Source organism: Alistipes putredinis DSM 17216, assembly GCF_000154465.1.
Taxonomy (GTDB): Bacteria; Bacteroidota; Bacteroidia; order Bacteroidales; family Rikenellaceae; genus Alistipes; species Alistipes putredinis.
In genome coordinates this window covers 986270-1043542 of the sequence record NZ_DS499577.1, presented here as the reverse complement: position 1 = coordinate 1043542, position 57273 = coordinate 986270, and the positions used below count along the sequence as shown (strand labels likewise).

The 57273-nt window shown below is 50.7% G+C and carries 56 protein-coding genes and 1 pseudogene (2 of these 57 only partly in view); 36 read left to right on the top strand and 21 right to left on the bottom strand.

The window, feature by feature from the left end; translation table 11 throughout:
• The 12 genes from ALIPUT_RS05085 to ALIPUT_RS05030 form a co-directional block, all read left to right on the top strand.
• Window positions 1-562, top strand: partial view of a hypothetical protein gene (locus ALIPUT_RS05085; RefSeq protein WP_004328674.1) — the 3' portion only. The gene continues 866 nt to the left of window position 1, outside the view; only the last 562 of its 1428 coding nucleotides appear in the window; its start codon lies off the left edge, out of view; the stop codon is at window positions 560-562.
• A 43-nt stretch (window positions 563-605) separates the two neighbouring features.
• Complete coding sequence (locus ALIPUT_RS05080; RefSeq protein WP_004328673.1) at window positions 606-953, top strand: hypothetical protein; 348 nt, start codon at window positions 606-608, stop codon at window positions 951-953.
• A gap of 281 nt (window positions 954-1234) precedes the next feature.
• A complete protein-coding gene (locus ALIPUT_RS05075) occupies window positions 1235-2272 on the top strand; it encodes an RNA-directed DNA polymerase (RefSeq protein WP_014774664.1) in 1038 nt (345 codons plus the stop codon).
• Window positions 2238-2654 (top strand): hypothetical protein, encoded by a 417-nt coding sequence (locus ALIPUT_RS05070; protein ID WP_004328671.1) that lies wholly within the window; start codon window positions 2238-2240, stop codon window positions 2652-2654. Before ALIPUT_RS05075 ends, ALIPUT_RS05070 begins: the two co-directional genes overlap by 35 nt.
• Before the next feature lie 9 nt (window positions 2655-2663).
• Window positions 2664-5630: a hypothetical protein gene (locus ALIPUT_RS05065; protein ID WP_004328670.1), complete on the top strand. Its 2967-nt coding sequence runs from the start codon at window positions 2664-2666 to the stop codon at window positions 5628-5630.
• 68 nt (window positions 5631-5698) lie between these two features.
• Window positions 5699-6373: a hypothetical protein gene (locus tag ALIPUT_RS05060; RefSeq protein WP_004328669.1), complete on the top strand. Its 675-nt coding sequence runs from the start codon at window positions 5699-5701 to the stop codon at window positions 6371-6373.
• A gap of 12 nt (window positions 6374-6385) precedes the next feature.
• Window positions 6386-6658, top strand: coding sequence for a YfiM family lipoprotein (locus ALIPUT_RS05055; protein WP_004328668.1), 273 nt, complete (start codon window positions 6386-6388; stop codon window positions 6656-6658).
• Window positions 6655-7113, top strand: coding sequence for a DUF5675 family protein (locus tag ALIPUT_RS05050; protein ID WP_004328667.1), 459 nt, complete (start codon window positions 6655-6657; stop codon window positions 7111-7113). Before ALIPUT_RS05055 ends, ALIPUT_RS05050 begins: the two co-directional genes overlap by 4 nt.
• A complete protein-coding gene (locus ALIPUT_RS05045; protein ID WP_004328666.1) occupies window positions 7110-7598 on the top strand; it encodes a hypothetical protein in 489 nt (162 codons plus the stop codon). The genes ALIPUT_RS05050 and ALIPUT_RS05045 overlap by 4 nt, the downstream gene beginning before the upstream one ends.
• 290 nt (window positions 7599-7888) lie before the next feature.
• Window positions 7889-8746 (top strand): restriction endonuclease, encoded by an 858-nt coding sequence (locus ALIPUT_RS05040; RefSeq protein ID WP_004328665.1) that lies wholly within the window; start codon window positions 7889-7891, stop codon window positions 8744-8746.
• A gap of 13 nt (window positions 8747-8759) precedes the next feature.
• Window positions 8760-9257, top strand: a complete 498-nt coding sequence (locus ALIPUT_RS05035; RefSeq protein WP_004328664.1) for a hypothetical protein — start codon at window positions 8760-8762, stop codon at window positions 9255-9257.
• Between the two features lie 291 nt (window positions 9258-9548).
• Entirely contained in the window at window positions 9549-11381 is a 1833-nt protein-coding gene (locus tag ALIPUT_RS05030) for an argonaute/piwi family protein (protein ID WP_004328663.1), read from the top strand.
• 72 nt (window positions 11382-11453) lie between these two features.
• Here ALIPUT_RS05030 and ALIPUT_RS05025 read toward each other — a convergent pair whose 3' ends face one another.
• The 6 genes from ALIPUT_RS05025 to ALIPUT_RS05000 form a co-directional block, all read right to left on the bottom strand.
• Complete coding sequence (locus tag ALIPUT_RS05025; RefSeq protein ID WP_004328662.1) at window positions 11454-11768, bottom strand: hypothetical protein; 315 nt, start codon at window positions 11766-11768, stop codon at window positions 11454-11456.
• 23 nt (window positions 11769-11791) lie between these two features.
• Window positions 11792-12097, bottom strand: a complete 306-nt coding sequence (locus tag ALIPUT_RS05020) for a hypothetical protein (protein WP_040293223.1) — start codon at window positions 12095-12097, stop codon at window positions 11792-11794.
• Window positions 12098-12161: 64 nt separating this feature from the next.
• Window positions 12162-15884 (bottom strand): hypothetical protein, encoded by a 3723-nt coding sequence (locus ALIPUT_RS05015; RefSeq protein ID WP_004328660.1) that lies wholly within the window; start codon window positions 15882-15884, stop codon window positions 12162-12164.
• A 74-nt stretch (window positions 15885-15958) separates the two neighbouring features.
• Window positions 15959-18214 carry a hypothetical protein gene (locus ALIPUT_RS05010; RefSeq protein ID WP_004328658.1) on the bottom strand — a complete coding sequence of 752 codons (2256 nt, stop codon included), beginning with the start codon at window positions 18212-18214 and terminating at the stop codon, window positions 15959-15961.
• Window positions 18215-18222: 8 nt separating this feature from the next.
• Window positions 18223-19905, bottom strand: a complete 1683-nt coding sequence (locus tag ALIPUT_RS05005) for a hypothetical protein (protein ID WP_004328656.1) — start codon at window positions 19903-19905, stop codon at window positions 18223-18225.
• Window positions 19902-20795 carry a hypothetical protein gene (locus ALIPUT_RS05000; protein WP_004328654.1) on the bottom strand — a complete coding sequence of 298 codons (894 nt, stop codon included), beginning with the start codon at window positions 20793-20795 and terminating at the stop codon, window positions 19902-19904. Before ALIPUT_RS05000 ends, ALIPUT_RS05005 begins: the two co-directional genes overlap by 4 nt.
• Before the next feature lie 87 nt (window positions 20796-20882).
• Between ALIPUT_RS05000 and ALIPUT_RS04995 the strand changes: the two genes are divergently transcribed.
• Window positions 20883-22202, top strand: a complete 1320-nt coding sequence (locus ALIPUT_RS04995; protein WP_004328653.1) for a hypothetical protein — start codon at window positions 20883-20885, stop codon at window positions 22200-22202.
• A gap of 8 nt (window positions 22203-22210) precedes the next feature.
• Here ALIPUT_RS04995 and ALIPUT_RS04990 read toward each other — a convergent pair whose 3' ends face one another.
• From ALIPUT_RS04990 to ALIPUT_RS04970, 4 genes are all read right to left on the bottom strand, one after another.
• Complete coding sequence (locus ALIPUT_RS04990; protein ID WP_004328652.1) at window positions 22211-23563, bottom strand: hypothetical protein; 1353 nt, start codon at window positions 23561-23563, stop codon at window positions 22211-22213.
• Entirely contained in the window at window positions 23554-24546 is a 993-nt protein-coding gene (locus ALIPUT_RS04985; RefSeq protein ID WP_004328651.1) for a DUF6046 domain-containing protein, read from the bottom strand. Before ALIPUT_RS04985 ends, ALIPUT_RS04990 begins: the two co-directional genes overlap by 10 nt.
• 19 nt (window positions 24547-24565) lie before the next feature.
• The gene (locus ALIPUT_RS04980) at window positions 24566-28441 is read right to left on the bottom strand and encodes a phage tail tape measure protein (protein ID WP_004328650.1); all 3876 of its coding nucleotides are present in this window, start codon (window positions 28439-28441) and stop codon (window positions 24566-24568) included.
• Window positions 28442-28733: 292 nt separating this feature from the next.
• Complete coding sequence (locus ALIPUT_RS04970) at window positions 28734-29087, bottom strand: hypothetical protein (protein ID WP_004328649.1); 354 nt, start codon at window positions 29085-29087, stop codon at window positions 28734-28736.
• Window positions 29088-29291: 204 nt separating this feature from the next.
• On the opposite strand from ALIPUT_RS04970, the gene ALIPUT_RS04965 reads away from it, so the two are divergent.
• The 5 genes from ALIPUT_RS04965 (at window position 29292) to ALIPUT_RS04945 (ending at window position 33227) form a co-directional block, all read left to right on the top strand.
• The gene (locus ALIPUT_RS04965; RefSeq protein ID WP_004328647.1) at window positions 29292-30065 is read left to right on the top strand and encodes a metallophosphoesterase; all 774 of its coding nucleotides are present in this window, start codon (window positions 29292-29294) and stop codon (window positions 30063-30065) included.
• Window positions 30066-30131: 66 nt separating this feature from the next.
• Window positions 30132-30716 carry a type IV toxin-antitoxin system AbiEi family antitoxin domain-containing protein gene (locus ALIPUT_RS04960; RefSeq protein ID WP_004328646.1) on the top strand — a complete coding sequence of 195 codons (585 nt, stop codon included), beginning with the start codon at window positions 30132-30134 and terminating at the stop codon, window positions 30714-30716.
• A 3-nt stretch (window positions 30717-30719) separates the two neighbouring features.
• Entirely contained in the window at window positions 30720-31577 is an 858-nt protein-coding gene (locus ALIPUT_RS04955) for a nucleotidyl transferase AbiEii/AbiGii toxin family protein (RefSeq protein WP_004328645.1), read from the top strand.
• 11 nt (window positions 31578-31588) lie between these two features.
• Window positions 31589-32134, top strand: a complete 546-nt coding sequence (locus ALIPUT_RS04950) for a hypothetical protein (protein ID WP_004328644.1) — start codon at window positions 31589-31591, stop codon at window positions 32132-32134.
• Window position 32135: 1 nt separating this feature from the next.
• The gene (locus ALIPUT_RS04945; RefSeq protein ID WP_004328643.1) at window positions 32136-33227 is read left to right on the top strand and encodes a hypothetical protein; all 1092 of its coding nucleotides are present in this window, start codon (window positions 32136-32138) and stop codon (window positions 33225-33227) included.
• A 71-nt stretch (window positions 33228-33298) separates the two neighbouring features.
• Here ALIPUT_RS04945 and trxA read toward each other — a convergent pair whose 3' ends face one another.
• The 9 genes and pseudogenes from trxA to ALIPUT_RS13270 form a co-directional block, all read right to left on the bottom strand.
• Window positions 33299-33616 carry a thioredoxin gene (gene trxA / locus ALIPUT_RS04940; protein WP_004328642.1) on the bottom strand — a complete coding sequence of 106 codons (318 nt, stop codon included), beginning with the start codon at window positions 33614-33616 and terminating at the stop codon, window positions 33299-33301.
• A gap of 110 nt (window positions 33617-33726) precedes the next feature.
• On the bottom strand, window positions 33727-34182 hold the full coding sequence (locus ALIPUT_RS04935; protein ID WP_004328641.1) for a hypothetical protein: 456 nt from the start codon (window positions 34180-34182) through the stop codon (window positions 33727-33729).
• 8 nt (window positions 34183-34190) lie between these two features.
• Window positions 34191-35534 carry a DUF2586 family protein gene (locus ALIPUT_RS04930; RefSeq protein WP_004328640.1) on the bottom strand — a complete coding sequence of 448 codons (1344 nt, stop codon included), beginning with the start codon at window positions 35532-35534 and terminating at the stop codon, window positions 34191-34193.
• Window positions 35535-35546: 12 nt separating this feature from the next.
• Window positions 35547-35843, bottom strand: coding sequence for a hypothetical protein (locus ALIPUT_RS04925; RefSeq protein ID WP_004328639.1), 297 nt, complete (start codon window positions 35841-35843; stop codon window positions 35547-35549).
• 80 nt (window positions 35844-35923) lie between these two features.
• Window positions 35924-36973: a hypothetical protein gene (locus ALIPUT_RS04920; RefSeq protein WP_004328638.1), complete on the bottom strand. Its 1050-nt coding sequence runs from the start codon at window positions 36971-36973 to the stop codon at window positions 35924-35926.
• Between the two features lie 132 nt (window positions 36974-37105).
• Window positions 37106-38362, bottom strand: a complete 1257-nt coding sequence (locus tag ALIPUT_RS04915; RefSeq protein WP_004328637.1) for a Clp protease ClpP — start codon at window positions 38360-38362, stop codon at window positions 37106-37108.
• Between the two features lie 42 nt (window positions 38363-38404).
• Entirely contained in the window at window positions 38405-39205 is an 801-nt protein-coding gene (locus tag ALIPUT_RS04910) for a hypothetical protein (protein WP_004328636.1), read from the bottom strand.
• A complete protein-coding gene (locus ALIPUT_RS04905; protein ID WP_004328635.1) occupies window positions 39202-39783 on the bottom strand; it encodes a hypothetical protein in 582 nt (193 codons plus the stop codon). Before ALIPUT_RS04905 ends, ALIPUT_RS04910 begins: the two co-directional genes overlap by 4 nt.
• A 2-nt stretch (window positions 39784-39785) precedes the next feature.
• Window positions 39786-41095, bottom strand: a pseudogene (locus ALIPUT_RS13270) (phage portal protein family protein).
• Window positions 41096-41366: 271 nt separating this feature from the next.
• On the opposite strand from ALIPUT_RS13270, the gene ALIPUT_RS12085 reads away from it, so the two are divergent.
• The 5 genes from ALIPUT_RS12085 to ALIPUT_RS04875 are packed head-to-tail and all read left to right on the top strand — an operon-like array spanning window position 41367 to window position 44488.
• Window positions 41367-41807: a hypothetical protein gene (locus ALIPUT_RS12085; RefSeq protein WP_004328632.1), complete on the top strand. Its 441-nt coding sequence runs from the start codon at window positions 41367-41369 to the stop codon at window positions 41805-41807.
• Entirely contained in the window at window positions 41804-42187 is a 384-nt protein-coding gene (locus ALIPUT_RS04890; protein ID WP_004328631.1) for a hypothetical protein, read from the top strand. Before ALIPUT_RS12085 ends, ALIPUT_RS04890 begins: the two co-directional genes overlap by 4 nt.
• Window positions 42188-42193: 6 nt before the next feature.
• Entirely contained in the window at window positions 42194-43678 is a 1485-nt protein-coding gene (locus ALIPUT_RS04885; protein ID WP_004328630.1) for a KilA-N domain-containing protein, read from the top strand.
• Window positions 43675-44115 carry a hypothetical protein gene (locus ALIPUT_RS04880; RefSeq protein WP_004328629.1) on the top strand — a complete coding sequence of 147 codons (441 nt, stop codon included), beginning with the start codon at window positions 43675-43677 and terminating at the stop codon, window positions 44113-44115. The genes ALIPUT_RS04885 and ALIPUT_RS04880 overlap by 4 nt, the downstream gene beginning before the upstream one ends.
• A 7-nt stretch (window positions 44116-44122) precedes the next feature.
• Window positions 44123-44488, top strand: coding sequence for a hypothetical protein (locus tag ALIPUT_RS04875; protein ID WP_004328628.1), 366 nt, complete (start codon window positions 44123-44125; stop codon window positions 44486-44488).
• Between the two features lie 280 nt (window positions 44489-44768).
• On the opposite strand, the gene ALIPUT_RS04870 is transcribed toward ALIPUT_RS04875, so the two are convergent.
• Both ALIPUT_RS04870 and ALIPUT_RS04865 read right to left on the bottom strand, forming a co-directional pair.
• Complete coding sequence (locus ALIPUT_RS04870) at window positions 44769-45731, bottom strand: bromodomain-containing protein (protein WP_004328627.1); 963 nt, start codon at window positions 45729-45731, stop codon at window positions 44769-44771.
• A 16-nt stretch (window positions 45732-45747) separates the two neighbouring features.
• Entirely contained in the window at window positions 45748-46842 is a 1095-nt protein-coding gene (locus ALIPUT_RS04865) for a hypothetical protein (protein ID WP_004328626.1), read from the bottom strand.
• A gap of 1708 nt (window positions 46843-48550) precedes the next feature.
• Between ALIPUT_RS04865 and ALIPUT_RS04860 the strand changes: the two genes are divergently transcribed.
• From ALIPUT_RS04860 to ALIPUT_RS04795, 13 genes are all read left to right on the top strand, one after another.
• Complete coding sequence (locus ALIPUT_RS04860) at window positions 48551-49177, top strand: hypothetical protein (RefSeq protein ID WP_004328624.1); 627 nt, start codon at window positions 48551-48553, stop codon at window positions 49175-49177.
• A gap of 324 nt (window positions 49178-49501) precedes the next feature.
• Window positions 49502-49729, top strand: coding sequence for a hypothetical protein (locus ALIPUT_RS04850; RefSeq protein ID WP_004328621.1), 228 nt, complete (start codon window positions 49502-49504; stop codon window positions 49727-49729).
• Between the two features lie 91 nt (window positions 49730-49820).
• Complete coding sequence (locus ALIPUT_RS12755) at window positions 49821-49958, top strand: hypothetical protein (protein ID WP_004328620.1); 138 nt, start codon at window positions 49821-49823, stop codon at window positions 49956-49958.
• A gap of 109 nt (window positions 49959-50067) precedes the next feature.
• Complete coding sequence (locus tag ALIPUT_RS04845; protein WP_004328619.1) at window positions 50068-50307, top strand: hypothetical protein; 240 nt, start codon at window positions 50068-50070, stop codon at window positions 50305-50307.
• Window positions 50308-50583, top strand: a complete 276-nt coding sequence (locus ALIPUT_RS04840; RefSeq protein WP_004328618.1) for a DUF3846 domain-containing protein — start codon at window positions 50308-50310, stop codon at window positions 50581-50583.
• Between the two features lie 8 nt (window positions 50584-50591).
• Entirely contained in the window at window positions 50592-51857 is a 1266-nt protein-coding gene (locus ALIPUT_RS04835) for an RNA-directed DNA polymerase (RefSeq protein ID WP_040293218.1), read from the top strand.
• A 1214-nt stretch (window positions 51858-53071) separates the two neighbouring features.
• The gene (locus tag ALIPUT_RS04830; RefSeq protein ID WP_004328615.1) at window positions 53072-53299 is read left to right on the top strand and encodes a hypothetical protein; all 228 of its coding nucleotides are present in this window, start codon (window positions 53072-53074) and stop codon (window positions 53297-53299) included.
• Between the two features lie 5 nt (window positions 53300-53304).
• Complete coding sequence (locus ALIPUT_RS04825) at window positions 53305-53775, top strand: hypothetical protein (protein WP_004328614.1); 471 nt, start codon at window positions 53305-53307, stop codon at window positions 53773-53775.
• A gap of 2 nt (window positions 53776-53777) precedes the next feature.
• Window positions 53778-54821 (top strand): hypothetical protein, encoded by a 1044-nt coding sequence (locus ALIPUT_RS04820; protein ID WP_004328613.1) that lies wholly within the window; start codon window positions 53778-53780, stop codon window positions 54819-54821.
• Between the two features lie 605 nt (window positions 54822-55426).
• Window positions 55427-55603 (top strand): hypothetical protein, encoded by a 177-nt coding sequence (locus tag ALIPUT_RS12750; protein ID WP_155813745.1) that lies wholly within the window; start codon window positions 55427-55429, stop codon window positions 55601-55603.
• 26 nt (window positions 55604-55629) lie between these two features.
• The gene (locus ALIPUT_RS04805; protein ID WP_004328610.1) at window positions 55630-55815 is read left to right on the top strand and encodes a hypothetical protein; all 186 of its coding nucleotides are present in this window, start codon (window positions 55630-55632) and stop codon (window positions 55813-55815) included.
• A gap of 1 nt (window position 55816) precedes the next feature.
• Window positions 55817-56473 carry a hypothetical protein gene (locus ALIPUT_RS04800; protein ID WP_004328609.1) on the top strand — a complete coding sequence of 219 codons (657 nt, stop codon included), beginning with the start codon at window positions 55817-55819 and terminating at the stop codon, window positions 56471-56473.
• Between the two features lie 11 nt (window positions 56474-56484).
• On the top strand, window positions 56485-57273 hold the 5' portion of the coding sequence (locus ALIPUT_RS04795; protein WP_004328608.1) for a hypothetical protein. The gene runs 96 nt beyond the window's last position; the window shows 789 of its 885 coding nt (coding positions 1-789); the start codon lies at window positions 56485-56487; its stop codon lies off the right edge, out of view.

The window sequence follows — 57273 nt, the reverse complement described above, 5'->3', positions numbered from 1 at the left end:
CGGCTCTTATCCGTTCGTGCCGTGCGGCCATACCGACGAACTCGGAAACGGCACGGGCGAGGTCGCATACCCCGTCATCAATGAGGACGGATCGACCCGATGCACGGTCATGGTTCCGCGCTATCGAGGTGTCGAGAATCCTTTCGGCCATATTTGGCAATGGACGGACGGTATCAACATCCGTATCAGCCCGACCGAGGATAACAGCGGCGACGGATTAAGCAAGGTATTCGTCTGCACCGATCCGGCCAAATTTTCGGATAGCGGCTACGACGGCTACGCTCATGTAGGCAACGAGGCCCGCGCAGAGGGATATGTCAAAGAGGTGATTTTCGGCGAGGGAGGAGAGATCATGCCCTCCGTCGTAGGAGGCGGTTCTTCGACCTATTTCTGCGATTACCATTACACTAACATTCCGACGACCGAAGCATTGCGCGGTGTCCTGTTCGGCGGTTATGCGAATTACGGCTCGGATGCCGGTTTTGCGTATGCGTATTCGAATAACGCGCCCTCGACTTCGGATGCGAATTTCGGGTCTCGCCTTTGCTTTATCCCCGCATAACGCCACAGAAAACACGCTCGGCCAATAATTAAACGCTACGACAATGGAGAATAACCACAATCCGATGGAGGATGACGGCTCGCTGGATTTCCTGAAAATCCCCGCCGATGAAACCAACAAGCATTTCAACTGCCCCGAAACGACGCAGCAGAAGTTGATAAACCTCACCTTTTGGGTCTGCGACTACATCGAGGGAGTGAAAACGAAGTTCGGAGAGAATCGGACGCTCGTCAAGATCAAGATGAATCGGGACGATCACGACCGCGATGCACGCAAGTTCTTCACCAATTCGCGGGAAATCAAATATGTCCTCGCCAAGATTCGGGAAATGGACAAATTCCCGCGACGGGTAACGATGCGGGCATCGGGAACACGGTACTATTTGGAGTAATGGATGTATAAAGGTTGGTTGCTCTTGCGGTGTCCTGTTCAGCGGTAATGCGAATAACAGCTCGAATGCCGGTTTTGCGTATGCGAATTCGAATAACACGCCCTCGAATACGAATGCGAATATCAGGTCTCGCCAATGATTTTCAGAAAGGTAAAAACATAAATTTTGAGAGCAACGACCCTGCCTCTCGGCAAAAAATATCACCTCAAAAAGGAGTTAGTAGGCGGTTTCGGGCATCCCGAACTGCCGAACGCCCCGAATATGAAAAGCAAAGCGTCGAAATGAAGCGTATAGGAAACTTATACGAAAAGATCATATCGCTGGATAACCTCCGCCTCGCCGATGAAAAGGCAAGGCGCGGGAAACTCCGCTCGTATGGCGTCTTGCTTCACGACAAAAACCGTGAAGCGAATATCCTTGCCCTGCATGAAACGCTGAAAAATCATACATTCAAGAACTCCGAATACAGCACGTTCACGATCTATGAGCCGAAAGAGAGGATCATATTTCGATTGCCGTATTACCCCGACCGCATTCTGCACCATGCAATCATGAATATCCTCGAACCGATATGGGTTTCGGTCTTCACAAAAGACACATATAGCTGCATCAAGGGCCGCGGGATTCACGGAGCGATGCGGAATGTCAAGCGGGCCATCAAAGACCGGGAAAACGCCCGATATTGCCTCAAAATCGACATCCGGAAGTTCTACCCGTCGATAGACCACGACGTATTGAAAACCATCATCCGCCGCAAAATCAAATGCAAGGATACGCTCGCCCTGCTCGATACGATCATCGACAGCACCGACGGCGTGCCTATCGGCAACTATTTGAGCCAATACTTCGCAAACCTGATGCTCGCCTACTTCGATCATTGGATCAAGGAGGAGAAGCGGGTGCGGAACTATTTCAGATATGCCGACGACATGGTATTTCTCGCCTCCACGAAAGAGGAGCTGCACATCCTGCTGGCCGACATCAAGAAGTATCTCGCGGCCTTGAAATTGACACTGAAAGGCAATGAGCAGATATTTCCGATTGCCGAGAACCGGGCGGACAAGCACGGGCGCGGCCTCGATTTCGTCGGATTCGTATTCTACCACAACCAAACGCTCATGCGCAAATCCATCAAGCAGAATTTCTGCCGCATGGCCGCGCGTCTGAATAAGAAACTCAATATCAGCGCGAGAGACTACAAACAGAAGCTATGCAGTTGGTACGGATGGGCGAAAGTCTCCAATTCAAAACATTTGTTAAAAACCATCATTAAATCGCAATTCTATGACACGTTCGTATTACGATGCAAGGCCGTCTAAATTCGAGGCCGTAGGCAACGGAAGCTACATCTACCGTTGGGATATTCAGGAAGAGGCCGCACCGCAGCAGATCATGGCAGAGGGCGAAGATCAGCCCGCCGCCGAAAGTTCGCGCACGCAGTATTCCTGCTATGAGGTAATCGTATGGGCTTCCGTATCGAGCAACAAGATCACGGAGGCCGTCATCCGTGCAATGTGGGATGCCAACTACGAGCAGAAGCTCATCAACGAGTACAACGCCGCCAATCTCGGCGTATATGGCGGCTCCAAGTCGAGCGACGAGGCAAAGGCGAAGATCGCCTCGTACAAGGACTTTCTCGCAGCGAGAGCCGCGTTGAAAGCCCAAATCGACGCAGACTGCGCCGAGCTGAACATCGAATAAAATCAGATCATGCTGACCCTGCATTTCAACAACACGACATTGGACGTACAGGAGAGCGATAGCAGCTACCGCTATCGCTCCCTCATGTCCAAGCCGCAACTCGTCCTGAAATTCTCCCTATCGGAATTTGTCGAAATTCCCGTCGGGGCATGGTGCGAGTATCAAGGCGTGAAATACAAACTCGGATCGCCGGAAAACATCAAGAAGAACGGAACCCGCAATATCGAATACACTCTTACCCTCGGAACATTGGAGGACAACATGAGCCTGTATAAGATGCGTAATCCCGTCGATAAACGCCTCAAATGGTCGATGTGCGCCAAGCCCCACGAACTCGTCGAAGCTATCGTTTGGAATCTCAACCAGCGCGACGGAGCCGGAGTTTGGAAAGTCGGCGAATGCCTCGATGCGGCGGAGCAGACGGTCGAGTTCAACCACACCTACGTCGATGCTGCATTGCAGGATGTCGCAAACAAATTCGAGACCGAGTGGGAAATCAACGACTATACGATTTCATTGCATAAAGTCGAGTATTTCAAGGATGATCCCCTGCCGCTCGCATACGGCAAGGGTAACGGCTTCGAGCCGGGTGTCGGGCGCACCACGCAGAGCGATGAATTGCCGATCAAACGGCTCTATGTTCAGGGCGGAGATCGTAATATCGACCGCTCAAAATACGGCTCAGCGGAATTGTTGTTGCCGAAGTCGCAGACGCTCGTTTATGAGGGCCGCATCTATCAATCCGACGCAGAGGGATATTCCATCGAGCGCATCGACAAAGTTTCCGATGCAGTCAAGGAGGACAGCCTCGATTGCTCCGAGATATACCCCTCGCGCGTGGGAACAGTATCGGCGGTCGAGTGCATCGACGCAGGAAAGAATTTCTACGACATCATCGACAATTCCATCCCCGCAGAGCTGAATTTCAACGATTATGTCATCGAGGGCGAGACGGCGACGATCATCTTCCAAAAGGGGATGCTCGCGGGCGACGACAAGCAGTTCGAGTTCAAATACAATCACTCGGAACGCCGCTTTGAACTCGTGCCGCAGGAAATCGACGGGGTTACGATGCCGAACGAAACATTCAGTCCCGCCGTCGGCGACACCTACGCCATTTTCGGTATCATGCTGCCGGATTCCTATATCTGTAACAATACGGATAAGACTGGGGCATCATGGGATATGTTCCGCGAAGCGGCCCGCAAACTCTATGAGAACGAAGATCAGAAATTCACCTTTACCGGCACTCTGCAAGGGCTGTGGGCGAAAAAGAATTGGCTCCGTGTCGGCGGGCGGCTGAAAGTCGGCGGATATGTTCTGTTCACCGATGAGCAGTTCGCCCCCGACGGCATTCCGATCCGCATCACGGGTATCAAGGAATTTCTCACCTCGCCGTATGCTCCCGTCCTCGAAATCTCGAACTCGGTTTCAGGCAAGAGCGTATCGTCGCAACTTCGGGAGATCGGCCAAAACGAGGTGGCGACAGATAACAGCATCCGCAACGCCGTAAGCTATACCAAGCGTCGGTTCCGCGATGTCAAGGAAACGATGGCGATGTTGGAAGATTCGATGCTCGACAACTTCACGAACTCTATCAATCCGCTGACCGTGCAGACGATGATGATGCTCGTCGGGGATGAGAGCCTGCAATTCCGGTTCGTCGCCAGCAAGACCGACCTCACAGCGGTAGGCGACGGTATCACCTACGACAACACGGCGAAGCAGTTGCATATCCCGCACGGATTCATCCAGCACATGACGCTCGGCATCGGCACGATCTCGTCCTCTCATGCCGATTCGGAGTACAAGGTTTGGGAGATGAACGAATACCTTTCGCCGTACCTCGACAACGGAGCAAAGAAATATTATCTCTATGCCAAAGTCAGCCGCACGGACACCACCGTAAAGGGCGATTTTCTCCTATCTGACAGGGCGATCAAGATGACCGATGTCGCAGGGTATTATCATCTGCTGGTCGGCATTCTGAACAGCGAATACGACGGCGAACGAAGCTATGTTTCGCTCTACGGGTTCTCGGAGATTCTGCCCGGTCGGATTACGACGGATAAGATCGTATCGTCCGACGGCAAAACATATTTCGACCTGCTGCTGGGAGAAATCGGAGGCAATATCAAATTCATCGCCTCGGATGGAAGCCTGAAAGATGTTGCCGACCTCGAACGGACAGATTTGGATTATCTCAAAGAGGCTTTCAAAGATGCAACGACCGAAATAGACGGAGGTGTTGCCCTTTCGGGATTCGTGGGAGTGAGAGACGCATTGAAAAACGTAATAGCGGCTCTTTGCGGTTATAATCCGACCTCCGAGGATGACTACCCGTTGATATTCGCAGGAGCACAGCAAGGGAATGTAGAGTATTACGGATGGACAAGCAATAGCTATACCCATATCTACACCCAAAGCGCGACGCCGAGCAATGGGGATAATTGTTTCGACAATAAAGGCTCTGTCGTAGGAACTGTAACGAATATCGTAGGGGCGCAAATTTTCGCATTATCCACAACGGGCGAAACCTATCAACGCAATACCGGAATCGACTTTACCGCGAAAACGCCCTCTGCAATGGAGGGCAACCGAGCCAAGTTCCGAGTATATAAGGACGGACGATGCGTTTCCAATTACTTTGAAACGAGCGGGTCATACAAGACGATATACGTGCCGACATATTGTCCGCCATTGGTCTTTACAACCGTTTTGGAGGTTTCGGAAAATTGCTACATGGACTTGACCTCCGGAGCGCAATTCGGTGTTTTGATGGAGACGAATGACGACTATGACGGCTATAACTGCTCGCTGTATAATTCCAGCAGATACCCTTGCACGGTGGTTAAAGGGACGAAAAGCTCCTATACGCAAGTCGGGGCATTGTCCCCCGGCGAAATGATGGATTTTGTCAATATCAAAGGAGGATGGGTATTAAAGAATTTCACCAGATATTCAACGAAAGAGTAAAATTATTTTCGCCCATATAGTACCTATTAGGTATTATTCACTACTTTTGTCATAAATCTAAACCTATTATGGAACAGAAAATCGAAAAGGGAATCGGGTGGCTCGAAAAGCTGCTCAAAATGGAGGAAAAATACGGGTTCTTCCGCTTTCTGCGAGTGCTTTTGCTTTTACTCCTCACGGGGTTTGTCATCCTTACTATCACCAATCCGCACTATGTGCTGGATAAAGTCGAATCAATCCAAGCAGAGCAACATGATGAATCGGTAGCCAAGCGCATTCAGGTAGATGCGGATATTCGTCTGATGCTGCGCAAACTCTTATATGCGCTCGATGCCGACCGTACATGGCTCATAGAGCTGCATAATGGGAGCAAAAACCTATCATCAGGATTACCGTTCCTATACGGCGATATGCGAATCGAAGAGGTCGCTGACGGCATCAATAACGTCGATGATGAATATACTGATTTTCAGCTATCGAAATACCCTTTTATCGGGAAAGTCTTTGACGACGGATTTTATTGGGGAGCTATCGAAACGATCAAGGAGATCGACGAACGAATGTATTTCAAGTTCAAGTCGAATAACGTGAACGAGGTCGCCATTCTCGCCCTATATGCAGGAGAAAAGCCGCTCGGAGCAATCGGCATATCATTTTGCGGACAAAAACAGATGGACGCCTCCGCTGTCGGCAAGGCTATTCGCAAGTGCGGTATTCAGGTAGCAACCCTATTATCCAACTAACATCACAACATCATGGAAACTATCAAAAATATTCTGACCGCCATCTTGAAATGGCTGGGGAGTATTCCATCCGACAAACTCCTGCACCTCATTGCAGGTGCGGTAATCGCAGCCTTTTTCGCCCTTGTCATTCCCTATACGGCTGAAATATGCGTCTTATTCGCCGCCATCGCAGGGGTGGCAAAAGAGGCTTTCGACCAATACCGCTACAAAGGATGGGATTGGCTTGACTTGGCCTATACAATGGCCGGAGGTTTCATCATTCAAATTTTCGCGTGGCTATGAAACTACTTTTGAAACGCATCGCATTGAAGCCGACCTATACCATCGGCTGGCTCTACATCGACGGGCAAAAGGTCTGCGACACCATCGAAGATGCCGTGCGAGACCTGAACAAAAACGGGCGGTTCGACAATGGCGAAAAGAAAGTGTATGCCGCAACCGCTATCCCCTACGGGACATACGACATCACGCTGAAAGTCCAATCCCCGAAGTATAAGGATCAGGCGCAGTACAAATTCTGCGACGGCTACCTGCCTCGGCTGCTCAATGTGCCGGAGTTCGACGGCATCCTGATCCATATCGGCAATACCGCCGAGGATAGCGCGGGGTGCATATTGGTCGGCGAAAACAAGGAGGTCGGCAAGGTGCTGAACTCGACGGCGACATTCCGACGGGTCTATGACATGCTCAAAACGGCCTCCGACCGGGGCGAACCAATCCAAATCGAAATCGTATGAGAACGCTGATTTTGTGCCTTATCATCGGTTTGCTGTCGGCCTGCTGCCCGTGCAAACATCTGACGACCTCGACCGGGACGCGGGACAGCCTGCATGTCGAGATCAGGCATCGCACAATATGGATTCCCGACACGGTACGGGTGCAACTGCCGGCCGAGCGAACCGAGCAGACCGTCCGCCAAGATTCGAGCCACCTCGAAACCTCGGCAGCGGTATCGGACGCAAGGATCAACCCCGACGGGTCGCTATCCCACTCGCTCGAAAACAAGACGGACGATCGGGAAATACCGACGCAGCGGCCGATAGAATATCGGGACAGCATCGTTTATCGGGATCGGGAGGTCGAGGTTGAAAAGATCGTCGAGGTAGAGCGCAAATTGACATGGTGGCAACAGACGCAAATACGCGGTTTTTGGGTGACAATTATCATCATTCTCGTACTGCTCCGTAAAAAGATTTTTCCCTTGATTCGGAGGTTTATTTGAGGGCGCAAAGGCGAACAATACAGCCGATTATAATAATAGCTCCAAATTTCAGAAACTTTTTGTACCTTTGAAAAAGTTTTGATATTATAGCGTTTGCTATTGTTTTTAAGGTTTAGGAAATCGCCAATTTCACAACGGACTTAAAAAACAATGGTAAATGCCTGCGTTATGCGTGGGCATTTCCTTGTTAGTCCGTAGGTGTTTGGCGATACCTCTAAACCGACAGGAACGCCCACGCTTTTCTGTGTGCATATCCGGAAACAGCAGCGAATGTTTGATTTACGGATAGCATGAGCGAAAAGAAACCAACAAGGCAGGCGGAGATCGTATTTGCCGCCATGAAAGCAATCGAGGCCAACGGCGGCGAAATGAGGATTTCGGATATATACGAAACCCTCGCATCATCGTTCCCGCTGACCGATTATGAGAAAGAGGAAACCAAGAGCGGTGTCATCCGCTGGAAAGCGTATCTCAACTTCTATTCGATAGAGGTAGGCAAGGTCGGGTATCTCGTCAAAAAGAGCGGGATTTGGCATCTGACGGAAGAGGGTGCGAAAGCTCTTGCCGCCGGAGCCGGAGAGTTCTTCGCCGATTTTCACGGCAAGTTTTCCAAGATACAGAAAGAGCACGCGGTATCGGTCATCGAGGAGAATGCGGATCAGCCCGATGATTTGGATATGTTGCAAGGTCAGGCATCGAAAGGCATTCGGGAGTATATCATCAAAAAGAACCCCTACGAGTTTCAGGATTTGGTCGCCGCCCTGTTGCGGGCAATGGGTTACTACACGCCGTTCATCGCCCCGAAAGGCAAGGATGGCGGCGTCGATATTATCGCCTACCGAGACCCGCTCGGCACGACCGCCCCGCAGTTGAAAGTACAGGTCAAGCATTATCCGACCTCTGCAATCTCCGTCGATGTCGTCCGCAGTCTGCTGGGGGTTCTCGTGAAAGAGGGTGAGGTCGGCCTGCTGGTTACATCGGGGACATTCACCAGCGAATCCAAGAAAGAGGCCCGCAACGGGCATCGTTGCCTGCGTCTGATCGACATCGACGAGTTCATCGACCTATGGATTCGCTATTACGACCGCATGAGCGAGGAGGACAAAGCCCTGCTCCCGATTATTCCCGTTTATTTTCTGAAAGCATAAAACCATCATACTTATGAAAAAACTCTTATCTATTCTATTCCTATCCCTTTGCATCGCAGCTTGCTCCAAAGACGATACCCCAAAGCCGGAGATGAACGAAACCGTCAAACAGATTTGGCAGACTTTGAACGGCAGATATATCGGGTTCCATGAGGATAAGTTATCATCCGCCGGTTCCTATACGGAAACCATCGTCTTTCAGCCCTATTCCGAGCCGGAAGAGATCAAGCCGACGGTAATCCTTTTCCCGGATTTTACAGCATACGGAACCGCCGTCATAACCGACACCCGATTTGAAGAGATCAGCGGCTCATCGACCTGCTATTACTCAATCGACGTAAAATATGAGGGAGCAATCCCGACGATCTCATTCTTTGAATACGGAACGGACGGCGAAGTAGTAAACAGCGAAGATCAGCGCAACATCAAGGTCATCGACGCCTCCTCTTTCAAAATGTGGGATTATGGCTTGACCGAGGCCGAGAATGCGATAATCTACACCAAGCAATAGAAATCCAAATAATTCAATATCTTTGCGGTACTGATAGCCCCGTATCAGTTGCGTTGAATACCCCTCTCGACAGACCGATAGATCGGGCGTTGAGAGGGTTTTTCATTCGATTCTGTTACCCGTCTGTTACCCGGCCTCCGAAGTGGCGTTTATTGGTTACAAATAAGCCAATATATCATAGTGAGTTACAACCTATTTTAGAAAGAAGTAATAGATTTTGCATCGGACATAGAACGAAAAAGCAGTTATAGAGAACTGTTCTTAAGGGCTACGCTCCAAAGTATTGCAGCAATGCGAGGTCTAAATGTCGATGTTAAACATAATACACTTTGGTGCTCAGATATTTTCAGAAATGATAATGGCACCTTGTTACATGAAGCGATAGAATGCTCACTTATTTTTGTGCCACAGCAAAAATACGCCCTGCTTTCCTTGCGGCCAACAATATATATAGAAAACCCACGCTCGGTTTCAAAAGAGAAAAAGCAGGAGTATGCGCGGATATATCTGGATAAAATGTGGAACCAGGCATATAGCAATAAACTTATTCAATGGGAAAATATCGTATTTGGCAATGCACGTCTTATTTTTGAGTTCCCTCAAAATTCTGGCAGTGGATTTAAGTTCCAAATAAGCAACAATAGCGGATTTTCCGAAATACAATATCAAGACAGCACTGAACGAGGATATTTTTCAAGATCGTATGATAATAGAAGAACGATTTATTGGGGCCTTCAACTCAAAGAACCTGAATTGGAATTCGTAAATACATTTGCAGATAGGCCTTTTTTAGATTCAAATCCTATGAGAGGATTATCTAATCATAAGCCTTATGATTCTTGGCAAAAAGATGTTTTGCCACAAAATGTAAGACTGGGGGTAATTTGTCCTAATGCTCACACCAATAGTTTGAAATCTTTTTTACAACGCTTAAACACAACTATACAAGCTAACGATAATTCAGATTACATTCAGCCATATACAGGATTCCATAGTATATATAAAACATTATTAGAAATTCCGGACAGCGATACGGATAAGTGGATAAAAACAGAAGATACACCAAGAGATACAATAAGCCTTGCGCAATCAATATGTCATAAGGCCGGTAGTTTGGCCGAGAAATATCCAGGAATTGTAGTTGTAATTTACATTCCTACTTCTTGGAGTCTACACAAACAGTTCAAACATGATGGAGAATCGTTTGATTTGCACAACTATATAAAGGCTTATGCGGCTCAACACAGTTTTACAACTCAAATCATAGAAGAAAAAACTTTGAAGGACCCAATGGTATGTGAAATCTGCTGGTGGTTGTCATTAGCTTTATTTGTTAAGGCAATGCGTATCCCTTGGGCATTGGCCAGTCTTGATTCAGATACGGCGTATGCAGGTATTGGTTATAGCGTCAAAACAAATGGTAAAGGAAAAGTGGACATCGTTTTGGGTTGTAGCCATATATACAACGCAAAAGGTCAAGGGTTAAGATACAAATTATCAAAAGTTGAGCAACCTCAATTTGATGGGAAAAAGAATCCTTATTTAACTTATGAGGAAGCCTTCAAATTTGGAATTACTATACGAGAATTGTTCGTTAAATCCATGGATAAATTACCTCGTCGGGTTGTCATTCATAAACGAACACCATTTAGAAATGAAGAGATTGAAGGCATTACCCATGCGCTAAGTCAAGCGGGAATTAAAGACATCGACTTGATAACCATCAATTATGAATACAATGCTAAATTTATAGCACAAAGAGTTTATGACAACAATATTTCTGACGATTCATATCCGGTATCGCGCGGAACGTGCATAAAATTGTCATCAAGAAATGCTTTACTATGGACACATGGTGTCGTTCCATCAATTCGGGGTGGACGGCGTTACTATCCCGGTGGCAGGTGTATTCCAGCTCCTCTAAAAATAACTAAGTATTATGGTAAAGGAGATCTATCTACTATTGCCTCTGAAATTATAGGATTTACGAAGATGAATTGGAATTCATTCAATCTATATACGAAATTGCCAGCAACAATTGACACTTCTAATACATTGGCACAGGTGGGTAATTTACTGCATCAATATAATGGAGCAACGTACGATTATCGATATTTTATTTAATTCTGTAAAACATTAGTCTGGCAATGCCAGACTAATGTTAATGCAGGGGACTTGTTATAACATAAGTTTATACTATTTCCCGTCATATATTTTTTCCACGACAATCCACATGTCGTCCGGCAATTTCTCGTCTGAGATTTTCTCGCACGCCTGTTTCAGGTAGGCAAGTTCATCCCCCGCAAAGTCGATGGCCAGCGGCGTGTCTTTCTCGATGTCCCACTCGATGCGCCCGTTCTCCTCGTTTTCGTGCAGGCCGACCGCCTCGCGCTCACCGGCGGAGATTTCGATTTTGCGAAGAATCTCTTTCTTGGTGTTGAAATCCTTGAACGTGCCCTCCTTGGGCAGGATGACCGGAATGTAGAGCCGGTCTTTGATGTTTAGTTCCATATTCTGATAATTAGGTTTCCGTACTATTCGTTGTCTGCGTGTTCATCCGTTACGGCGGACTGGATCTGGACCATGAAGTTTTCGAAGTCGCCCATCAGACCGGCAATGGAGGCGTCCTTGGGCAGAGAGCAGAAGATTTGGCCGTTTTCGTAAGTGATGGTGCCGATGAAGACCGGTGCCGGGTCGCTGTCGAGGCGGCTCTCGGGAGTGTAAACGGTAGCCACCACACGTTCCAGTGCCCCGTCGGTCATGGTAAAATCCAAGTTGTAGAAGGCACGTTCCGTGCGTTCCTGTGCTGTCTTTGTCGTAGTGATGCGGATAATTTTCATAAAGCAGAGTTTATGAAAGAATAGCATGGCAGGGTGCCGAACAGGTGACAATGCTTCAAAAAAATTACAAATCCCAGTCCGCCGTACTGATTACTTGGAAGTTGAACGAGCCGTCATTCCGGGAAGCGTCATCCTGCGTGTAAATGTCGAAATAGTAGGAATAGATTGCTTTTACCGTCGGATAAATCGGAGTGTTTTCCGCCGTGGAATAGATTCCGGTAGCCATGACGAGGTAGCGGCTCGACAGCCCCCACGTAGAAGGAAGATAGATACGGTACATCCCTTTTCCCAATCGGCTGACGGATACCGATTTCGAACCGTCGAAACAGAGGAAACGGACGGATGCGCTGGAAGTTGTTCCGGTAACAATGCCTGTAACAAGGATTTGCTGGAACTTTCCGTATCGGCTGGTTGTCATCAGGTCCCGGCGGTTGAGTACAATCCATCCGAAAAAGGTCTTGTCGTCCCCGTAACCAATCATTTCAATTACTTCGCGGGAGAATTTGAGCGTCGTTTTCGAGATTCCATCCTCGAAGAAATATTTGCCGCTGGGAGCCGTAATGCTCATCACTCCCGTAGAGATGGTAGAACCCCACCTGTAATTGACAAGGCAAATCCGGCGGCCGGAGTTTTCCAAGGTCCATTGCAGGTTGATGTTCTCGTTCCAGCCGCCTGTTTGCGTACAGACCACGTTGTCGTAGTGCACGGGGTCGGTCTGCACATCGCTGGTCGTGCCGCCGCCCACGACAATCCAAATTGAAGGGTCGTTCTGCACGAACGCGCTACGGATGGTGCCTTGGATGGTCACATCCTTGAATTTGCCTCCTTGGGCGATGATGTTGCCGGCGGCATCCCATTTGAATTTGCCGTTGGCTACCTGTCCCGAACCGTCCGTGTTGAAGATGCTCCGGCCGGAACCGAACGAGGCGGAACCGTCGTTGTTGAGTTTCCAGCGCGTACCGTTGGTGATGGAGCCGTCGGCACCCAACGAGACGTTGTTTTTCCAGATGCGGGTGTTGTCGAATGCCCATCCGGCAATGCGGTTGTAAATCTCTTTGGCTCCCGATTTGGTGTAGTTGGCCGACAGACAGAAGTATTCCACATGGTCCCATGTCATCATCTGGATGCCGAGAAAACCGGTTTTCACGCTGTTGCCCGAAGCGGCAATCTGACCGAAAACCACATGCCCCGCATTGCTGCTTTGGTACCATGTCATTACGATGCCCTGCGGTTTGTATGCGCCGTTGTACCAGTAACCTGAACCGCTGGCCGCAGTCCGCATCTGGATTGGCATGGCTCCGACTGCACCCACACTGCCGGCCGTGATGTTGTCCGCGCCGATGGTCCAGCCACCGATTTTGCCCCGCACGAAAGTACAGGTCAGGCCGTTGATATAGTCCGTATTGATGATATTGGCCTTGATGCTGCCGGCATCCAGTTTTGTGGAATTGATGCTGCCGGCAGCCAGACGGTCGGCACTGAGCGTCCCCGTCCGGATACTGCCCGCATCGATGGAAACGGCATTGACCTGCGCCGCAGTCAACGTGCCGGTGTAGATGCCTGTAGAACCAATGTAGGTCAGTGGATGCGCAGCCAATGTGCTGTCAGAGCTTTGAGCCAAAGCGATGAACCGGTGACGGCGTATCTCCTCCTGAACTGTCGCCGTGAGGGTACGGGCACCCGGAGCGTTAGCCGTGTTCGAACCGCTCTGAAAAATAAGATCGCAGTTGTAGGCAATCTGCGGTGCTGCCGGAATCGGAGATGGACTATAAATGTTGTTCACTATCGGCTGATCCGAGTAGATATGGTACACCGCACCAGTCGTTCCGCCCCCGCGCAGGAACACGGCGAACATGCAACAATTACCACACAATTGTGCACCGGCAAACATGCGGCAGTATGTCTCTGAAAGTTCATAGATGTCCCACGAGTAGCCAATGCCGCCCCAACCGCCGAAATTGGCTTTCAGCAATAGGACAAGTCCACCTTTATGAGTTGTATTGTTCCAACTGTCAGGGGCTTGCTCACTATATGCACGTCGGATAAGAATATCCCGTTTGAAGGTCTGGTCTCCGCCCTTGAAAATGACAGGATAGTATTTATCCTCTTCACCGTAAATGACGATTTTGTGATAATATGGATAACCGAAGTTGGCACGTTTGGCAGCCTCTATATCGTTTTTCCAGTTCAACGACACCGCCGCCGAAAAGGTCACCGCACCGGCTGCATCCCATGAGATGTTTCCCGACGCGATACTGCCGGACCCGTCGTTGTTCAGCTTCCATTTGCTGCCGTTCATGATGGAGCCGTCCGCACCCAATGCGATGTTGTTCTTGTAGATACGGTTCGCATCGATGTTCCACCCGGCAATCTGGTTGGCAGAACCGAAACGGGCAAGGCAGTTGCCAGCAGCATCCGTGGCATAGAAACCGAAATCCGTATCGGAGTTGTAATAGATCTGCACTCGCTTGCCGCTTGTCGCTCCAGAGCTTGCCCCGTACACGACCACCCGTTTGTTGCCGCTATCCAACAATATGTGGCTGTTGGATAACGTGGTTGCACCGATAGTCCAGCCGCCGATAGTTCCCCGAACGAAGGCACACGTCAGACCGTTGATGTATGCCGCATTGATGATGTTCGACCGGATTTCCGCAGCATTCAGACGGGCGGTAGCGATGGTGCCTGCCGTAATTTGCGAGGCATTGATGTTGATGGCATTGACGGTATTGGCGGACAGTTTCCCCGTGAATATGCCGTTTGCATCGATGTAGGTCAGCTTGTTCGACCAGCCTTCCGCATTGGCTTTCGAGGTAATGGCATCCGCCACGGCACGGGCATCCGTACCGGCTTTCTTGGCATCGGCAATGGAAGTGTTCAACGTAGCGGTCAGTGCCGAGATTTTACCGTCAGCGTCTTTACCGGCTTGCGTGACGGCTTCGCTTTTTTTCGTGTCGGCATAGCTCTTGGCACTGCCCAATGCGGCATCCGCTTTGCTTTGGGCAGTAGCGGCGGCAGCGTTAAGCGTTTCAGTCTTGGCTTGCTGGATGGCGTTGGTCCAGTTCAGGCTGACACCCGCACCGAACGTGATTTTGCCGGTTAAAGCATCGTAGCGGACAAACTGGTCGCCGTAACCGAGCTGGACGTTGCCGCCGTTATCCAAAAGAAAGGTTTTGGATCCGTTCCTGAAGCCGCAGATACCGTCGATGGTTTCGGTGGCAATACCGCCGGAAGCGGTTTTCGTACTCAGAGAGAAGCGGCCGATGGCAGTACCCGTCACGGTGCCGTCCGCGTTCTTCACACCGGCAAAGAGTTTCGGCGTGATGACAGTATGGCTGTCGATAAGCGTTTTACCGGTATTCCATTCCCGTACCCAGTCCAGCAGGTTGGCATCGGCACCGGCAGTGCCCGGCGCACCGGCTTTCGCTTTCGACCAGACGAACGACAGGCTGTAAACCGCCCCTGCAATGGTAACGGGAATATCCAAAGAGCCGTGCTCGGCAAGGGTTGTCGTTCCGGTGGCAACCGTATAGGTCACTGTTTTCCGGCTGTTATCCACCGAAATGGACGAGAATCCGGCCGGTTTGACAATCACTCCGATGGTAAAATCCTTGTATTCCGAATCGCCGCATGTGACCTTGATGGTCGATGTCAGGCTTACGGCAGAGAGCACCTTCCCCGAATGGTCTGCGGGAAAGACGTATTCCCCGAGCGATTGGCTGATTGTGTAGGAATCCTTCTGTATGTAAATCGTGGTTTGCCCACGCGCGATAACTTGTCGGCTGCTCATACGTTTTGTTTGTATAAGAATAGCCGTATGCGTGGGCAATGAGTTTATAGACAAGATTGGTTATCTCATATTGCCTACATGAATACTTCACAGTTGAACACCGCCTTACGCCACACATCCTCACCGGTAATCCGCAGCGTGCGTCCCCGATGTTCTTCAGCATTCCAGAGTGCATCGCTGTCGGCATCGTCGCTGATGCGGTTCCAGAGGAAATTTTCATCGGGAATCCGGTCCGTGATTTCCGTTCCTGCTTTGTAAAGACGGGCATGTAGTGTCGTCTCGACCATGTGGTTGCGGAAAACGGTGCCCGAATCGGACTCCACATGCAAAGAATAGCTGTCACTGCCGTCGTATTGTTTGGAAACGGTATGCGTGGCATGATACGATGTGCCGGAGGATCGGACGATGAAACGGAGTGTCAGGACGTTCCGGCCTTCCCAGCCGGAGAAATCCGGCGTGAGCGTGTAAACGGACTGGTTCCCGCCGGTGTCTTTCCACCCGCCGTCCGCAGCAAGGTATTCCCAACGGCAGGAATCCGTTGTCAGGTTCTGCGCCGTGCCGGTCAGGAGGATCTCTGCCGGGTCGCAAAGATTGCCGGAAACGGCATCGTTATAATGAAACACCGTACCGCCATCAACGGTGACGAAACGGGGTTTCATCTGTTCCTGCATCTCTTCATCCAAATCCTCCCAGCGGATGGTGACATCCTGCAAGATGATGGAGTCTTTGTTCCAGCGGAAACGGCCGCCGGAGAAGTATCCGCTGCCGTCAGGGTTGATGACGAACGAATCGTTGCCGGCACGGATGGAACCGTCCGGCTCCAACCGTAACAGGGGGTGTTGAATCGTGCCGCCCACACCGCCTCGGCAGAACCACGCCCCGTATTCGTCGGTTTCGTTCAGGATCCCGTCTGTCGGCTGGTATAGGGTCGGCACGTTCCCTTTTTCAAGTTGCGGGGAACTGAAAAACCAGACCACCCGGTTCTCGGTACGGAAGTCGATGCGAAGGTCGTCGCCGGGGATATGCTCGATGTCGAAAGTCACATGTACCCGTTGCCATGTCTGGGGCATCATAAGGCTGGCGAGCACCTTTTCCCCGTGAAGAATATCGAACGGAGTCTCTTGCTTGGACGGGCAATAACACCAGAAAGAGAGACAGTAACGCTCGCCCGCATGTTTCTCTACCCACACTTCTTTCTGGCAAAGCAATGTCCCGCCGGTCACGGGCAGCAGGATGTTTTTGCCGATACCGGTCGGTGTGGCGGATGAAAGGCGGACAACCGTACTCGTAAAATTGCCGTTCAACGAATCGATGATGCAGTTCTTGTGAATACGTCCGGCGTAAAAGGTGCTGCCGAAGCCGTCCTCGTCACCGGCGGTCAGCGTGCCGGCCACATGAACGTCCCGCGTGGCATAGAGACGCTGGAAGTAAGCCCCATAACCTTGTAGCATACCGAACAGCGGGTCTGCGATTCCCGTGATGCGGCCGATACGGATTTTGGCGGCTTCGGCAAAGGACGAAAGCTGTTCCAGTAGGCAGACATTGAGGTCTCCGATTTCGCACCAGTCGTCCGGACCGAGCTCTCCCGAGAAGTCGAGGGACAGCGCGCGGGCATATTCCGCAGGAAAGTCCACCGTAATCAGGCTCAACCGGTATTGCCATTCGGTCGTAACGTCCACGGTGTCCTGTCCGTCTGTTTCCGTACCGTCGGCATACCCGAAGCGCAACGGCACGGCGGACAACTCTTTGGAAGCGCGGATGCGGAATGAAATCACCAGACGCTGGGGATGGGAAACGGCCTGTGGAAACGGAATCTGAAAACCGCCGGTGACAGCCGCCGCGTCGGAGGAGCGGCTAATCCGGAGGATGCGGGTGGCGGGACCTTCCGAAGGCGTGTAACGGCAGGACCACACCCCGTTGTCGCTGCAACCGAACGCGGCAAGGGATGCCGGACGAAACAAGGAACGTTCCGTCCCCATGCCGTCAATGACATCCATGTACGGGGCTTCTTCGTCCGAGGCAGTCAGGTACATGGCGCCGCTGCGCCGTTCATCGGTCAGGCTCGTGAGACGCACGAAGTCCAGCAATTCTCCGTCACGGGGCTCGTCGCCCTCGATGAGTGCGCCGATGAAAAAAGGCGATGACGCATGTATCCCGTCGGACAGCAGCACGGAGTCTTCTCCGGTGGCCAGCACGACCATCAGGCTGTAAAAGGTTTGCGCACCGTCCGCATACTGACGGCGAACCACGTCTCCGGCATGCAATCCCTGCCGTTTCTTGGAACCGGGGTCGATGCGTATCTTGAAACGGGAATATTCGTATAGTGCCATAATCGGATTTATAGTTTTTCGACACTGTCTCCCGAACAGGTATCGGTTACCCACAAGGCTCCGTTGGTCGCCGAGGAACGCTGTACCTCCAACTCGTAAACCCGCATCCGTTTCCGGATGGTCAGTTCGTCGAAGGTCGCCGAGATGCTTCCCGTCGTCCGGCTGCGCAGGATCGCCCAACCGGTGCCGGCCATTCCGGAGGTGAATCGCTCCGAGGAAAGACTGCCGTCGAAGTAGGCGTTCCCGCCGTGACGGATACCGTCCCCAACCTGTCTGAGGCAGATGTCGCCGGTAAAGAATAGCCCCTCTGCCGTAAGTCGGGTGAAGCTCCCGTCGATACCGATGTGTCCCGTGACCTCGACGGGATTCAGAGCGACGATAAAGTCACCGGATGTACCGATACGCAGGGAGTTCGACGCCCGGTTTAACGGAGCGTAACGGCTGGTGGACGGAGCGTGTCCGAGGAATGTGTTCACCGATTCGTATTGACCGCCGGGAGCTTGGGTGTGGTCGCTGCGGGAGACGAAAACCAATCGGTCATTGTCGGCTGTCAGATAGCAACCTCCCGTGCTTCCGAATCGCAGCAGTTTGTGTATGACGATGCCTTCATCCTCGCTGTCGGTACGGTACGAGGAGAGCAGGTCCCCGCCGTAGCTGTGCCGCACCCGGATGGAGTCGGGAAAGTACGCCGCCCCGTATGGGGAAAGCAGGACGTGCTCGCCGTCGATGTCCGTAAGGTTCGACAGAATCCGTATCTTGGCTGTGTGGTCGCCGCCTACGAGCAGGTCGCCGTCAGCACCCTCCAACCGGATGTCTTTCGCACCGGAACCTTTGAGCACGGTAACTCCGCTGATTCGGACTCCGCATCCGGCTGAAAAGGTCAAGTCACTCAGACAGGATACGGTTTCGCCGAGGACAGAGAAGAGCAGCCGCCCGACGTCGCCCAACTCCGCGCCCTGCAAGGCACGCAGCTTTCCGGAGAGCGTCGCCGCTCCCATGACTTCGAGAGAACCGGCAACGGTAGCGTCGTGCATCGACCAGTCCACAGTGGCGAGGTTGGCATTACCGCCGTGATAGACTTCCCGCCCATGAATGAGCAGGCTGTCGGAAGTCAGGAACACCCCGTTTTCTTTGGTCTCGCCCAGCAGGATATTTCCGGTGAGGGAAAGGGCGGCGTCGGCGAAATTAACCCGTTTCCCGCTCAGGTATATCGTGCCGGTAGCCTTATCGCAACGGAGAGGCTGCATACCGCCCACAAAGAGCTGATTGCCGCCGACATGTACGTCGCCCGTCAGACGGATGCCGTAGGTGTAACCGATGACGTTTCCCTCGTCATCGCTTTGCGAGGTGCGGTACGTTTCCAGCAGACGGCGGTTGTCGATACCGGCGGTAAAGCCGTAGTCGGCACATAACAATCCCTGCATGTCACCGCCGCTTTTGGGCAGATAGCCCGACCAACTACCGGTACCTCCGCCTTCACCGGAAACGCCGGACGAAATCGCCTCGGCAAATCCATAAGCCGTGTTATGCAGACGGATGGACGTGTCGTCACCTTCCTCCACACCGTAGGGATTGTCTTCGCTCTTGCGTTCTTGGGCGTTGAAGAAGGTCTGGTATAACTGGCGGTAGAGACTGTAACACAGGCCCTGCGTATCGAGACCGCCGATGCCGGGATGAAGGGTGACACTCATTTGGTATAGGAGGTTTTGGATAGGAATTTCTGAATCTTGGAGGTCAGCGAGAGGAAGTTGGGAAAGTTCAGCGGCTGCATGGTTCCCATGAGCGTAGGCGTCATAATCTTACTGCACTCCGTCAGGAAATCTAACATGAGCTGCGCCAGCTCGTTACCCAAAACCAGCGGTTCGGTGGCGTTCTCGTCGCCGAGCGTCACTTTGTTGTCGGCAACGGCAACGGTCGTGGAGTTTACCTTCTGTACGATTTTGTCGGCGGTCTGTCTGACTTCCGACTTATCGACGGTCTGCGCAATCTCTTCCGCACCTTGCATGACCGACGATTCTTTGCCGCTGTCGTTCCTGACCGTTGCCGTGATGCCTTCGGCCGTGTAGCTGGTATGGGCTTCGTTTCCGGTCGGTTCCAGCTCGTCGTAATCGGGCGAGGAGTCGCTGTCGGGGTCGAGAGCCTCGGTTTCCGTCATGCCGATGCTGACCTCGGAATGCGCCTCCATGCGGATGGTTTCGGCATGGGAGTAATTGACGATATAGGCATGGCAGGTGGCGGCGTCCACTACGATGGTCACCTCCGAAAAAAGGGTCGGTACGATGAGAAAACCGCCCTCGTTGTTCCGGGCGGCAGCCAGCAACACGCCTTTGTGGATGATACCGCCCGCCGAAGCAGTTTCGTCAGGATATTCGCCCACGTCCACCGTGCCGCCGTAGTCGGCGAACTCTTCATCACTGGGGTCGTCATGTATCTTGGCGACATAACCGTGAATCATGCGGGCGGTACCCACGCCGCCCATGCCGCCCGGAGCCATCTCGATACGCTCAATACTGCGCCCCAATGCGATTTTGCGGATTGCCTCCTGTATCATCCGCCGGTTGTTGTCCTGTGAATTCTTCATATTCAAAGAATAGATAAATTCGACAATAGACAGTTGGATAGAGGCTTTTTGCTATCTTTGAATACTTAAAATGAAACTTTATAAAAAATGAATATACAAGAAAAATTATTATCGTTAGGAGTATCTGAAAAAGAGATAGTATCTAATTTGCGCGGGGCTTATAACACTTCATTCTTCCATATTTACACAGCAGGAGATTTCAACACCGATTTAAGCCTAATAAGCCAAGAAGATCGAGGGACTTTCATTCATGAATACATCCACTATTGGCAAAACATAGGTACTTTGTGGGGATTATCTTCCAGTATTTTACGCTATGAAATGATGTTGAAACTGAAAGAGGAAATAGCCGTCCGTGATGAAGTCAAGTTACCGTATTCTATTTCTCCGACAGAACGAATGAAGCGTCTTGACAGCATATTCAGAGTTGGAAATGGATTTTTCAATGACAGTCAATTTTATGGAGTAAAAATAGACCAAACTAAACGAATCGAGATTAGAACAGGAGAGAAAATTGTCGAAGGGAAAAATATGCCTGTAATATCATTGATTATAACATTTGAAAACAAGGTTACGGATACTTTAGAACTGGGAGCACACATCATCAAGGAAAGCATGGCAGCCTTGTATCAAAGTTTAGTTGACCCTGATGCTACACATGATGATATTCCGTACAATGTTGTGAAAATATTATGCAAGCACAACTATCCTTCATTATACCACAATACCAAACTTCTTATCTGCTGTTGTCATGCAGCTCTTTTCAGTATGGCCCCAGGCGAGAGTCTGATTAAGCTATTGGCAAAAGCTGAAAAAGAAAAGATTACCGACGGTATGCAACTATTTTCAGATTATATCGATCAGTCTACAATTACAACACCACAAAAGAAGAGCATTCCTATTCCCGATTTTTTTGATGGAATGGTCAACAACTTTTTAGAAATGTTGAAGCAAAACTTAGTTGCTCCGTTAGATTATATTAAGACGGTTCTGGAGCGAGTGCGTTTATCCAATAAGATGCTTCCTCTATTGACAGTTTTATATGAAGAAAAAACAGATTGCATTTCGATAGAAAACTTAAATGCTATCATTAGTTGGTTAGGCATTCCTTATATTCAAACTCATAGTTGTGGACATCATAATCCTGCAACAGCAACGAAACGTGCTGAAGATATAGTTGAAGGCGATGATTCGATGGACGTTCTTGAATTGATCGCTTTGGAGGCAATGTATAAATTTTTATTAGGCAATTCATCCTTTCGATGTTGTCCACTCTATGGTATGATGTGTAGCGAATCACCCATAGCGAAATCCGAATGTTTCGATACACCGTGGTTGGGAACTCCTTGTGCATTCACAGTCATAAGTTCACCGCTGGAATTGGATAAGAAAAATGTCCATTGGTAAAATCATCTTTAAGAGTTATTTCCATACGTTGTCTTTGTTCCTTTGATTTTATGCGGTATCGTGATTTTCTGCCGGTAGCCTCCCGTCCCGAAAGTGGTTGTAACCTCCTCGACGATGTAGGTGCCGTTCTTGGCCGGGTTCCGGTCATCGATGAGTTCCACCTGACAGGCCGGATATAACCCGAAATCCCCGAAGAGCGTCACCGAACCGCTGATGCCGTTCAGGTTGTAGCTGCGGAAGTATTCGATGGCCTCCTCAACGAGCTTGTCGGAGTTGATTTTCATGTTCGGCGACATGTAGGGTACGATGGTGTAGGTCGAAAGGTCCACTTTCGTGCGGGTCTGCGCACCGCTGGCCGTGGTGTTGCCCGTCACCTTGTGCGTCTTCTTGCTGATTTGCGTGGCGTTCACGGTCTGGAACTCCTTGCTGCCGGAAACGTTCGGGTCGTAGTCGGGATTCAGGCGCACCGTCACCTCGAAGAATTTCTCATCCGAGCCCAACGCCTTGGCCTGCACGGCAAGGAATTTCGGGTCGGTCTTGAGCACTTTCAAATCCGACGAGGCCACATGCGTGTCGAAGCGGATACAGAAAGGACCGGATGCGCTGTCTTCCGGAAACCGGGGCTGACTCTTGGCGGAGGAGTACGGACGGCCGATAGCGATGGCGGGCATCCGGTCGGGACTGTTTTCGTCGTATTTCAGAAAGCAGTAGATGCGGTAACGGCTCCACGCCGAGAGGATGTCGGCAACGGTGAAGTTGTCCGTGATTTTGATTTTCCCGATCTGGATGTCGAACCGCTTGGTCTCGGAGTGCAGTTTGAATCCGGTATCTTTCAGGATGTTGTATTTGCCCTCCATCACGTCGTTCACGCTCGTGCCCGATGCCGGCGTCTCGAACTTGGGTGCCTGCTTCAGCTTGAGCTTGTAAGCCATGTTCTCGCATTTCAGCTCGAAGCTGCTCTCGGTGTTATAGCCGGTGATGTATCCGTCGAACATCGTGCGCAGCATCCCGTTATAGCCCAAACGGATACGCACCCGTTGCCCGGTTTTGAAGGTCGTGGCGTCCATCGCCGAGTAACTGGAACGTTTCTCGATGACCACGCCGTCCTGCATGACCTCGGTGGTTATCCGGCTGGCGTCTTTGCCTTCAAGGGTGGCCGTACCGATGATGGTGGAGCGGAAAATGGTCCCTTTTGGAAAACGGATGGTTGCCGTGCCGATGAGTTTCTTGTAGGTCTCGACGATTTCGACCTCCTGCACCTCCGTAAGCGTAATGGGGTTCAGAATGGACATCGGATTGCCCGCATCGGGGTCTCCGATGGTAATCCGGCAACATAATACGTCAAGCGGTGCTACAGCCATAGGTTGTTCAGTTTTAATATGGAGGTTGGGTCAATGACATCGGTGCCGAACCGTACCCACTTGATCCATTTGTTCGTATGTTCGATGGCTTCATCCACGACCTCCGCATCTTTGGAGATCAGTTCTACCGCCTCGGAGGGTTCCACGGCCACGCATTGCAAGGTATAGGGCTGCACGTTTCGGTATTCGGCGGTTGGAAGCGAGTAACCCAGAATGATAAGCTGCGAGATTTTCAACTGCCGCAGGATGGTGTTGTCGCAGTCGATGACACCTTTGTACTGGACGATTTTCAGGAACTTCGACAGCTCGGCTTCCGGGTACACGTCGGGATATTTGCTGGTTATCCGACCGTTTATAGTAAATTCCAGATCACCGCCCGAAATGAACTCTTTTCGGGTGTAGTCACGACCCTGCACCGTGGTCAGCACGATGTTGTTTTTCGAGGAGAGCTGTACCTGCGGACCCAAATCGACGAAGGTGATCAGCCCGTATTTGCTGTTGGGCTCCACCTTGCCGCTTTCTTTGTCGTAGTAGGTTCCCTCGCCGCTGATTTTCAATTCGATGTAGTCTGCCACCGTGCGGCCCACTATGCTGTCGGTGTAGTTCTTCTTCTCGGCGACAGCCTGCTGCTCCTTGATGAGCTGGTAGTATTGTCCCGATTTGTTGACGATGGCACTCTGCGACTGGGTTTCGAGGTATTTGTCCCGCTCTTTCTGTTCCCAGTATTTGATATAGCGGGGATAAGAGCGGAGCATGCCGTAGGCCGTCTGGCTGGCGAACTGAATGACGGCACGTTTCAGGATGTCGCTGTTCTTGGAGAAGTAATGTACGGCACCGTCCTGAAACTCCGCGAGTCCCAGACCGATGACGCGACGGGCGGCATCGCTGATGTAGCCGCCCAGTCCGCCATGCGAAAGGATGCCCCCGCTCAGAAGCGTCGAGGCACCGATATTGAGCAATCTGCTGCCGAATAGGTTCTTCATGTCGTTGTCTTTTCGTTAATTAACCGTTCCACGAGGCGTCGAAGTCATGCACTACGTCGATAAGGGCCTGTGCCATCTGTTCCTTGAAGTGCTGGATCTCGGCGGTCTGACCCTCGGGCGATTTCAACAGGTCGATGGTCTCCACGCTCATCAGGTTGGTGATGTTGACGATGACCTGCTTGGGAGCCGCCGAAGATAACCGCCCCGTACCGGAGTAGTTGCCGCCCGCGCCGCCGTCATCGTCTCCTATGTTCGTGATGCGGTTGGCGTTGAACGGGGAGGTGTCGTTCGAGTCCGGCTCGTTGGCATAGAGCGCAGCTGAGAAGCCCGCCTTACGGAGGATGTTTTCCGCAGCCTCCGAGGAACCGCCAAATACCTGGCGTAGGGTACCGGAAAGGTTTACCAACAGGTGGTGCACGCGCTGCCGGCCGGCCAGCATCTCCTGCCGCTCCTTGTCGGTAGCCTGCGCGTTCAAAGCCTTCTGTACCCACAGCCCGTCTTTGTTCTGCGTAAAGCCGCCACGGGCCAACTCTCCATAGTCGAATCCCGACTTCTCGATCAGGGCACGGGCACCCGCCATGCTCTCGATGGCATCGAGATAACCTTGTGCCGCCGTGGTGATGTGTTTCACGGTGGTGTTGTTCTGGTAGGCGGCGTAAGTGGGCGTATAGGCCGCAGCCACTTCCGGCAGGTCACCGAGAGCGTTGGTATAGGTAATCTTGCCGTTACGTTCGAACCAGAAAGGTTTGTCCAAGCCGAGTTTCTTTGCGGCTTCGGCCGCCGTCACCGCCTGCTGCCCGTATTTGAGGGCGATGTTCTCGATAAAGGCACGGACCTCCAACGGGTCGGACATTTTGCCGAACTCGGCATAGGCGGCGTTCAGGCGCGACTGGCTGTCACGGCGGGCAATGGCGGTAATGGCCTCCCGGCTGTCGTCTTGTTGAGCATCGCTATAACTGTATGCCGGAGCATGATAGACACCCCCTCGGGAGGAAGACAAGCTGGCGCCGAGTTCAGCCAGAAATGACATCCACCAGTTCCCGGTAAATATTCCGATTTTATGCCCGCTGCTTTCCTCAACTGTCTTGCCGGAGGTCAGGTCGTCCACCGCCTTTTTGGTATCGATGGCCTGCTGGTAGGTTTTGTGCAAGGCCGCGTACAAGTCTTCGATGACCGGATAGCGGTATTTCTCGTTGGCGGTTATGTCTTCCAGTACGGCGTCCTTGGCTTTCTTGATCTGCCATGTCTTGTAGGCGACCCAGCCCAAGGCTCCCACCAATGCGGCGATACCGGCCGTTGCGGCAACGGCACCCGTACCAATGGCACTCAGGGAACCGGCAGCACCGACCAGACCGCCGCCCGTAGCGACCTGTGAGGCGAACAGCGAGGAGAATCCGGCACGGGCGGCGAAGGACCCGGCTCCGCTTTGCAACAAGGCACGGCCCATCGCACCCTTGCCGCTGACACCGGCTGCCCGCAAGGCCGTGACAAGGGCCCGTTTGTTGGCGAAAGAGAGTGCTTTGATTCCTCGTGCACTGGTCAGGCCGGTCAGACCGGAAACCAGCTCGACGATGGAGTTGCCTGCGGTCTGTTTGCCGATAAAGCCGACCGCGACGCCGACATTGGTCAGGGCGCCGGCGAGTTTGAACAGCCGCGTGGCGACAAAGCCGGTGAACAGGAGCGGTTCGATCCAGTAAAAGTTACGGGTCATCCACGATGCGAAGTTACCCAGCACGGAGAGCAGGCTCATGACGCCCTGCCCAATGGAGGCGAGACCTCGGGCGAACTCGCGGGAATTGAATTTGGCAAGGAAGTCTTTCAACGTGCTCCGGATGACCGGCTCGATGAGTTCGTACCCTTGCATGAAGGATTCCGTAAGCTGGGAGGTCATCTGGTACCACAAGCCTTTGGTCGTGTCCTGCTTGACTTGCGCCAGTTCGGAGGAGATGCCCTGCGACGCCCGGTTCTGGGAAGCAAGCGTCCGAAGCTGCCCGTAGTTGCTGACAAACATCATGGCGGCGTTGCCTCCGATTTTGCCGAAGATGGTCTGCATGTCGGCCATCGTCGCCCCTTTCTTGTTCAGGTCCTCGAAGATGTCGGCCAGCGGGCGCAGCTTTTCCACCTGCTTGCCGTAGATGTCTTCCATGCGGGTGAATTTCACACCCAGACGGTCCAATGCCTCCCGCGCCTCTTTGGTGGGTTTGGCAAAGCGGGTGGCCATAGCTCGCAAAGCCGTACCGGCCATTGTTCCTTTGATACCCATATTGCCGAGCACGCCGATGGCGGCGGATGCTTCCGTAAAATCGACGCCCGACAGACGCAGGTAACCGGCAGCCATCTTGAAGGACTCGGCCATCTCGATGATGTTTACGTTGGAACGCGAGACGGTAGAGGCCAGGATGTCGGCCACCGAGCCCATGCTGGTGTTCTTGATGTTGTAGCCGGTCTGGATGTTGGTGGCAAGGTCGGCAATCTGCGAGATGTCGTTGTCCCCGATGAGCGCGAGGTTCGTAATCGGGCGGATCGATTCGTTGATGGTCTCGATACCCATACCGGCCATACTGAGGAATTTCACCGCACCCGCCACCTCGATGGCCGTAAACTTGGTCTCAACACCGATGCGGCGCACGTACCGGGCCATCCGGTCGAAACGCCCCTCGAAGGTCGCCAGGTCTGAATCGGCAACCCGGAGAATCGAGTGTGCCGACTGCATGATGTTGGAATACTCGACGGCCTCCGTGAATTGTGTGCGAAGGAAGTTGTAGGCCATGTAGGCGTTGAGCATTCCGGCCATCGGGAGGTTCCGCCACGACGGAGCCTTGGAATACTGGATACGGTTGATGGCCGCACGGCGTTTGCTGCCGTACACGGAATCCTCGAAAGCCGCCTGACGGCGCATGGTTGTTACCGCACGGGCTGCGTTGCGCCGCCGCTGGGTATCCTCGGCCTGACGGCGTCGCTTCTCCGCATTGAGTTCCTCGCGGCGGGTGCGCTCGGCAATTTTGCGCAACTCCCGGTCGGTACGCGTACGTTCGCTTTCACGTAAGCGTGCGGCACGCTCGGCGGCACGGATCTCCGACATCTGCCGGAAGGTCTCCACTTGCAAGGCCGCTTTCTCTTTGGCCTGCTGCATGCGCTGACGGTTCATGGCCTCGTCCGCATAGAGACGTTTGTTCAGTCCGGCCTGTTCCTTGTCGGAAAGAACGGCGGCTGCGACTGGGGCATACGGCGGGCGCACGACGGGACCGGCAGGGACGGAGGTCGCGGGAGCTGCCGTATTCAGGTGCAGCGTCATAGTGGCTGCGCCCCGGATATTGCCTAAAAGAATGAGAATTTCCTGCAAGCGTGCCCGGGCCGCGTCGGTCTTGATGTTTACCTCACGCCTTTTCTCTAAATGAGCGAGGGCAGAGTTGATCTTGCCGATGGAACGGGTGACCGTCCGCTGGGTGTCCATGACGCTCTTGACAGCCGAAGCGGCATTCCGTTTCGCCTCGGCCTGCTGCTCGTCCAATTTTTTCTTGCCGACAAGTTTGTTGGTCTGGTTACGGAGCGCACGACCGTCGATTTTCTCGCCGGGATTGATGGTCAGCTTGATGCCCTGCGTCAGTTCTTTGATTTCGGTCAGCAGGTTCTTGACACCTTCCAGTCGCTTTTCCGTTTCGCCGGTTCGGATTTCCAGATCGAAGTTGAAATCCTTCTTCTTGCCGTTCTTTCCCCGGAAGGTCTTTTCCACGGCCTGCATCATCTCGTTGATGTTGGTCACGACCGGTGCAAAACTTATCCGACCCTTGCTCAGCTTCTCGACGGCATTGGCAAAGGCAGTGACCTGCTCGGTTCCCTCCGTGGCATTGACCTTTATATCGTAATAGACTTCGTAATTCTGCGTTTGAGCCATGAATAGCGTGTTTACATCCGTTGAAAGAATAGCCCTTTTCGGGTGCCGGGGACTGAAAAGGAAAGCCCCGCAGTCACAAGGGCTGCGGGGCTTCGGAAAGCGGATCAGGGAGACGGCGGTTGCAAGGTCAGACGGGAGACGAGCACCTGCTGGTGCAGCCACAACGCCTCCTCGGAAAGCATGGCAAACTCTTCGTCCGTGATGCTGTCGAGATGAACACCCGGGAAGTAGTGGCGGATATAGATCAGCCGTTGACGAATCCGCTGGTCGTCACGTACTGCCCAGGTGTCTATCAGTTTACCAGCAGGCTCTGACGGGTGGTGATAATCTCCGAAAGCTGGGACATCAGACCGAAGAGGAACAATGATTCGTTATCCACCAACTCCTTGTCGCCGTCGAGGAAGCAGTCGCGGGCGAGCTGACGCATGGCGTTCACCTCGTCCTTCTTCGATGCCGCCATGAACTTCGAGAACTGCGGGAAGGTCGGCTCGCCCATGTAGGCGACGTAGAACTCCTTCTCGCCGCAGTCCGTGTCGCCGAACACGACCATTGGATAGACCTTGCGGGTTTTCTTTTCGGCCTTCAGCGCGGCCGCCTTCTCCTTAATCTGGGCTTCCTGCTCCAGCGTAAGATTCTTATCTTCCATTTCTGCGTGATATTTGGTTACAAAAAGGAATAGCGGCTTTATCGCTTCAACGGGTGTAATTTCGCAGATAAAATTGTCTATCTACTTGTTTATTCGTATCTTGCAACAGGTTTCGGCATAATACGGAGCCTGTTTATATATAGGATAAAACCTGCTTTTGCGGTCATATTCCGTCAGATAACAACGATATTGATATATAGAGAAATGAAGATACAATACGCAAGCGACCTTCATCTGGAATTTGATGAAAACAGCCGTTTTTTGCAGAAACATCCCCTGGCCGTAACGGGAGATATTCTTGTTCTTGCCGGTGACATCGGATACTTGAGTGATAAATACTGCGAGCGACATCCGTTTTGGGATTGGGCAGCCGACCATTACGAACAAGTAATCGCTATTCCGGGCAATCATGAGTTTTACCGGGGATTCGATATGGCAACAACGGTAGACGGATGGAGTTATGCCCTTCGCCCCAATGTTCGTTATTATAACAATCAGGTCATATCGCTGGGGGTAGAAATTGACTTGATTGTGACACCTCTGTGGGCACAGATTCCGTTCGACAAAGCAGCGGAAACCGTTATGCGTGTGAATGATTTTAGGAATATCCGTTGCGAGAACGACATACTAAGGTGGACCCGCTTCAACGAGGAGCATTTTCGCTGTTTCCGGTTTCTGACCGAGGCCGTAAAACAGAGCAAGGCCAAACACATCGTGGTTATGACACATCACGTCCCCTCATCGCTACTGATGGCTCCTGAATTTCAGGACAGTCCGATCAACGGAGCGTTTATGGTGGACCTGACAGACTATATCGAAGCGAGCCCGATTGAATATTGGATATACGGGCACTCTCACCGAAACATCGACGCAACGATCAGAAACACCAGGTGCCTGTCGAATCAATTAGGATATATCGGTGGTAATGAGCACATTTCATTTGATCCGGCTCGATATATGGAGATAGTCGAGGAATAATCTTTGTACAAATGTACCACTGTATTGAAAATTTGTGGTAACTTTGTACGAAAGATAAAAGAAGACATGGAGTATATTGAGAACATCATACGGAACAATGGAGGCTACATTACTGCGAATCAGGCGAAGGCCGTAAATCGCACAACGTATTACAAGGTACTGGAACTGGTCAGAAACGGAGATTTGGTTCGCATACGCCCAGGTGTGTATCTGTTGCCGGATGAAATGGCTAAAACCATGATTGATGTTGAGATAGTCATTCCGGGAGGCGTTCTATGTATGTACTCTGCATGGTCCCATTATGGACTGACCACCCAAATACCGACTGAGTATTATATTGCCATAGCGCGTAACAGAAAAGTAAGGACACCTGAATATCCTCCCATTACGATATATCGATGGGATGAAGTGGCCTATGAAACCGGAATCACACATACCGTCATAGAAGGGATTACCGTTCCTGTTTATGACATCGAAAAATCGGTCTGTGACGCCATAAAACACCGGAATAAAATCGGTATTGATGTCAGCTCCGAGATACTGAAGAACTACCTGAGCCGCAAAACGCGGGACATCGATAAACTGATGAAATACGCCAAAATTATGCGTGTGGCATCAACAATAAAAAAATATCTGGAAATACAGTTATAAAATATGGGAGAAAAGAATTACGGAAAATCCGTCAGGGCAAAACTCCTGAACATATCCAAAGCGGAAAAGCTGGGTTACCAGCTCATAGTAATCCGTTACATTCAGGAACGCCTGTTGTATCGCTTGTCTCAGAGCCGTTTCCGCGAGAAACTGTTTCTGAAAGGAGGCGCGTTGCTATACGCTCTCGAACAGTTCCGGGCACGTCCGACCTTGGACATAGACTTCCTCGGCGATAAAATCAGCAGGGACAAGGAGTTTGTAAAAATGGCATTCGAGGAGATATGTGCCGTGTCTTGTCCGGAGGACGGGATGACATTCGACACGGAAAGCATCTCAGCCGAAGAGATAACGGTAAACAAGGAATATCATGGCATACGGCTTCATGTTACGGCTCGGCTGGATACCATCCGCCAAGTCATTTCGATGGATATCGGGTTCGGAGATGTGATTACGCCGAAACCCGAAGAACTGGATTATCCGGTATTGCTGAAAGAAACTCCGGCTGTCAATATCATGGCCTATTCATTGGAAACGGTCGTGGCGGAGAAATTTCAGGCTATGATTGATCTGGCGGAAGAAAACAGCCGGATGAAAGACTTTTTTGACGTGTACCGCATTCTGGAAAGCAACAAAGTGAATGAAGAGATGTTGCAACAGGCTATTACCGCCACCTTCTCGAATAGAGAAACCGGATACAAGCCGGATCACATTCTGTTTGCGGAAGAGTTCGTGAAAAGTCCGACACGTATTGCTTTCTGGAAAGGTTTCTTGCGAAAAATCAAATACACGGAAGAACTGTCCTTTGAAACAGTAATGACCGTAATAAAAGAGCGACTACAAGGATATTGGGAAAATTTATAATTCGAAATAATATGGACAATAAAAAATTATCTGAAAAGAAACAAGAATTGATGAAGCCTGATTGGACAGAGAATCTTCATCATGAATTGCAAGAACTACCTTTGCAAGAAGCAAAATGGATTGTAGAAAATATGACTGACTCAGAAATATTTTCTAAAGTAAATAACCGCAGATTTCAGGAGGATTATATTGCCGATTATATAGAGTATCTTTGGACTATTAGTCCAATTGCATATTGGAAGCACATTATTGCGTCATTATCACCCAATATAGGTGCTCTTTGGAGTGATAATATGTCGCATTTTAGAAAAATGTGTACTATTAAGATTCCTGTTGATGTCTTACATGCTGTTTTATCTTTTGCAATATCCCATGATGATAAAAATCGGCAAGATTCAGAAGCTATTGGTTGTGTTATTAAGGCTCAAATTGATAAATTTGGTAGAATAGATGAAATTAAGGCATATATTTCTTCACTACCAGAGAACCAACGAGTTTTTGCGAAAGAGAAAATTTTTGAATATGTAAAACAAGAATGCGGTTATATCTTTTACTGATATGGATAATCATTTTACTATAAATTATCTTCAAGCAATAAAAACTCATCTTCATATCGATTTCAATACAGATAATAGAGCTGTATTCTATCCTGACAAGGTTTGTAATTCAGACTTTATCAATTTGAAAAAGACTTTAGATCAAATATGGAAGGAAACAGAGAGTGCGATTTCTATTTTAAGGACACGAGAGGAAGCCTTTGTCCAGATGGGTTTGTTTGGTTTAGTAGACGATTTGGACTTAGCTGTAAAAGTTGGTTTTTCGTTAGGTGACAGAATTGTATTAGTTGATTACTTATACGAACGGATTTTATCTAAATTGTCTCCTGAACGGATAAATATAACTCATATTGGTTCCATTGCGAGTTCATTAGTCAATCTCTTACCTTTAGCAGAAAAAGGAAGGATCGTAATGATTCCCAATCCTTTTATGTGGCATTCTGATTCAAAGCAGATTATATCAGAAGTCATAAGAAATGGAGCTGATATGACTCCGGAATTATTAAGTCTTTTGAATATGCTATCAATTACAAAATATTGTAATTTACATCCATATACGATAGCAGAATCACCTGAACGGTTCCAAACAATTATCGAACAAGATATCGATTTCTCCGATGCAAGAGGTCTTAGCTCCGGAAAATATGCTTACGATGGGATATTAGGAGCATTATTATCAGAAAAAATAATCAATGAAACAGAATTGAATATTGTGCTGAATACTCCTATCACTCAATATTATGACATAATATCTCAAGAAAAGGATTTTTATAGAGATTATCTCCAGATTTTAACAAATGGAGGAGCTTTATCTGCGTCTAATAATATTGATTCTGTAAGATCATTGATTGTTAAAGCAATAGGTAGAAGAAATGAGCAAGCGAAGCAGAAAATAAAAAAAACTATTGAGATTGGTGGCGGAATAGGTGGCGGAATTATTAGCATTTTAGGAACAATTTCAGTCATATCTGCGCCATTAGCATTGACAGGTGCCTTGCTTAGTTTTGCTCCTTCATTAGTAAGTTTATTAAGTGATAAGACAGAGGCGAAAAATTCTGTTATATCTATATTCAATAAGTTGTTAGAAAATTAAAAGTAACTCTTGAAGAAGTGAAGAAACAAAGAAAAGAGGGAATGCCGACATCGGGAGACATTCTCTCTTTTTTACAGCAACGCTTTCAATTTCTCCTCCAGCACGAATTTGGCAATGGCTCCGACCTGCCGTCCGACCTCCTTGCCGTCCTTGAAGAAAATCACCGTCGGTATGTTCCGGATGGAATACCTTACGGCTATGTCGTTGTTCTCTTCCACGTCACACGCAGCGATAACCGCCTGTTCCTTGTAGGCCTCCGCTAACTCCGCAACCATCGGTGCCAACGCCTTGCACGGGCCGCACCACTCGGCGCCGAAATCGACCATGAGCGGCTTCTCCATAGAGAGCAGCTCATCAAAGTTCTTCTCTGTCGCTTGTATCATAATCATTCGTTATAGGTTATACTCAAAAGGCTGCAAAGATACCGAAATATCCCCGGATCGCAAACACAAAACCGCCCCTTTTCAAAAAGAAGCGGTCCCATGCAAGAGAATGAAAGCTAAATGGTATCCCCATCTCCAATCTGAATATCAAAGGGATTGAGGTCGAACTCGTGCGTAATATTGGTATCGTCCTGCTGGCTCTCCATGCCGTCCTCGCTGAAGATACAGCCTTTCAACGTGACGGTGGTGGTCGTCCAGTCATCGCTGGCCATCGGGTTGGCGAACGAGATGATCAGGTCGAACTCTCCGATGTCCATCAGACTGCCGTAGGTCGAGCGCAGGGTCTGCTGCGTGGCATAGTCCATCGTGATGCTCGCCGTGTAGGAGATGTTTCCGAAACCCCGGCTGACCGGTTTCCCGCCCAGACCGTAGTTGGGCTCGATTTTGCGTTTCTTGCTCCATTTGATACCCGAAACGCCTTCGAGTACGGTGGAGCCTTCCTCGATTCCCAAAGCCGTACTGGCTAAGGTAATCATCGACCAAGAGTATGCGACGTTGTTTATGATTGCCATGTTTACATCTATTTAGCGGTTAGTGATAAGCCTTCCTCGACATAGATTTTCACGGCCACACCGACAGGTACGATGACATAGCTGATGCGCAGCGTATCGTCCACCAGTACGTTCTGGTTGGGGTCAATGGTCACGGCATAGCCGCTGATCTCCTGTGCTGCCTGCATCTTGGCCAATATATCACCGATCAGGGTCTTGAAGGCCGTAATCTTCGAGGGTGCGAGAAAGCCCGTTGCAGGGTTCACCATCAGAGGGCTGTGCAGATACGGTAGCAAGGCTTCGCGCACGGCACGGCGGCTCTTATTTATGGTACGGTTGCGGGCGATGGTACGGTAGTCCCCGTTGGAGCAGGTCTGGTCTTTGGAGATGTAAATGCCATTCTCCCGACCCGAATACTTGATGGGAAAAATGTATCCCTTGTCATCCAGTTCGTCCAGCAATACCGGCGAGAGGGATTCGTACAGGTTGGTCGATACGAATTCGTCCTCGGCATCGAGCGTAAGATCTCCGAACCCGAGCTCAATCTGCTGGAAGTCGTCGGCAAAGAGGTTGAACTGACGTACCCAGGCGATGGACTCGTGAACGCTCGCCTTGGCAAGGGCGCCCATGACAGCACCCAGGAATCCCACCGGCGTATGGTTCGGGTTGCGGGACTGAATCGTCGCGTTCTGGTCGTTCCGCGCCTGCCCGAAGATGACGCTGGTGCGGGACGACTCGCAGATGGCCGACGGGATACGGTTCAGGTCAATGACCTTTGCCTCTTCCGTGTCGCTGCCCGTGTTACCGGGGTTGGCGCACAGCACCACCGACAGGGGTTGGTTCAGCTCGGCCAGTGCCACCGCCTTGTCGTTGATGCCCTTGACGAGGTTCAGGTTGTATTTCTCCTGCTCGCCGTTGAGCTTCCAGAGCGGCTGCTCGGTCCAGATACCCACCTGCGAGATGAGCCCGTCCGCCGCGCGCTGCATCACGTCCAATGCGTCCCAGTTCTGGGAGCAGTCCGCGAACATGACATACAGCCGCCCCGGACCGTCGATGTTGCCGCCCATGCGAAAGAACTCGCGGATATGGTAGGCCGGAATACCGAACAGGAAGTTTTCGTTGGCCTCCTCGTCCGGGTCACACGCGACACGCTCCTGGATGCCGAAGTCCTGCACGGAGGATTTACGGCTGGTGATGCAGATGACATCGCCCGGTGCCACGTTCATCTCGTTGCTTTTCCCGTAACCGGCGGTAAAAAGGTCGGGCTGTCCCGATACGTCGAACAGCAGGCCCGTGATTTTCTCGTTGCTTGCGGATGCGGCATACGGCAGATTGCCGTCCACATCCTTGATGATTACATTACCTAAAGCCATATCGCCTGCATGTTATGATTTGTAATAGGGATTCTTGTAGAGGATGGCCTTGCCCCGGATGGCCGGAGTGGTCTGCGGCGTGTACATGCTGCCGTCGGCATCGATGTAGAGTTCCTTGTAGTCGGGAAATTTCCCGAGAATGGCCAACACCGCAGCCGGAATCTCGGTCGCCGCTTTCGGTGCCTGTTCTTTCTTCGGGTTTTTCTCGGATGCCGTATCTTTCTCCACAGTTGCTGCCGACGGTGCGGCTACCGTCGCATCGGGCTGGGTTGTATCTGTTTCGGGAATGGTCGTTTGAGTCTTTGCCATAGATATTTCGGTATGAAAAAGGGGGATGGAGCATGGTGTCCATCCCCCGCACGGTTATTATTCGGTGATTCGGTAAAGGGTTATGCCGTTTTGGCGTAGGCCGTATGGACGACGATTTCGGCAGGCTTGACGATGTTCACGTCCATCTTCATTCGCATTTGGAAGAAGAAGAGTTCCGAGTTGGATTGCAGGCGGTCCACTTTGAGGACTTCGGCATCGTTGGCGTAATCGACACCCATCCACAGGTTGGAATCCATGCCCGACGTGAAGTTGCCCATGACAATGGTGTGCTCCGGTACGCCCGTGATGGGGATGATGCGCTTACCCTTGAAACGGTAGCGGTTTACCTCGCTGTTCTCGGAGTATTTTACCATCTTGTCGGTGATATACTGGTCGTAGGCGTCCCACGCTTCCCAGCCCATGACGATGCTCAGGCCCGACCGCTTGCGGATCTGCTTGGGGCATTTCTTCCACATCGAGTAGAGGGCCGCCTCGACCGCAGCACCGTCCTTGAGCTCTGTCGTACCGGAGACGATGCACTGGCCGCCTGCGACGGTCTGGGCATCGGTGGCGTTCACGTTGTCGATGATGCGCTTGACGACCCCGTCGAAGTATTTCTCCTTGCCGGCTCCGATCTGCACGGCACCGGCGGGAGCCGTGATGCCTGCGGCGGCCGCACCGCCCTTGGCCGAGGTCCAGATGGCATTGCCGATGAACTCGTTTTTCTTGTCCATCAGAAGGCGCAGCATCGTGGCCTGCAACTTGGGGTCGAGCTCGCGGAAGACGAGGTTGCCCGTCGGCTGCGCGAATTTCCAGTACGCCTCGAAGTCGCGCGGATTGAATTCGAGGTAAACCATGAACTCGGCGGGTTCGAGATGGCGTTCCGTGAACTGGTATTCGTTCTCGCCGTTTTCGCCTTTGGCTCCGTGCGAGCTCTGGGGCGTGGGCACGTTGTCCTGAATGATGTCTCCCAACCGGATGGCCGGCAAGGTGTACTTGTGCTGGATGCCGGACTTGATGTGTATCAGCCCCTCACGGTAGGTGTCGTTGCCCTGCGCCGTGTAGGTGAGCAGGTCCTCCAATACCTCTCCGGCATAGCCGTTCTGTAAGAAAGTTACTGTATCTGCCATTGTGTTAGTGATTTTCTGGGTTAGAATCTCGGCCGCGAACAGGGAGCATCGACTCAAAGCGGTAAACCACTTCCGGCAAATCAGTTTATGTGTATCAAGGTGGCGGGATGGTACGTCTCCCACCGGACGGGGTTATTGCAGTTTCTTGAACTGGAAGTCTTTGCCTACGACGGCTTCGACCTGCTCGGCGATTTTCTGTCCGGCACTCTTCAAGGCATCGGCTGCCGCTTTGGCGTTGTCGGGGTCGGTGGCAATCTGCTCGCTGATTTTCTCGCGGGCGGGAATCGAACCGATGGTGTCCTGCACCAACTGGAAGTTCGTGGCGGCCATCTCTTTCCAGCCGGGCACCGCGTCCGCCTCTATCTTGCCTTCGTCCACGGCTTTCTGCAAGAAGTTCTCAATGGCGCTTGCCTTGGCGTCGGCCTCTTTCTGCTCATAGACCTGCAACCGGGCGGTTACGCTGTCGAGGTCTTTCTGGAGATTGCCGATGGCGGCGTCCTTACCCGCGATGACGGTCTTGGCATCGCTCAGTGCTTTGTTCGCCTCGGCCAGCCGGGCTTCCACACCGGTCAGCTCCGAGATGCGGGAGAGCACGTCCTTGACCTCGTTCTTCTCCTGCATGCCGAGCGAGGCGATCACTGCGCTGTATTCCGGGGATAATGTTTTCTCTTCGTTCATGGGTCTCTGATTAAGTTTCGTATTAAGAATAGTGGTTTTCTCGCCCGACGGGTGATTTTCATCCTCGGGCGGTGTGATGCGGTTCATGACTGCCTGTATGGCCGCCGCATCCGTGATGCCCGACAGGTCGGCACGCACCTTGTCCCGGAGCTGCTTGCTGGTCCTCAGTACATGGCTTTCGGGAATGATGCCCGCTTTCACGGCTGCCGCCGCATCGAAGAATGTCCCGTCCTGCCCGGCAGCGCCGTCCATGATGGCCCGGACTTTCTCGTGGCTTAACCCGAACCGTTTGCGGTAGATGGTCTCGATTTGTGCCGTGAAGGCTTTGACCAGCTCGGACGGTTCCCCATCGTTTTCGTCGGGAAGGAACGGATTGTGAATCATCAGTATCCCGTAATCCCGCATGAACGACTTGTCCCCGGCAGCCCAGATAACGGAGCCCATCGAAGCGGCCATGCCTTCGATGACGCATTCGGTAGGCACCGAGGCGTTCTGGATGGCGGCATAGACCGTCATGCCGTGCAGCACCGAACCGCCCTCCGAGTTGATGAGCACCCGGATGAGGGACGGACGCACGATGTTCTCCAAAAAGTCGAACGCCTCGCTGAAACGCCCCGCGCTCTCTTCCGTAATGCGGCCGAAGAAGCGGATGGAGGCCGGACGCCCTGCGCCCGACTGACAGACGATATGTTCAAAAGTTTCCGTGTTCATCTTTTCCTTTGGGTAAGAATAGCTTCGCTCGCATAAAATGGTTTATAATCCGTCTCCGGAGCCATCCGGAACATCCCCGGCAGGCTTTTCCTCTTCGGGTTCTTTTTCATCCTCCTCCGGCAGGTCCGGCACATCGACCGAGGGCTGGAATCCCGTAACCTTTTCGTAAACCGGTTCGGCATGGTGCCCGTGTCCCGCCGTGTCGTGCTGCGGCGCATCGGCATGTTGCGTGAAAGGCGGCATGACCAAGTAGCGCTCGACCCAGTTGCGGTACTTCCATGCTGACGATTCCCGGAACCAGACCTCGTAATCCACCCAGTACGCCTGCAACATATTGGTGGTAACAGGCATGTCGAAGTAAAGGAGGTTGCAGCGTTCCGTGAGTGCCGGTTCATGGCTTTTGGCATCCTGAATGGCGACGTTCAACCGTTGGAAAACGATGAACGGGTCGCATTCCCGTTCCGGGTCGGTATGGTTGAGCGTATTGAGGATGAAGCGGATGCGCATGGTGGCGCGGCCCTCGCCGATACGTTGCTGCTGCACGAGGTAGCGCACGTTCACGAAGCGGATGAAGATGGCCGGGAAGGCGATTTCCATTTCCAGGTTCTCGCTGCGCACGATACGGGAAAACTGTCCCGTGTCAATCATGATTGTTCTGAAGAACGATGGACTTTGCGGGTCCTCCGGATTCTCCCTGAGCGTGAGGATGGCCCGCCGGACGGCCTGATACATGTTCACGAACGGATTCTCCGAGACCGATTCCGGCACGGCGACCGCAGGTCGTTCCGCTTCCGGAGCGGAACCGTTTACGGGTGGATTATGTGGTTTCTTGTCTCTGATCATGGGTTCGGAAAGGGAAATCCCCGGAACAAGATGGGGATAAACAGTTGATTGACGGTATGGTTCAGTTTCGGGCTAATGCCGATAAACTGCCGGTGCTCGGGTCGCCGACGGCTGTACTGATTGACGGTATAGAGCCCCAAAGCCGGGTCGGTGTTGTGCACGGCTGCGTAACTTTGGGAAGCGCCGCGCTTCCCATGCTGGTGATAATTGCTTGCCTTGGTCCAGATGGCATAACGAGCCCCACGGCGGAAAATCTTTTTCCGTTCGCCATACGCACGCTGGGTAAGGTTGGTGCGGTCCATGCGCTCCGCCTCCCCGAAAATAGAGCGGGACAAATTACCGGTATCGTTCATTACGGGATGCGTGAAACGGCGTCCCCAGCGGGATTTACGCTCCGGCCACAGCTTGCCGCTGCCATACAATCCGCCTTCGGCAAAGCTGGTGCGGAAACGGCTCTTGGAGTATTCGCCGGCCATTGTCACGAAGTCGTGGGTGTTGAACTCCATCTTGTTGGGCAGATAACGGCCGTTGCCTTTCGGAGCCCACTGCTCGCAGAATTGTTCAAGGGTGATTCTCATGGCTACGGGTTGGTGTCGGTTTGTTTCACGCCTCGGGGATGACCGTAACGTTTGTAGTATTCCTCGTCCGACATGATGCCACGGTCCGACGAGCTACCGCCGGGCACAGCACCGCCTCCGCAGCCCATGCCGGGTATCACGTTGAGCTGCTTGCCTACGATGATGCCGAACTCTTTCTCGATTTCGTCCGCCGCCACCTCGTACTTGTCCGTGATGAGCGAGTAGAGCTTGATGCGGTCTTCGTTATTCATGTCGATGCGGTTGGAATACTTGAATTCCAACCCGGCAGGGATATAGCCCATCGCCACAAGACGGGGGACAATCTGCTCGTTCATCACGTTCTCGATGTAGCGGCGGTACACCTCGATGCGGTCGCGGAAGATGTCCTGATGCGCCTTGGTGGAGCCGACATACGACTGCATGCCTCCGGCCATCGATTCGGAGCCGAGAATGAGGTTCGAGACCTCCTTGTTGGCGAACTGAATTAGTCCGGTATATATCTTCTCGCTGTTTGACATGGTGAAGGTCTTGATGTCCACTTCGTCCTCCAATCCCGTTACGATGATTTTATTTTGAGCTGCATTGGAGATGTCTTGCGCCAGACGCTTGCGATCCATGTTGTTTTCGCTGACGGTCTTTCCGTGAATAATCGGCTGACCGTATGAATGGCTGAAATTCAAGTAGTTCGCAATCGTAAACTTTTTGGCGAGGATAAGTGGCGTCGTGGCCGAGAAGAGTCCCAAATATCTCCCGTCTTGATGAGCACATAACGCTTCCGGTAGGCGGCCGAGCGGATGTCCCAGTGCGGCAGCCACAACCCCTGCCGCTTGACGACGATGCCCTGTTCGGGCAGGACGTTGCGACGCTCGATGCTGTTCACTTCTTTCAGGCGACCCGTATCGGGGTCGATGTCCGGCATGATTTCCAAAAGCGTATAACCGTAGAGTTTGGCTTCGATGATGCCACGGATGATTTTATCGAATTGCGAGCCCTGTATCTTCTGGCTCTCTTTCACATCCTTGACGTATTTGCCCTTGTCGTTCAGACGGGCGAGCATATAGCGGTCACCGAGTATCTGGCTTTCGAGCGTCTCGATGACCGCACGGATGTGCGCATCCTGTTGCAGACACGCATCGTACAGGTCGATCAGACGCGCCCGGTCGTCGAGGATGGTTCCCAGCAGCATGTTCGAGCGCACCGAGCGGTAGCGGTTGTGCCGTTCGATTTCCCGTACGTATTCCTGAATTGTTTTTTTTGACGTGTGGAATATGCTTTCGAGCAACTCGTGGTTAAAAGTACCTTCTTCCTGCATTTTTTCGGGTTTCAAAAAGAATAGTTCGAACCCGAAAAAATGGGTTATCCGCACCCTTCCGACCATACGAACAAATTACCTCCAATATGTTCGGTTTACCATACAAAATAGGCGGATGAATACTTATAGTTTTTTTGCTTGTTTTTGCGCTGTTTTGTTGTTTGTAAATCGCTATAAATGAATTACTAACAAGAAAATTTATCGGCAAATTTATAGCCAAAATCGAGCCGAAAAGTATATATTTTCCTTCAAAATTCAATATTTTGAGAAAATGAAAGCAATAGAAAATCATCAAGGGTTCAGACTTCGGTTCGGCGAGTTTCCGGATTTGCTGTTTACCGTTACCGACGCCCGAACTTATTTTGACATGACACATTTCCTGCAATCCATGAAACTGGAACCGGAAGAGAAGATTACTGAATTCACCGAAGGGTTCGCCCTTTGGATAGAGCATTTGGGTAAGATGTACGGCATACAGCCGGACGAACGCCTTGCCGTGGATGCCGCGTCGGGACACTTTCTGGCGGAAGAATCCTTTGCCTTGCCGTTCCTCTGCTGTGCCGACCCCGTATTCGGCGTGTACCTGCTGGAAAGCATGTCTCAGATGATGCTGGTCGGCATCGTGTGTTCCGACTCCTACATCCTCATGCAGGCGCAGCAGCGGTTTACCGCAGAAGAACTGAATCCCACCTCAAACCCTCATGAGCAATGAAAATGAAAGGCCCTTTTTTACCCTCGAAGCAGTTGCTGGTCTTCAACGGCGCGTATGTACTCATCGCCGTGGTGCGCTCGCTGCACAGCGCGGCGGATTTTTCAGGCATCAACCTCCAAAGCATATCGTTCTCCTGCACCGGGAAGTATGTAGCCACCGGAGGCTTCTATTTCCGACACGCGCACCCCGATGTGCAAATCGACCTGTCGGACCTCGACAACCTGACATTGCAGGAGTACGACCGCCTATGCGGTGTGGAGCGCCGCTATTTCACGGTGCGTGAGATGGCCCACAAGCGTCAGGCGTATGACCAGCGGCGCAAGGAGTTCCGGAAGTTCTGTAAACAACGTGATTTAGAAGAGAAAAAGAATGAAAAATAATACAAGATGAAAAGCAATGCGATACTATGTGAAGAGTACCCGGTCAGGGTGCTGTTCAACGATGACAAAACCTTGGCATGGGTGAACCTGCATGACCTCTGCAAAGTATTGGGGCGCGAGGAGATGCTGACCGACAAGGCGGCTATCCGCCAGTTGCCCTCCAGTATTCAGATTCCGTTCCGCAAGAAAGGACGCGAGATGTGGGCCATCAGCCCTTACGACGTCTATAAGCTGATCCGGCCTATGCGGCGCGAAAACTCCATCGCGGCAAAGAAGTGCGCCGCAGTGGAGACGTGGCTGAACGAACTGCTCGAAGACGCGGCCATACAGTCTGCCAGAGCGACGCAACCCGCGCAGCAGGAAGATGTGGTGTTCAGTTATCAAGACCATCCGATTTCTTTCCGTGCCGCGAACAACAAGATGATGATAAACGCCACACAGATGGCCCGCAGCTTCGGCGTGTTGCCGGCAGAGATACTGCGCAAGGCGGATTTTGTCCGCTATCGCCAGCATCTGGTTGAGAAGGGCATCTCGGAAAGTCTCGACAGTCAGATTTTCACCACGCGCGGCCGTAACAACGGAGCCACGTGGATTGATGAAGAGCTGGCGATGGAGTTCGCCCGCCAGTTGTCGCCGGAGTTCTCGCAATGGTGCAACACGAAAATCAACGAACTGATGACACGGGGGTATGCCACGCTGGAATCACGGTCCGAAAGCGGTATGGGCACTACCGAAAACCTTCCCGTGCCGCAAAGCCTCGACGAGGCTCAGCAGTTGATTGTCGCCCAACGCCACGAAATACACCTGCAACAGGAACGAATCGACGCCGATTCCTACAAGGTGGAGTTTTACGATAACCTGATAGAGGGACGGGATTTCTACTCGACGACATGGCTTGCGCAGGAACTGAACACGACGCCCCGGCAGTTGCACCAGTTCCTCGCGGAGAAAGGCATCTGCAAATTCTCTAAAAATCAGTGGGTGGCGTTCATGCCATACCGGAGCTGGCAAATAGACATGCCGTATTACTGGAACAACCTGCGCACCGGCAAGTGCCATGCCGCCGGGACACGGAAGCGGTGGAGCAAAATCGGCCGTGACCAGATTCTCGAACTATGGAACAGGGAGCCGCCTAAACGCCCTGAACTACCGTCAGGACGCCGCCGGGTGGAAAATCCGTACAGCCACCTGACGGAAGGCGCGGACTATTTTACACCCACGCAACTCGCCCGTGAAATCGGCATCTCTGCCAGCCGCATGAGTAAATTTCTGGAAGATAGCGGCATTTGCCGGTTCGTGAAAAAGCAATGGGCCGTCCTGCCGGAATACCGGGAGTGGCAAATCGACGTGCCGTACTATTGGACGAATCCCAAAACGCAAAAACGATGGGCGTTCGGTACCCGGAAACGGTGGACACTGCTCGGACGGGAGAAAATCATCGAATTGTGGAACAACGGCAATGCCGGAAAAGAAACGGAGGTAATAGAATGAGCAAGGAACTGATCGACAAGATTTCAAGAGCCACGGGACGCTATCCCGTGAGTTGCGACTGTCCCCGTTGCCGGAGACAATGCCTGACGCCCTGTCTGGGCACGCCGGAGGACATCTGGCGGCTGATAGAGGCCGGATACGAAGAAAGATTGCGGATTACATTTTGGGCTGTCGGTATGCTGGTCGGAGCCATCCCGTTCCCGATACTGATGGTGCAGGCGCATCAGACGGAGCACGGCTGCATATTCTGGAAAAACGGGCTGTGCGAACTGCATGGCCAAGGGCTCAAACCGACGGAGGGTTGCTTGTCGTATCATGTCCTTACGGAAGAGAACCTCAATTTCGAGAAATCGCTGACGTGGAACGTAGCCAAAGAATGGATCAACACGGAAAACATTTCTTTCATCGCCCGCATTCTGCAACGCATCGTAAAATGAAAGCCGTATGAAACACAAAGGGAAAAGCAACAGTACATTCCGGCATCCGAAACAGGTGCTACTGTTCGGACACACGCGCATACTGGTTGCCATCTTCAAGTCGATGCAGTCGTGCGCCGAAATCACCGGAACATCCGTCAAGACGGTTAGCCGGGCCTGCAAAGGCGAATATGCGCAGGCGGCGGGATTCTATTTCCGGCGGTTACATCCGGACGTGGAGATTGAAATGGCAGACCTCGACACGCTTCCTCTGGAGGAGTACGACCGGCTCTGCGGCGAGGTGCGCCGCTACCTACCCAAGGAGCAGGTAAAGGCTTTCAGGGAGAAGTTCGAGCAAACCTACAGGCATAGAAAAAGACTCGATGGAGGCTGACCGATAACTATTTCCGGTTCTATAAATACAGAAAAGTAAGATGCAGTAATATATTATATATACTATACTACTATCTTACTTTTCTTTTTATCTACTGAAAGAAAAACATAGCGAACCCCTTTAGGGGTGAGCATTAAAGGGTATAAATAAACACTGGAGCGTAGCGGAAGTGCTTTATTTATACCCTCCACCTTGCTTCTTCTTTAGAAGAAGATAGAGAATACCGATACAGAAATCCAAAAGAGTTATTTCTCGGCAACTTAAATCTATCTCTTGAATTTCAAGTAATTGATTCAATATAATCACAAATGGTTTCTATGTCATTTTGCAATTCGTCTGGAGTATCTACATAGCGATTCTCATGTTTTTCTCTAATATCGTAAGATACTGGTACGTCAAAACTTCCAGTTTGATTAAACTCATCCGCCAATAGTTTCCAATGTACCGTTATTTTCTCCGTTGGATAAACAGGTTTTACAAATATTGGTTTAGTCGCAATATTATTACTACCTACCAGCAAGTCTCTGCCTTTCAAAAGTACGTTTTTTTCTTCCTCATCGATGTAGGTTGATGATGGATGGGGAATTTCAACTCCAAACACACTATTCATCTTCTTATTATTGCTTCGGATTTCAGTTACGTCATTTCCGAAGTAAAATGTTATTTCAAAACATTTTAACGAAGGTATTCCGATATTTTCCAAATAAAACTGAATAGGATAGAAACTTTTATTTATCTCGCCTCGAACTATTTGAACAGAAGTGGCTTGAACTACATTGCGGTTAATATTTTGGAAATCTGCAATAGCAATTTGAAATGGCGACATCCCTAATAAAGGGTTGTTTGCCAATGATTTTGGTTGCTCCTTTAATTTGTATGAAATTCTTTTTTCTTCAAATGTAGGAGATAACATCTCTACATTTCCCTCGAAAAAATATCCGACTTCTACCTTATATTGAACTTTTTGTAATAATTCTAACTTTGCTTTTAGTAAATCATTTATCAACCAAATAGCAAAAGGAATATTTATGATAGCTAAAATTATGACTATAATCCAGTTATATTCACCTTGCGTCACCTCAATCCCCCATGAATGTTTTCCGGAAGTAACATTATATGTTATTTTGAGAGCACTGAACCCAACCAAAACTAATGTGTCCAGTGTTATGAAAGCCCTAAATGGTCTTGTTTTCCAATAGATTGAAAACAAAGATTTTATGAAGTCAAGAATTTTATCAATCATTGTTATATAATTCAATTTATCCCTTTAACGGATAACGGGACAGTTGTTCCTTCCGTTTCTCCTGTAACTGTAAGGCAAGTTCTCTTATACTCGCTTCATCCGTGGAATAATTACCGGATCTGGCCCGCTTTATATCTCTCCGTCGTCCCTTATCCGTTGTCCTACAAACCTTCCAGAACTCTTTCAGGTAATAATACACGCTCTCTTCAGAACGGGAAACAGGACCGACACCCAGTTCGTTCAAAAGATACCTCCGGAGTTCCTCCATCGGTTCCCGATACCGGGAATAGTTCCCGTTATTGAAATACTTCGCACCTTTGGTCTTGCCTTGCTCGATAGTCCTGCATACCTCCCAGAACTCGTCCAGGTAGTAGTAGCCTTTTCCTGCCGGAGCCAGATAATTGACCGGCTCGATCCGCTTGTAAAACCCGTTCCAAAGGACACCGGCCTTTTCCAGCTCTTTCGCCAGTTCCTCACGCTGTCCCACGTTGATAGGCTCCAACTGGTAATCTTCTGCCGGGCCGACAACCTCCCGCAGCGAATAACGCACCGGACCGTCTTCCAGTTTCATACAGTACATGACAATCCGTCCCTTGGCATCGATTTCCCGAAACACACCGTAACCGATTTTCTGACCCAATACGCTGATTTGGTACTGGACATTCTCTTTGGGTGTTTCGCGCGGTCTGAGTCTGTTGCGCCACCGGTTCCAGACCAGCCCTTCCCTGTAAAGAGCCCGTTGCAGGCGGAGAACCGTCTCCTTGTCGGCGATTTCCAACGAGGTATAGTCGAAACATCCGGAAGCAACGTCCAGTTCATCACCTCTGATCGAGACGTACAGGCACACGGATTGATTTACGCCCACTGTTTCGACAATCCCTGAAATCCCTTGCCCCACAAGGTTCACGACATCACCGCGTCGGGGCGTATCCGTCTCGAACCATTGTCGGAACTCTTCGTATGTTACAGGCAACCGTTTGTCGGGTGTCGCGTCGATAGAGACGACAAAGCGTCGCTGGGCACAAAACTGCGCTATGGCCAGTTCATGTGTCTCATTCTTCGGTCTGTAACATCGGAAGAAATCATGGATTGCCGACTTGCTTTTACTCATCCGGTATTTGCATCTATAAATTATATACAGGTTTACTTTAGGCAAAGATAAAGATTATCGGGGAAATGCGGGCTTAAATTATCAATTTTCTTTTTAGGGAAACCTAATAAAAGTTTCGACAAAAAATTCGATAATTCATTAGCGCACAAATTTCTATGCAAGACTGTATATGCGACCGTCTGCTTTAATGCCCCATTTTGGAATGTTTTAATAAACAAGATTCTCCGCATAACCGTGTCTGCCATAATATGAAATGACAATCGTCAAGAGGATCCGATAATGCAAAGCCGGCGGGTAAATGGATTCTTGCAAAGTCTGTCTATGACCGGACGGCTTCTCCCGCTACAAATCCTGTTCTGTTTTGAACGAATAATCCCCCGAAACTGTGCCAAACTTTGAACAAAAAAGTCAGAGCCAAAAACGGGACTTGAAAATCAGGCCGTAGGGCGCGTATCGAATCCGCACTGGGGGTAGTACCCACCCCGTTCTTTTCAAAAATTATTAGTGTATTGTTATTCAGTGTCTTAACTCCTTCACTTTGTAGAAAAGTGAAACTAAAAGTCTATAAATAGACCTTTGTTTCTTTCGGATTGAAAGCAAAATTTTTTTTCGCCCTTGTTTTTAGACGGTTATCAACTAACAAATAATTGACTATCAATATATATAGTTTTTCTTTCAGTCCATTTTTGAACGTTGAACCCTATATTTTTTTGAAAAAAAAATTCCACTTTCTTGTAATGTATTGATTTTCAATCGAATAAAAATAGCCATCGCGCGCGGGCGTTCACTCTCATTTTAGAGCCGTTTTTCTCAATCGGACGAAAAAAAATTTTGCGGTTTGAAAAATTTGTTTTAGAGTTGAATTGAACCCGAAAGGGAAACAGCCCCGACAAACAGACGGGGAAAACAGAAACAAAAAATATACAGACTTTCAAAAACGGCACACACGCCGAAAGTCTGTAAATAGTAAAAACAAAAAAAAGTCAGTAAATAAGAAACAGACAGCGAAAACCGCAACAGCGAGAAACAAAGAGCCTTTTTTGTGGGAAACCTGTTTTCGTGGCTCGGACAAACGAAAATTCGCCTGTTCGCTTTGGAGCGATTAAAGAGGGTGTCAAACAACCACACCGCGCAGGACTACAAACCAATGTAGCAAGTCGGAACGGTCAAAATACGTGTATTTTGTCCGCATACGCAAAGCCCGTGATTTTGGGAGGGCGAGAGTCGTATGGAAAAGGGAGGCGATAAAATAATGCCATAAGTCTGCCCTTGCGCAGCCGGAGATAAAAATCGCTATGCGGTAAAAACAATCCGCACGGAGCTTGAGAAAAGGGCATTGCCGAGATTATGCCCACAATCACCAGCCGCCAACCGCCCGAATGTTAGCTGCCCCGTTGGAAAAGACGGGGGACGTGCCAAAGAAGCACCCGTCGGAAATTGGAGTATGTCGGGCTTGCCATGACAGCGGAAAACTGCTTTTGTGTGTGAACAATGCAAATATAGGGCTTTTTTCCGAAATAGCGAGTATAGGGCACGTTTTAGTGAGGTGCAAATTGAGATGAAATCTGCACGCTATCGGGTGAAAGGTAGCGTGCGATTTTTGGGCACGCACAGGTCGTGCCGTTTTGCCATCCGTAGAACGTGTGGTTCGATTCCGCAGTGCCCTCAATATGCACTATTGCATAGAAATTCACAAAAATTTATCATTATGGCAATCAGTAAGTTAAATGCAGAACAGTTTGCAAACATGGCAGTTAATGCCGCAGGTGTGATTTTCGAGTATGCCGGCAAGGACGGCAAGAACACGGCTATGCACTTTTTCGGTGCCGATTACGAAGCGACCGTGAAAACGCAGGACGAAATGTTCCGCGTGCTGCGCAACGTGGTGACTACGTTCTGGGAAGTGAAGACCAAAGAATCGCTGCTCCGCGAATCGAACGACGGTATCCGCTCGAAACTCCGTGCAGGAACTCCGCACCGGCTCATCATCCGCACCTCCGCAGGCGTTACGGTCAAAGTTTTCGACCTCGACGCAAGCGTATGGGCACGAATCGGGTTAATGCCGACCAAAAAGGACTTGGAACGCTCGGCACGTGACCGCAAAAAGTACATCCACAATGCCACCAAAGCACTCATGGAGGCACTGAATTTCCGTGTGGAACTGCCCAAAGACGCCGCACAGCCCGAAGAGGTGCAGACCGAACAGTCTGCCGAACAAGCTACCGCCGAAAGTGCGGCACCCGTAACCGTTGCCGAAACGGTGGCGGAACAACCTGCCCGCAGACGTGGCAGAAAACCGAGAAACGGAGCTGAAACCGTAGCGATTGCAGCGTAACGGCATAACGAACCCGATATAATCAGAGCCGGACAGCGTGCAGAAAATGTGCGCTGTCCTTTTCGTATCCGGTCATGTACAAACTCATCGCTTTCAATGAAGTGGCGGAAAATTTTTCTGCCCACTTTGCGCTCGGCATCTCCCCGTATTTCGACCGCTGCAAAAGCCATGAAACGGGGATGCTGTACTTCATCACGCACAAATTCGTGCGGTATTTATGCCTGAATTGCGGCTATGAACGCACAGAACCTCTGGAAAATTTCGTGTGCCGGAGGTATAGCCCGCAGGCTTGGAAATTCCTAAAAAAACTAATGCAGTAAAAATATGATAGACGTATATAACAATGCCGGAACCGAGAGTTACGGCTGCTTCAAACATCTCAAAGCTGCCAAACCCATGCTGAAACGACTGGGCGAAGCCGGTGTGCAAAGTGTAACAGTTAGCAGTTTTCGCGGGCGCAACCTCGTCCGAGTATATCGTGTGCTCATTGGTGAGGGCTGCCGTATCATCAAAATGCCGCAACTGACGCCGACCCCGACGCCGGCAGCTTAATGTAGTGAGAAATAATCGGTGCAGGCACGGGCGAGAACTCGTGCCTTTTTTGTGCCCGATTGCAAAATGTATAATCGAAATAATCAAAGTCATGAAAAAGATAATCGCCTTTGCCCGCAAACGGCAGGATGCCATTCTGAATACGGTATTCGTCGCAGGCTTGCTCGTGCTCGTCTGGGTCGGAATCCGTGTGTTGACGGCACCGTGCGCCCCTTGTTTCGGGTTCTGAACCCGATGACCGGTATGCGATAATTGAACGTGTACCGACAAAAAAATATGCCCGAATTCCGCCGGAACATTCGGATAGCATCTATTCTTTAACAAATTCCGATTTGCCTATGGAAACGAAAGAACTTACAACACATCAGCGCGGAATCATCCTGCGCGGAATATCCGGCGGTGCTGCATTGAAAGGCAAATCACCGCATATCTCGGAAAACAATACCGTCATAACCTGTGCAGGCAAACTGAACGTCTGGGACATCTGCTGCATCAGTTCCGATGCCGAGGCTTTCGGGCTGAAAGTGCAATGCGGCTATGACGGTCAGACAATAATAACTTTTACACATAAGAAATAAATGGCTGAAATTATTAAAACCGATGGGACGCGCCAACCGGTGCAACCTGCCAATGGAACCGACTTTAAGCTGGAGGAAATGCAGGCAATAGTCGGAGGAGACATCGAACTCGTGTTTCTGAATGACACGGAAATCATGGTCGTGAATGAGGAAGGAAAGGTGCATGGTCTTAAACACAACCCAACGGCTACACGCATTTTCAAAGAGAATCATCCGAGCTTGTCCGACTACATTGTCGGGGATGTACTCGTATGCAAGGAGGAACAAATAAAATGAGTAATAATATGGCAGAAAAGATTCTGCAAATGTTTTTCGACATCGAGCGATGGACGAAAGCAATCGAGAAAGGTGTGGGCAAAGACATCCGGAAAGACCAGCTCATCCGGCTGACCGACGAACATACCCGGCTGGCAATGGCTGAAGCCATGATGCTGGGAAAGTATGAAATCTCTCCGCCCCATACGGCTCAAATCCCCAAAGACAACGGCGAGTTCCGCACAGTGTATGTAAACGAGCCGATGGACCGTGTGATACTCAGTATCGCCAACGACCTCCTGTTTGACTTGATGCCTGAAATGCTCCACGAGACCTGCAAGTCCTACCAGACAGGAATAGGTTGCGGCCGAGTGGTTACCGAGGTCAGTCATCAGATCGTGAACGCTGCAAAGAACGGAGTTTTGGGCTGGAAATCCGACCTCTCCAAATATTTCGACAGCGTACCGATTCAATTCATCGATGAGGCATTCGATAAGGTAGAAGCCAAGTACGGCCATTCCGCTTTAATCGACGTGCTGCGGAAATACTATCATTCCGACCTGTATTTCGACGAGGATAACTGCCTCAAAAGGAAATACCAATCGCTCAAACAAGGGTGTGCCGTCGCAAGCTGGCTGGCAGATGTGCTCCTGTATGACCTCGATGAAGAACTCTCGCAGATGAATGGCTACTATGTACGCTATTCTGACGATATGCTTTTCATCGGCGCCGACTACGAAAAGGCGATGAAATTGCTCCGGAAGCGACTGTCTGAGAAATCCATGCAGCTCAATCCGAAAAAGGTGGAATATTTGACCGCTGACCACTGGTTCAAATTCCTCGGGTTCAGCATTAAGGGCAAAATGATTTCTCTCTCGTCCAGCCGTATCAAAACCTTCCAAAAGGAAATCGAACGACGAACGATTCGCAACCGGAATACGACGCTGACAAAGGCAGTCAATTCCGTGAACCGCTATTTGTACAAGGGCAACGGCGAGTTCAGTTGGGCGACACAGATTCTTCCCGTATGTAACGTGCGGAAAGACCTTGACGAACTGAATATGTTTGCCATGGATTGTTTGCGGGCAGTCGCAACCGGTAAACGCAAAGTCGGAGGTCTGGGATATGTCAGAAACAAGTCTGACGGATGTATTGTCCGGGGGCGTGGGCGTAATGTGAAAGCGAACCGTTCCAAAACCGGAGGCAACATCCCCGGCTATCTGACGATTGGTTGCATGAGGAATGCCCTGCTGACAAGTCGGGCTGTGTACAACACGCTGGTAGCATCATTATAGGATATACCGAACACACGGTAAATGGATGAAGAGGCAAAATTCAATGTTACAGGATGGCAGACCAGAACGCATAGATCTTCGCCGGTCTAACAACCGGCGAGGATCGGTGAGTTCTGGTTCCTCCTGTAATATATCGAAGTCGTAAAGAAATGTGTCGCCTGCCTGACATCCGATGAACTGAAACACATCAGCAGAAGTTCGAGGAATGGATTTGAGATTCCCGCGTGTAACCCAGCTCTATCGAGAGTCTTGAAGGTGATCGGACCATCACCTTCAGACTCCTCAAGAGCTGGGCTCTCGCGGGCAACATCATGCAAGTAAAGAAATGTGTCTGTCATTATGAGAACTTCCCCTTTAGCACGAAAGCGCGGTGATTCAAGGAATATGATTCAACATGCCGAGTTTCGATACAGCCCGTCCGGCGCCGTCGTATCCCTAACGTCATACGACGGCGACCATCCGGCTTCCGAAACTGGCGTACATCAAAACAATAAAGCAATGTGCCGATATTCAGAGAATCATGAGAAGCTGAGTACACAGCTACAAAAGTCGAGATCGGAATTTCAGTTGTGCAGCTCTTGAACTTGCGGCCAGAGCTTCCCTCCATCCGAGTGGATGGAGGAGAATCCCAGGCCAGCAGAACAGAGCAGCGAACATCAGGAAAATAAAGGAATGTACCGTCCGAATGAGATTTTTTCAGCACGGAAAACTGCGGTTCAGGGGACAAGAATCAGCGTGCCGCAAGCAATGAAGTCCCGGCAATGACGTCGTTATTCACTATCAGGAACACGACGTCGCTGCCCGGACTTCAAATCGCGGCGCACATCGACCTATTAGAGCAACGTGCCGCAATCCTAAGAACGGCAAAACTTAGCACAAAGTGAAAAGGTCAAGGTCAGGAGTTTAATGGTGCAGCTAATAACATCAAGGACCGTAGTCCAAGGCATCTGATTAGATGCCTGTGGACAAGGTCCGTAGCTGAATAGCTGCTCATATCGAACTGATAAAGCAATGTGCCGGCCTGATTGAGACTTACGGGCAACGCAGCTCGATTTTGCACGAGGAATCGAATTTAACATACAGTATTCTACCTGGATCCTGACCAGGCGATTACCTGGTTCTGGATCCAGGACCTACTGTATTTATCAGAGCTATAAAGCCATGCGTCAGCGATTCGAGTGCATTTAATGACAAACAATTTAACCAGATAAAAAATGAACGTAAAAGACATTGAAATCGGAAACTGGTATCATATATCGGGAGATATAGATAACGGAACCAAGGACGGGCGGCCATATACCTCCCACGATGAAGTTACACGGAGAATCAAGCGGGTAACGGACACCCACATCATTTGCGAGTGCGACAGGAAATTCCTGATTAACGACAACCTGAAGCTGAGCATTCCCGCCTTCAGGAGAACGGACATAACCAATTCGTAGAAGCTATGGACAATATCTATCAGGAAACAGTCAGTGCCGTAGAAAACGGGGCGCGTTTCAAGGTTGATTTCCAAATGCGGAGCCTCAAAGTGGACGGCAAGTACGTCATCCGGAACAGCTCATATGAAGGCGTTCTCGGAGTGCCGCATTGCAGTGAAGAGGAGTTCTTCTCGAAAGTGGAAGAGCTGTACCGTCGTTACAAGCACTCGATTCCGTCGGAACGCAGCGAGAGTACATCGCGCCGCTATTTCATGGCATTACCGGAAAGAGAATTGAGTGATGACGACATGCTCTATGGAGAGCGGCGCGACAAATCACAAATCGAGCTGGAACTATTCATCCTCAGCCAACTGCTCGGCGGCTTCAAATGGAATCCCGAGAAGTTCGGCCGGTGGTTCTGGCAGAGCAAAGAAGACAAGGACCTGGTAATACTCAGACAATGGGTAGAGCCGAATAATAATCAATCAACTATTTAATCATGAAGAAAAAACAAGAGACGAATGTTACGTGCCCGACATGCGGGACGGAACTTGCCATCGCAGGCAAAAAAGTTACCATCGCAGAAAACCCTGCGGCATCAATCAAACAGGCACAACTGCCCAAGACGGCGCACGAACGCATCGAGGCACTCCGCAGTGTCGGCGTGGACGTGAGCTGTCTGTTTGCCATGCAGGGAGCCAACGGCGGTGATTATGTCGCCTCGAACAAGAACGGCAAACTGTCGATTCTGGACGACAACGACCCGATTTTCGATTACATCCTCGAAAAGGGAACCGTACCCAACCGCCGTCTGTTCCGCCGCTGGGTTATGGCTCAGATGTTCCACATGCTCTCCTACAAGGACTACGGCGCTTGGAATCCGGTCGGCGTGACGGAGATGATCCACCGTCTGGGCTATGAGTACCAGTGGAAGATGCTGCTCGACGAACTGCGTGCCCAACAGAAGATGGAGCGAAACGACCCCGAGAACTTCGCGGACAGGAACCGCTGGTTCAACGTCAAGGTCGCTACGGCTATGGCGGAAGATTACATCGAACAACTGAAAGCGCATGTCGAGGGCCTGCCTGTCAAGAGATGCAAGGGCATTCCTTACAAGCGTTTCGGCAGCCACAACATCTTCGTGCAGGACCTGAACTCCAAACTCTACAGCCCGCTGCGGCTTGCGGCCTACCATATCGAAGCGGCTAAAAATGCCACCCAGCTTTACAATGCCGTGACGAAGTTCAACGACAAGCGGTTCAAGATGAAGCACGCCACGCCCCAAAGCAAGGCGTGGGTGGATGCCTACAAAGGTGCCGGCGCGTTCTACACCATGCAAAACCTCATCCGCTTTCACAACTGTACGGCCATCGACGACAGCGGGCGACGGCTGGACAAATACCAGTCGCTCGCATTCCTCTCGGCCAAGGCCGAAGAGTATAAGAACGGCAATGGTTGGCGCCTGCTTGCCGTATTGAAAAAGATGCTCGACGACAACGGCATCGACATCAAAAAGAAGATGGCCCAGTGGCGTAGGAAGTAAGCCGTCATCGCCTGGCAGGCTTGATGTGATGGACCGAAAACTTTCAGTTCGTCTTCCTTGACAGGATCCTGAGGCGCTGGCTACACGCCGTGCTTCAGGATCCTTCCGGACGACCATACATCGAACGGATAAAGTCATGCCCCACATCGGTAGTCGCATCGTTATGTATCCTCTAAAAATGTAACGACAATGAATAAGAAACAACTCAGACGCAGGGCGTACCTGCTGTACAAACTGCGAAAGAAAGGCATCCGGTGCCTGACACGCCAGTTCACAATCTTCTATCCATACGGGAAAGACCCTGTAACAATGGCGGAAATTGTTCACCTCCGAAAAGAATTCCACTTCTCGGTACAATTTGAAATCGCATGAGGCGGCTTCTTAACCCGGACATTCAATGCACCGATCCCGACCAACTGCAATTCTGCTTGAAAATATCAGATACGGTATTCTGGTATTGCGAGCCGAATACCTGCCACCCGGATTTACTGCCGTGTGCTGAAACTGAGTCCAGCCGGATACACCAACGGTATCTCGGATACCCGACGGAGTTTCTGCGTGATGCACACAATGTGTCCGAGGTCCGGAAATTCGCAACGGACAACATGCTTTGGCGGGAAGGCGAAATCGACGTGACGGATTTCAGCCGGTCGGAGCAAGAAGAATTACTGAAAGATTACGGTTACAAGTGGGATGATTTCTCCGCAGACATCGACCGTAACCAGATCATTTGTGAGAACCATTTCGAGCAATACCTGCTCGACTATCGAAACGACATTTGAATGAACAATCAAAATCATAAATCATCATGCAATACGAAACGACAGATCGGCGCACGAGGGCCGTAAAATACCTCCAACAATACACCCGCGCCATGCGGGATGTGATAGAGCGTTTTGTCGAACTGTTCTGGGATCAGGAGGTGACGGACGAAGAGAACCTTATAGCTTTCGAGAATTACGAAAGCGAGTTGGAAACTGCTTATACATACTGATATGAACAGATACGAACAAATAACCTATAAAGGACACCACATCAATATCTACTACGATGACTGCCCCGAAAGTCCGCGCGAGTGGAGCAACCTCGGCACGTTCTACACGGCACACCGGCGTTACCGTCCCGAAAAGGAGTTCGACGAACATTTCGACTTCGACGAAGTATGCGACGGCCGTCCCGGAAACATTCGGAAATCATTCCTGCAAAAACATGTCGCTTTGAACCTTTTCCTCTATGACCATAGTGGTCTCAGCATTTCATCCGGCCCCTTCTCGTGCCGATGGGACAGCGGATGGTTCGGGATTGTGGCGGTCAGTGTTGAACAGGTAAAAAAGGAATACGGCTGGAAAGTGCTCACGCAATCCCGCCGCAAGAAAATCGAGGAATACCTCCAAAATGAAATCGACACGTACAATGAATACCTGCATGGTGAAGTGTACGGATTTCAGGTTACGCCGGAAGATGACGACACGGAAATTCTGGACAGTTGCTGGGGATTCTTCGGTGATGACGGGCTCGACCAGCTCAAGAGCGAATGCCAGGCTTACATCGATGATAGAATTGCCGAGGACAACCGGCAAAAACAAGCCGAATATCTCTGCACATTCGGTCTGGAGCTCCCATTCCCGGAATTTGCATTATCAACAAACTAACACATACCGCAATGGCTGATAAACTGAAATATAACGCAACAAAAATCATAAACGGCTACAAAATAGACGTTAAGGTGCGGCTCGACGATGACTGCCGCAACGGACATGCCGACTTCGGCATTACAGCAACCATCTACGAAAAGGACAAATACGGTGTCTGGAAATGGTGCATGGCAGGGTGTTGCCATGAACAAATTGCAGTGGCCTTTCCCGAACTGTGTCCGTTCATCGCCTTACACCTGTGCGACGCCAAAGGAGCACCGATGTATGCGCAAGGCAACGGATTCTACCACTTGCGAAATAGCTCCAAGGAGGTTACAATGAGCGAACTCCGTATTACCCAACAAGAGTACGACCGATTCCTTCGTGAAGCGGAAGACCAACTTTACTTCACCTACCTGCTTCAGACGATGGGAATACCCGCTCGTTGGGAGGAGGAAGCCCGCGCCGCAATCAAACAACTCGAAGAACTGACCGAAGAACAATTTGAGGACACCTCCGTTCGCTATCAATTCACCCCTCTCACAGAGGAAGAATTCCAGCTTGTGGAAACCCGAATTGCCGAAGGGTATTATCTGCCCGCCAACATTAAAAAACGCAGACACGAAGCCCTGCTTGCCGCCAAACGGAAGAAAATAGAAGACCTTAAAACCCATGCGGCAAATGAAAAGGCGAAAATCGATCAGGAACTCGCCGTCAAACTCCACGTGCTTCGCTGTGGAATGCCACTCGACAACTTCATCTACTACGACCATCGAAACACGGGCGTATTCAACTGGCGGGACTATGCTTCCAAGAAC

What these genes read in the sequence shown, in the direction of transcription:
- ALIPUT_RS05080 (WP_004328673.1), top strand. Translation starts at nt 606, where the DNA reads ATGGAGAATAACCACAATCCGATGGAGGATGACGGCTCGCTGGATTTC.
- ALIPUT_RS05075 (WP_014774664.1), top strand. Translation starts at nt 1,235, where the DNA reads ATGAAGCGTATAGGAAACTTATACGAAAAGATCATATCGCTGGATAAC.
- ALIPUT_RS05070 (WP_004328671.1), top strand. Translation starts at nt 2,238, where the DNA reads ATGACACGTTCGTATTACGATGCAAGGCCGTCTAAATTCGAGGCCGTA.
- ALIPUT_RS05065 (WP_004328670.1), top strand. Translation starts at nt 2,664, where the DNA reads ATGCTGACCCTGCATTTCAACAACACGACATTGGACGTACAGGAGAGC.
- ALIPUT_RS05060 (WP_004328669.1), top strand. Translation starts at nt 5,699, where the DNA reads ATGGAACAGAAAATCGAAAAGGGAATCGGGTGGCTCGAAAAGCTGCTC.
- ALIPUT_RS05055 (WP_004328668.1), top strand. Translation starts at nt 6,386, where the DNA reads ATGGAAACTATCAAAAATATTCTGACCGCCATCTTGAAATGGCTGGGG.
- ALIPUT_RS05050 (WP_004328667.1), top strand. Translation starts at nt 6,655, where the DNA reads ATGAAACTACTTTTGAAACGCATCGCATTGAAGCCGACCTATACCATC.
- ALIPUT_RS05045 (WP_004328666.1), top strand. Translation starts at nt 7,110, where the DNA reads ATGAGAACGCTGATTTTGTGCCTTATCATCGGTTTGCTGTCGGCCTGC.
- ALIPUT_RS05040 (WP_004328665.1), top strand. Translation starts at nt 7,889, where the DNA reads ATGAGCGAAAAGAAACCAACAAGGCAGGCGGAGATCGTATTTGCCGCC.
- ALIPUT_RS05035 (WP_004328664.1), top strand. Translation starts at nt 8,760, where the DNA reads ATGAAAAAACTCTTATCTATTCTATTCCTATCCCTTTGCATCGCAGCT.
- ALIPUT_RS05030 (WP_004328663.1), top strand. Translation starts at nt 9,549, where the DNA reads ATGCGAGGTCTAAATGTCGATGTTAAACATAATACACTTTGGTGCTCA.
- ALIPUT_RS05025 (WP_004328662.1), bottom strand. Translation starts at nt 11,768, where the DNA reads ATGGAACTAAACATCAAAGACCGGCTCTACATTCCGGTCATCCTGCCC.
- ALIPUT_RS05020 (WP_040293223.1), bottom strand. Translation starts at nt 12,097, where the DNA reads ATGAAAATTATCCGCATCACTACGACAAAGACAGCACAGGAACGCACG.
- ALIPUT_RS05015 (WP_004328660.1), bottom strand. Translation starts at nt 15,884, where the DNA reads ATGAGCAGCCGACAAGTTATCGCGCGTGGGCAAACCACGATTTACATA.
- ALIPUT_RS05010 (WP_004328658.1), bottom strand. Translation starts at nt 18,214, where the DNA reads ATGGCACTATACGAATATTCCCGTTTCAAGATACGCATCGACCCCGGT.
- ALIPUT_RS05005 (WP_004328656.1), bottom strand. Translation starts at nt 19,905, where the DNA reads ATGAGTGTCACCCTTCATCCCGGCATCGGCGGTCTCGATACGCAGGGC.
- ALIPUT_RS05000 (WP_004328654.1), bottom strand. Translation starts at nt 20,795, where the DNA reads ATGAAGAATTCACAGGACAACAACCGGCGGATGATACAGGAGGCAATC.
- ALIPUT_RS04995 (WP_004328653.1), top strand. Translation starts at nt 20,883, where the DNA reads ATGAATATACAAGAAAAATTATTATCGTTAGGAGTATCTGAAAAAGAG.
- ALIPUT_RS04990 (WP_004328652.1), bottom strand. Translation starts at nt 23,563, where the DNA reads ATGGCTGTAGCACCGCTTGACGTATTATGTTGCCGGATTACCATCGGA.
- ALIPUT_RS04985 (WP_004328651.1), bottom strand. Translation starts at nt 24,546, where the DNA reads ATGAAGAACCTATTCGGCAGCAGATTGCTCAATATCGGTGCCTCGACG.
- ALIPUT_RS04980 (WP_004328650.1), bottom strand. Translation starts at nt 28,441, where the DNA reads ATGGCTCAAACGCAGAATTACGAAGTCTATTACGATATAAAGGTCAAT.
- ALIPUT_RS04970 (WP_004328649.1), bottom strand. Translation starts at nt 29,087, where the DNA reads ATGGAAGATAAGAATCTTACGCTGGAGCAGGAAGCCCAGATTAAGGAG.
- ALIPUT_RS04965 (WP_004328647.1), top strand. Translation starts at nt 29,292, where the DNA reads ATGAAGATACAATACGCAAGCGACCTTCATCTGGAATTTGATGAAAAC.
- ALIPUT_RS04960 (WP_004328646.1), top strand. Translation starts at nt 30,132, where the DNA reads ATGGAGTATATTGAGAACATCATACGGAACAATGGAGGCTACATTACT.
- ALIPUT_RS04955 (WP_004328645.1), top strand. Translation starts at nt 30,720, where the DNA reads ATGGGAGAAAAGAATTACGGAAAATCCGTCAGGGCAAAACTCCTGAAC.
- ALIPUT_RS04950 (WP_004328644.1), top strand. Translation starts at nt 31,589, where the DNA reads ATGGACAATAAAAAATTATCTGAAAAGAAACAAGAATTGATGAAGCCT.
- ALIPUT_RS04945 (WP_004328643.1), top strand. Translation starts at nt 32,136, where the DNA reads ATGGATAATCATTTTACTATAAATTATCTTCAAGCAATAAAAACTCAT.
- trxA (WP_004328642.1), bottom strand. Translation starts at nt 33,616, where the DNA reads ATGATTATGATACAAGCGACAGAGAAGAACTTTGATGAGCTGCTCTCT.
- ALIPUT_RS04935 (WP_004328641.1), bottom strand. Translation starts at nt 34,182, where the DNA reads ATGGCAATCATAAACAACGTCGCATACTCTTGGTCGATGATTACCTTA.
- ALIPUT_RS04930 (WP_004328640.1), bottom strand. Translation starts at nt 35,534, where the DNA reads ATGGCTTTAGGTAATGTAATCATCAAGGATGTGGACGGCAATCTGCCG.
- ALIPUT_RS04925 (WP_004328639.1), bottom strand. Translation starts at nt 35,843, where the DNA reads ATGGCAAAGACTCAAACGACCATTCCCGAAACAGATACAACCCAGCCC.
- ALIPUT_RS04920 (WP_004328638.1), bottom strand. Translation starts at nt 36,973, where the DNA reads ATGGCAGATACAGTAACTTTCTTACAGAACGGCTATGCCGGAGAGGTA.
- ALIPUT_RS04915 (WP_004328637.1), bottom strand. Translation starts at nt 38,362, where the DNA reads ATGAACACGGAAACTTTTGAACATATCGTCTGTCAGTCGGGCGCAGGG.
- ALIPUT_RS04910 (WP_004328636.1), bottom strand. Translation starts at nt 39,205, where the DNA reads ATGATCAGAGACAAGAAACCACATAATCCACCCGTAAACGGTTCCGCT.
- ALIPUT_RS04905 (WP_004328635.1), bottom strand. Translation starts at nt 39,783, where the DNA reads ATGAGAATCACCCTTGAACAATTCTGCGAGCAGTGGGCTCCGAAAGGC.
- ALIPUT_RS12085 (WP_004328632.1), top strand. Translation starts at nt 41,367, where the DNA reads ATGAAAGCAATAGAAAATCATCAAGGGTTCAGACTTCGGTTCGGCGAG.
- ALIPUT_RS04890 (WP_004328631.1), top strand. Translation starts at nt 41,804, where the DNA reads ATGAAAATGAAAGGCCCTTTTTTACCCTCGAAGCAGTTGCTGGTCTTC.
- ALIPUT_RS04885 (WP_004328630.1), top strand. Translation starts at nt 42,194, where the DNA reads ATGAAAAGCAATGCGATACTATGTGAAGAGTACCCGGTCAGGGTGCTG.
- ALIPUT_RS04880 (WP_004328629.1), top strand. Translation starts at nt 43,675, where the DNA reads ATGAGCAAGGAACTGATCGACAAGATTTCAAGAGCCACGGGACGCTAT.
- ALIPUT_RS04875 (WP_004328628.1), top strand. Translation starts at nt 44,123, where the DNA reads ATGAAACACAAAGGGAAAAGCAACAGTACATTCCGGCATCCGAAACAG.
- ALIPUT_RS04870 (WP_004328627.1), bottom strand. Translation starts at nt 45,731, where the DNA reads ATGATTGATAAAATTCTTGACTTCATAAAATCTTTGTTTTCAATCTAT.
- ALIPUT_RS04865 (WP_004328626.1), bottom strand. Translation starts at nt 46,842, where the DNA reads ATGAGTAAAAGCAAGTCGGCAATCCATGATTTCTTCCGATGTTACAGA.
- ALIPUT_RS04860 (WP_004328624.1), top strand. Translation starts at nt 48,551, where the DNA reads ATGGCAATCAGTAAGTTAAATGCAGAACAGTTTGCAAACATGGCAGTT.
- ALIPUT_RS04850 (WP_004328621.1), top strand. Translation starts at nt 49,502, where the DNA reads ATGATAGACGTATATAACAATGCCGGAACCGAGAGTTACGGCTGCTTC.
- ALIPUT_RS12755 (WP_004328620.1), top strand. Translation starts at nt 49,821, where the DNA reads ATGAAAAAGATAATCGCCTTTGCCCGCAAACGGCAGGATGCCATTCTG.
- ALIPUT_RS04845 (WP_004328619.1), top strand. Translation starts at nt 50,068, where the DNA reads ATGGAAACGAAAGAACTTACAACACATCAGCGCGGAATCATCCTGCGC.
- ALIPUT_RS04840 (WP_004328618.1), top strand. Translation starts at nt 50,308, where the DNA reads ATGGCTGAAATTATTAAAACCGATGGGACGCGCCAACCGGTGCAACCT.
- ALIPUT_RS04835 (WP_040293218.1), top strand. Translation starts at nt 50,592, where the DNA reads ATGGCAGAAAAGATTCTGCAAATGTTTTTCGACATCGAGCGATGGACG.
- ALIPUT_RS04830 (WP_004328615.1), top strand. Translation starts at nt 53,072, where the DNA reads ATGAACGTAAAAGACATTGAAATCGGAAACTGGTATCATATATCGGGA.
- ALIPUT_RS04825 (WP_004328614.1), top strand. Translation starts at nt 53,305, where the DNA reads ATGGACAATATCTATCAGGAAACAGTCAGTGCCGTAGAAAACGGGGCG.
- ALIPUT_RS04820 (WP_004328613.1), top strand. Translation starts at nt 53,778, where the DNA reads ATGAAGAAAAAACAAGAGACGAATGTTACGTGCCCGACATGCGGGACG.
- ALIPUT_RS12750 (WP_155813745.1), top strand. Translation starts at nt 55,427, where the DNA reads ATGCTTTGGCGGGAAGGCGAAATCGACGTGACGGATTTCAGCCGGTCG.
- ALIPUT_RS04805 (WP_004328610.1), top strand. Translation starts at nt 55,630, where the DNA reads ATGCAATACGAAACGACAGATCGGCGCACGAGGGCCGTAAAATACCTC.
- ALIPUT_RS04800 (WP_004328609.1), top strand. Translation starts at nt 55,817, where the DNA reads ATGAACAGATACGAACAAATAACCTATAAAGGACACCACATCAATATC.